Origin of the sequence: Streptomyces sp. NPDC048352 (assembly GCF_040651895.1) — a bacterium.
In the GTDB taxonomy this organism is placed as follows: domain Bacteria; phylum Actinomycetota; class Actinomycetes; order Streptomycetales; family Streptomycetaceae; genus Streptomyces.
On sequence record NZ_JBEZKZ010000051.1, the window covers coordinates 1 to 52,352 of the forward strand.

At 74.0% G+C, this 52,352-nt stretch carries 43 protein-coding genes, 1 rRNA gene and 2 pseudogenes; 34 read left to right on the forward strand and 12 right to left on the reverse strand.

The genetic code is table 11. From position 1 onward, the window contains the following. The 3 genes and pseudogenes from rrf to AB0D45_RS23790 all read left to right on the forward strand — a co-directional run. A 5S ribosomal RNA gene (gene rrf / locus AB0D45_RS23780) occupies nucleotides 1-91 on the forward strand; the annotation flags it as partial. A gap of 184 nt (nucleotides 92-275) precedes the next feature. Then, nucleotides 276-1,058: pseudogene (locus tag AB0D45_RS23785) on the forward strand (tetratricopeptide repeat protein); the annotation flags it as partial. A gap of 666 nt (nucleotides 1,059-1,724) precedes the next feature. Continuing rightward, complete coding sequence (locus AB0D45_RS23790) at nucleotides 1,725-2,570, forward strand: hypothetical protein (RefSeq protein WP_362462395.1); 846 nt, start codon at nucleotides 1,725-1,727, stop codon at nucleotides 2,568-2,570. 82 nt (nucleotides 2,571-2,652) lie between these two features. On the opposite strand, the gene AB0D45_RS23795 is transcribed toward AB0D45_RS23790, so the two are convergent. Beyond that, entirely contained in the window at nucleotides 2,653-3,924 is a 1,272-nt protein-coding gene (locus AB0D45_RS23795) for a DUF1015 domain-containing protein (RefSeq protein ID WP_361603755.1), read from the reverse strand. 133 nt (nucleotides 3,925-4,057) lie between these two features. Between AB0D45_RS23795 and AB0D45_RS23800 the strand changes: the two genes are divergently transcribed. From AB0D45_RS23800 to AB0D45_RS23815, 4 genes are read left to right on the forward strand one after another with little or no spacing between them, the layout of a single operon-like run. Then, the gene (locus AB0D45_RS23800; protein ID WP_361603753.1) at nucleotides 4,058-5,107 is read left to right on the forward strand and encodes an HAD hydrolase-like protein; all 1,050 of its coding nucleotides are present in this window, start codon (nucleotides 4,058-4,060) and stop codon (nucleotides 5,105-5,107) included. Between the two features lie 54 nt (nucleotides 5,108-5,161). Beyond that, on the forward strand, nucleotides 5,162-6,211 hold the full coding sequence (locus AB0D45_RS23805) for an iron chelate uptake ABC transporter family permease subunit (protein ID WP_362462318.1): 1,050 nt from the start codon (nucleotides 5,162-5,164) through the stop codon (nucleotides 6,209-6,211). Continuing rightward, complete coding sequence (locus AB0D45_RS23810; protein WP_362462320.1) at nucleotides 6,208-7,269, forward strand: iron chelate uptake ABC transporter family permease subunit; 1,062 nt, start codon at nucleotides 6,208-6,210, stop codon at nucleotides 7,267-7,269. The genes AB0D45_RS23805 and AB0D45_RS23810 overlap by 4 nt, the downstream gene beginning before the upstream one ends. Further along, complete coding sequence (locus AB0D45_RS23815) at nucleotides 7,266-8,102, forward strand: ABC transporter ATP-binding protein (RefSeq protein ID WP_362462323.1); 837 nt, start codon at nucleotides 7,266-7,268, stop codon at nucleotides 8,100-8,102. Before AB0D45_RS23810 ends, AB0D45_RS23815 begins: the two co-directional genes overlap by 4 nt. A 165-nt stretch (nucleotides 8,103-8,267) precedes the next feature. Here the strand turns inward: AB0D45_RS23815 and AB0D45_RS23820 are convergent, their stop codons facing one another. Then, nucleotides 8,268-8,615, reverse strand: a complete 348-nt coding sequence (locus AB0D45_RS23820; protein ID WP_362462325.1) for an SCP2 sterol-binding domain-containing protein — start codon at nucleotides 8,613-8,615, stop codon at nucleotides 8,268-8,270. A gap of 65 nt (nucleotides 8,616-8,680) precedes the next feature. Between AB0D45_RS23820 and AB0D45_RS23825 the strand changes: the two genes are divergently transcribed. From AB0D45_RS23825 to AB0D45_RS23845, 5 genes are all read left to right on the forward strand, one after another. Then, the gene (locus AB0D45_RS23825) at nucleotides 8,681-8,959 is read left to right on the forward strand and encodes a hypothetical protein (RefSeq protein ID WP_362462328.1); all 279 of its coding nucleotides are present in this window, start codon (nucleotides 8,681-8,683) and stop codon (nucleotides 8,957-8,959) included. A 7-nt stretch (nucleotides 8,960-8,966) separates the two neighbouring features. Then, entirely contained in the window at nucleotides 8,967-9,782 is an 816-nt protein-coding gene (locus AB0D45_RS23830; protein WP_362462331.1) for a TlyA family RNA methyltransferase, read from the forward strand. A 38-nt stretch (nucleotides 9,783-9,820) separates the two neighbouring features. After that, nucleotides 9,821-10,753 (forward strand): NAD kinase, encoded by a 933-nt coding sequence (locus AB0D45_RS23835; protein WP_362462334.1) that lies wholly within the window; start codon nucleotides 9,821-9,823, stop codon nucleotides 10,751-10,753. A 93-nt stretch (nucleotides 10,754-10,846) separates the two neighbouring features. Then, on the forward strand, nucleotides 10,847-12,565 hold the full coding sequence (gene recN / locus AB0D45_RS23840; RefSeq protein ID WP_362462398.1) for a DNA repair protein RecN: 1,719 nt from the start codon (nucleotides 10,847-10,849) through the stop codon (nucleotides 12,563-12,565). A 161-nt stretch (nucleotides 12,566-12,726) separates the two neighbouring features. Continuing rightward, nucleotides 12,727-13,836, forward strand: a complete 1,110-nt coding sequence (locus AB0D45_RS23845) for a glycosyltransferase family 4 protein (protein WP_362462337.1) — start codon at nucleotides 12,727-12,729, stop codon at nucleotides 13,834-13,836. Between the two features lie 517 nt (nucleotides 13,837-14,353). On the opposite strand, the gene AB0D45_RS23850 is transcribed toward AB0D45_RS23845, so the two are convergent. After that, the gene (locus AB0D45_RS23850; RefSeq protein WP_361605856.1) at nucleotides 14,354-15,976 is read right to left on the reverse strand and encodes a PucR family transcriptional regulator; all 1,623 of its coding nucleotides are present in this window, start codon (nucleotides 15,974-15,976) and stop codon (nucleotides 14,354-14,356) included. A gap of 193 nt (nucleotides 15,977-16,169) precedes the next feature. Here AB0D45_RS23850 and AB0D45_RS23855 point away from each other — a divergent pair, with 193 nt between their 5' ends. Continuing rightward, the gene (locus AB0D45_RS23855; protein ID WP_362462340.1) at nucleotides 16,170-17,735 is read left to right on the forward strand and encodes an APC family permease; all 1,566 of its coding nucleotides are present in this window, start codon (nucleotides 16,170-16,172) and stop codon (nucleotides 17,733-17,735) included. A gap of 12 nt (nucleotides 17,736-17,747) precedes the next feature. Next, nucleotides 17,748-19,382, forward strand: coding sequence for an NAD(P)/FAD-dependent oxidoreductase (locus AB0D45_RS23860; protein WP_362462343.1), 1,635 nt, complete (start codon nucleotides 17,748-17,750; stop codon nucleotides 19,380-19,382). Between the two features lie 22 nt (nucleotides 19,383-19,404). Here the strand turns inward: AB0D45_RS23860 and AB0D45_RS23865 are convergent, their stop codons facing one another. Further along, the gene (locus tag AB0D45_RS23865) at nucleotides 19,405-20,787 is read right to left on the reverse strand and encodes an FAD-binding oxidoreductase (RefSeq protein ID WP_362462346.1); all 1,383 of its coding nucleotides are present in this window, start codon (nucleotides 20,785-20,787) and stop codon (nucleotides 19,405-19,407) included. Nucleotides 20,788-20,856: 69 nt separating this feature from the next. Further along, a complete protein-coding gene (locus tag AB0D45_RS23870) occupies nucleotides 20,857-22,686 on the reverse strand; it encodes a glycoside hydrolase family 15 protein (protein ID WP_361605868.1) in 1,830 nt (609 codons plus the stop codon). A gap of 424 nt (nucleotides 22,687-23,110) precedes the next feature. Between AB0D45_RS23870 and AB0D45_RS23875 the strand changes: the two genes are divergently transcribed. From AB0D45_RS23875 to AB0D45_RS23935, 13 genes are all read left to right on the forward strand, one after another. Then, the gene (locus AB0D45_RS23875) at nucleotides 23,111-24,757 is read left to right on the forward strand and encodes a CTP synthase (RefSeq protein ID WP_362462349.1); all 1,647 of its coding nucleotides are present in this window, start codon (nucleotides 23,111-23,113) and stop codon (nucleotides 24,755-24,757) included. Between the two features lie 72 nt (nucleotides 24,758-24,829). Continuing rightward, nucleotides 24,830-25,468, forward strand: coding sequence for an NUDIX hydrolase (locus AB0D45_RS23880; protein WP_361605874.1), 639 nt, complete (start codon nucleotides 24,830-24,832; stop codon nucleotides 25,466-25,468). 199 nt (nucleotides 25,469-25,667) lie between these two features. After that, nucleotides 25,668-27,638 (forward strand): tetratricopeptide repeat protein, encoded by a 1,971-nt coding sequence (locus AB0D45_RS23885; protein WP_362462352.1) that lies wholly within the window; start codon nucleotides 25,668-25,670, stop codon nucleotides 27,636-27,638. A gap of 152 nt (nucleotides 27,639-27,790) precedes the next feature. Continuing rightward, entirely contained in the window at nucleotides 27,791-28,906 is a 1,116-nt protein-coding gene (gene ald / locus AB0D45_RS23890; RefSeq protein WP_361611136.1) for an alanine dehydrogenase, read from the forward strand. Between the two features lie 326 nt (nucleotides 28,907-29,232). After that, a complete protein-coding gene (locus AB0D45_RS23895) occupies nucleotides 29,233-30,393 on the forward strand; it encodes a ParA family protein (RefSeq protein WP_125604141.1) in 1,161 nt (386 codons plus the stop codon). Then, the gene (locus AB0D45_RS23900; RefSeq protein WP_361611134.1) at nucleotides 30,378-30,881 is read left to right on the forward strand and encodes a hypothetical protein; all 504 of its coding nucleotides are present in this window, start codon (nucleotides 30,378-30,380) and stop codon (nucleotides 30,879-30,881) included. The genes AB0D45_RS23895 and AB0D45_RS23900 overlap by 16 nt, the downstream gene beginning before the upstream one ends. 580 nt (nucleotides 30,882-31,461) lie before the next feature. Beyond that, entirely contained in the window at nucleotides 31,462-32,679 is a 1,218-nt protein-coding gene (locus tag AB0D45_RS23905) for a segregation/condensation protein A (protein ID WP_362462357.1), read from the forward strand. Further along, a complete protein-coding gene (gene scpB, locus AB0D45_RS23910; protein ID WP_362462360.1) occupies nucleotides 32,676-33,296 on the forward strand; it encodes an SMC-Scp complex subunit ScpB in 621 nt (206 codons plus the stop codon). Before AB0D45_RS23905 ends, scpB begins: the two co-directional genes overlap by 4 nt. Continuing rightward, a complete protein-coding gene (locus tag AB0D45_RS23915; protein ID WP_362462363.1) occupies nucleotides 33,296-34,555 on the forward strand; it encodes a pseudouridine synthase in 1,260 nt (419 codons plus the stop codon). The genes scpB and AB0D45_RS23915 overlap by 1 nt, the downstream gene beginning before the upstream one ends. 141 nt (nucleotides 34,556-34,696) lie before the next feature. Further along, a complete protein-coding gene (gene pnuC, locus AB0D45_RS23920; protein WP_362462366.1) occupies nucleotides 34,697-35,305 on the forward strand; it encodes a nicotinamide riboside transporter PnuC in 609 nt (202 codons plus the stop codon). Further along, nucleotides 35,302-36,390, forward strand: coding sequence for an AAA family ATPase (locus AB0D45_RS23925; protein WP_362462369.1), 1,089 nt, complete (start codon nucleotides 35,302-35,304; stop codon nucleotides 36,388-36,390). The genes pnuC and AB0D45_RS23925 overlap by 4 nt, the downstream gene beginning before the upstream one ends. Further along, a complete protein-coding gene (locus AB0D45_RS23930; RefSeq protein ID WP_362462372.1) occupies nucleotides 36,387-37,154 on the forward strand; it encodes an NUDIX domain-containing protein in 768 nt (255 codons plus the stop codon). Before AB0D45_RS23925 ends, AB0D45_RS23930 begins: the two co-directional genes overlap by 4 nt. After that, a complete protein-coding gene (locus tag AB0D45_RS23935) occupies nucleotides 37,151-38,167 on the forward strand; it encodes an ADP-ribosylglycohydrolase family protein (RefSeq protein WP_362462375.1) in 1,017 nt (338 codons plus the stop codon). The genes AB0D45_RS23930 and AB0D45_RS23935 overlap by 4 nt, the downstream gene beginning before the upstream one ends. Nucleotide 38,168: 1 nt before the next feature. Here AB0D45_RS23935 and AB0D45_RS23940 read toward each other — a convergent pair whose 3' ends face one another. The 3 genes from AB0D45_RS23940 to AB0D45_RS23950 form a co-directional block, all read right to left on the reverse strand. Further along, on the reverse strand, nucleotides 38,169-38,849 hold the full coding sequence (locus tag AB0D45_RS23940) for a nucleotidyltransferase domain-containing protein (protein WP_362462377.1): 681 nt from the start codon (nucleotides 38,847-38,849) through the stop codon (nucleotides 38,169-38,171). A 28-nt stretch (nucleotides 38,850-38,877) separates the two neighbouring features. Continuing rightward, entirely contained in the window at nucleotides 38,878-39,336 is a 459-nt protein-coding gene (locus tag AB0D45_RS23945) for a Rieske (2Fe-2S) protein (RefSeq protein ID WP_361608033.1), read from the reverse strand. Nucleotides 39,337-39,422: 86 nt separating this feature from the next. After that, nucleotides 39,423-39,758 (reverse strand): DUF952 domain-containing protein, encoded by a 336-nt coding sequence (locus tag AB0D45_RS23950; RefSeq protein ID WP_361608030.1) that lies wholly within the window; start codon nucleotides 39,756-39,758, stop codon nucleotides 39,423-39,425. Between the two features lie 221 nt (nucleotides 39,759-39,979). Here AB0D45_RS23950 and AB0D45_RS23955 point away from each other — a divergent pair, with 221 nt between their 5' ends. From AB0D45_RS23955 to der, 4 genes are all read left to right on the forward strand, one after another. Then, complete coding sequence (locus tag AB0D45_RS23955) at nucleotides 39,980-41,068, forward strand: prephenate dehydrogenase (RefSeq protein ID WP_361608027.1); 1,089 nt, start codon at nucleotides 39,980-39,982, stop codon at nucleotides 41,066-41,068. 153 nt (nucleotides 41,069-41,221) lie between these two features. Next, nucleotides 41,222-41,923, forward strand: a complete 702-nt coding sequence (gene cmk, locus AB0D45_RS23960) for a (d)CMP kinase (protein WP_361608024.1) — start codon at nucleotides 41,222-41,224, stop codon at nucleotides 41,921-41,923. 56 nt (nucleotides 41,924-41,979) lie between these two features. Next, on the forward strand, nucleotides 41,980-42,567 hold the full coding sequence (locus tag AB0D45_RS23965) for a lysophospholipid acyltransferase family protein (RefSeq protein ID WP_361608057.1): 588 nt from the start codon (nucleotides 41,980-41,982) through the stop codon (nucleotides 42,565-42,567). Between the two features lie 75 nt (nucleotides 42,568-42,642). Next, complete coding sequence (gene der / locus AB0D45_RS23970; RefSeq protein WP_362462380.1) at nucleotides 42,643-44,106, forward strand: ribosome biogenesis GTPase Der; 1,464 nt, start codon at nucleotides 42,643-42,645, stop codon at nucleotides 44,104-44,106. A gap of 15 nt (nucleotides 44,107-44,121) precedes the next feature. On the opposite strand, the gene AB0D45_RS23975 is transcribed toward der, so the two are convergent. Together AB0D45_RS23975 and AB0D45_RS23980 are read right to left on the reverse strand one after the other, a co-directional pair. Continuing rightward, the gene (locus tag AB0D45_RS23975) at nucleotides 44,122-44,553 is read right to left on the reverse strand and encodes a hypothetical protein (RefSeq protein WP_362462383.1); all 432 of its coding nucleotides are present in this window, start codon (nucleotides 44,551-44,553) and stop codon (nucleotides 44,122-44,124) included. 158 nt (nucleotides 44,554-44,711) lie between these two features. Beyond that, a complete protein-coding gene (locus tag AB0D45_RS23980; RefSeq protein WP_362462386.1) occupies nucleotides 44,712-45,533 on the reverse strand; it encodes a hypothetical protein in 822 nt (273 codons plus the stop codon). A gap of 302 nt (nucleotides 45,534-45,835) precedes the next feature. On the opposite strand from AB0D45_RS23980, the pseudogene AB0D45_RS23985 reads away from it, so the two are divergent. Both AB0D45_RS23985 and AB0D45_RS23990 read left to right on the forward strand, forming a co-directional pair. Then, a pseudogene (locus tag AB0D45_RS23985) lies at nucleotides 45,836-46,426 on the forward strand (transglycosylase family protein); the annotation flags it as partial. A gap of 374 nt (nucleotides 46,427-46,800) precedes the next feature. After that, nucleotides 46,801-47,772: a YafY family protein gene (locus AB0D45_RS23990; RefSeq protein WP_362462389.1), complete on the forward strand. Its 972-nt coding sequence runs from the start codon at nucleotides 46,801-46,803 to the stop codon at nucleotides 47,770-47,772. A 249-nt stretch (nucleotides 47,773-48,021) separates the two neighbouring features. On the opposite strand, the gene AB0D45_RS23995 is transcribed toward AB0D45_RS23990, so the two are convergent. Together AB0D45_RS23995 and AB0D45_RS24000 are read right to left on the reverse strand one after the other, a co-directional pair. After that, on the reverse strand, nucleotides 48,022-49,071 hold the full coding sequence (locus AB0D45_RS23995; RefSeq protein WP_361611260.1) for a phosphatase PAP2 family protein: 1,050 nt from the start codon (nucleotides 49,069-49,071) through the stop codon (nucleotides 48,022-48,024). A 257-nt stretch (nucleotides 49,072-49,328) separates the two neighbouring features. Then, a complete protein-coding gene (locus tag AB0D45_RS24000; protein WP_362462401.1) occupies nucleotides 49,329-50,459 on the reverse strand; it encodes a hypothetical protein in 1,131 nt (376 codons plus the stop codon). Between the two features lie 294 nt (nucleotides 50,460-50,753). Between AB0D45_RS24000 and AB0D45_RS24005 the strand changes: the two genes are divergently transcribed. After that, nucleotides 50,754-52,352: MFS transporter (locus AB0D45_RS24005; protein WP_362462392.1), on the forward strand; the 1,599-nt coding region annotated here is incomplete at its 3' end.

Below are 52,352 nucleotides of genomic sequence, written 5' to 3' on the forward strand. Positions count from 1 at the left end.
GCCCGGTTACATTCCGAACCCGGAAGCTAAGCCTTTCAGCGCCGATGGTACTGCAGGGGGGACCCTGTGGGAGAGTAGGACGCCGCCGAACAATCTTTCAAAGGACCCTTGGTCCAGCGTTCAACGCTGGACCAAGGGTCCTTTTTGTTTTTGTACATCTTTACGCCGAAGCGCGGCCATGGGTTGGTTGCGCGAGAATGACTAGCGGTACCCCGAAGACAGGAGTCACACCCATGTCCAACTCTCCCGACGATCGTCCGGAGCGCGAGCCTCGGCGCAACGACGGCGGTGACAGGGGCGGCTTCCGTCGTGACGACCGTGGTAGCGACCGTGGTGGCGACCGTCCCCCGTTCCGTCGTGACGACCGTGGTGGCCGGCCGGCCGGTGGCGGTTTCCGCCGTGACGACCGTGGCGGACGCCCGGCCGGCGGTGGCTTCCGCGGCCGTGACGACCGCGGTGGCGACCGTCCCTCCTCCCCGCGTCGTGATGACGACCGTGGTGGTTTCCGTGGCGGTCGTGATGACCGTGGCGGCGACCGCCCGTCCTTCCCGCGCCGTGATGACCGCGGTGGGGACCGCCCGTCGTTCCCGCGCCGTGATGACCGTGGCGGTGACCGTCCGTCGTTCCCGCGCCGTGACGACCGTGGTGGCGACCGTCCGTCGTTCCGTCGTGATGACGAGCGTGGTGGCCGTCCCAGCTACCCGCGCCGTGATGACGACCGTGGTGGGCGTCCGTCCTACCCGCGTCGTGATGACGACCGTGGTGGTTTCCGCGGCGGTCGTGACGACCGTGGCGGCGACCGTCCGTCCTTCCCGCGTCGCGATGACCGTGGTGGCGACCGTCCGTCCTTCCGTCGTGACGATGACCGTGGTGGGCGTCCGTCCTACCCGCGTCGTGATGACGACCGTGGTGGTTTCCGTGGCGGTCGTGACGACCGTGGCGGTGACCGTCCGTCCTTCCCGCGCCGTGACGACCGCGGTGGGGACCGTCCGTCCTTCCCGCGTCGCGATGACCGTGGTGGCGACCGTCCGTCGTTCCGTCGTGACGACGACCGTGGTGGCCGTCCCAGCTACCCCCGTCGCGACGACGAGCGCGGTGGACGTCCGTCCTACCCCCGCCGTGACGACGACCGTGGTGGTTTCCGTGGCGGTCGTGACGACCGCGGCGGCGACCGTCCCTCGTTCCCCCGTCGCGATGACCGCGGTGGCGACCGTCCGTCGTTCCGTCGTGACGACGACCGTGGTGGCCGTCCCAGCTACCCGCGTCGCGACGACGAGCGCGGTGGTTTCCGCGGCGGCGACCGTCCCTCGTACCCGCGTCGTGACGACCGTGGCGGCGACCGCCCGTCGTACCCCCGCCGTGACGACCGGGGTGAGCGTCCCAGCTACCCGCGCCGTGACGACGACCGTGGTGGACGTCCGTCCTACCCCCGTCGTGACGACGAGCGCGGTGGTTTCCGCGGCGGTCGTGACGACCGCGGCGGCGACCGTCCCTCGTTCCCGCGTCGCGACGACCGCGGCGGCGACCGTCCGTCCTTCCCGCGCCGCGACGACCGCGGTGACCGTGGTGGGTACCGTGGTGGCCGCGATGACCGTGGTGGCGACCGCGGCGGCTTCCGCCGTGACGACCGCGGTGAGCGGGACTACCGCGCGGACCGCGACCGGGACCCGGTCAAGCGGCTTCCGATCGACGACGACGTCACCGGCCACGAGATCGACGCCGATGTGCGCCAGGAGCTCCTGAGCCTGCCCAAGGGCCTGGCCGAGGAGGTCTCGCGCAACCTGGTCATGGTCGCCCGGCTGATCGACGAGGACCCCGAGCAGGCGTACGCGTACTCCCGCATCGCCCTGCGTCTGGCCTCCCGCGTCGCCGCCGTGCGCGAGGCCGCCGGCTTCGCCGCGTACGCGACGCAGAAGTACAGCGAGGCGCTCGCGGAGTTCCGCGCCGCCAAGCGGATGACCGGTTCCGTCGAGCTGTGGCCCGTCATGGCCGACTGCGAGCGCGGCCTGGGCCGTCCGGAGCGGGCGCTGGCCATGGCCGGCGAGCCCGAGGTGCAGAAGCTGGACAAGGCCGGCCAGGTCGAGATGCGCCTCGTCGCGGCCGGTGCCCGGCGGGACATGGGCGAGCTCGACGCCGCCATCGTGACCCTGCAGAGCCCCGAGCTGGCCTCCAGCTCCGTGCAGCCGTGGACCGCGCGTCTGCGGTACGCCTACGCCGACGCCCTGCTGGCGGCCGGTCGTGAGGACGAGGCCCGCGAGTGGTTCGCCAAGACCCTCGAGGCCGACAAGGACGGGGCCACCGACGCCTCCGACCGCCTCGCCGAGATCGACGGCGTCGAGTTCGTGGACGCCGCCGCGGCCGCCGCGGACCTCGAGGACGCCGAGTTCGAGGACGTCGAGGACGAGGACGCCGAGGACGAGGACGAGGGTCAGGACCCGGCCGAGGTGGCCGCCGCCGAGCGCGCCGCCGACCAGGCCGAGTACTACGACGAGGACGACGAGGAGTACGAGCCCGTCGATGCCGACGACGCGGCCGACGCCGACGTGACCGACGGGCGCGACAAGGCGTAACCGCGACGCTCGCAGTACGGCGGAAGGGCGGCACCCCCTCGGGGGTGCCGCCCTTCCGCACGTCCGGGGCGGTGGGGGGGGCTCAGTCCAGGCTGCGCAGCACCAGGCCGGTGGCCGGCTTCGGGCCGAAGGAGGTGGACTTGCGGGGCATGGTGACGCCCTGCCGGGCCAGGTTCCGTACGACCTCCTCCCGTACGGGGTGCAGCAGGACCGCGGTACCGCCGTGCCGTTCGGCCATGGCGACCGTGGCGGCGGCGTCGTGGATGTAGGAGATGTGGTCAGGGGCGTCCGGGATCTGCCACAGGGCGTCCAGCAGGGAGGCGTGCAGCACGGTCGCGTCCAGCCGGCGCCAGGCCTCGGGGCGGTCGCGCCGGACGGTGCGCTCGATGAGGGCCGGTTCCGGGTCGGTGACCAGGTGGAAGGTGCCGTCGCCGGTGAGGAGGAAGGCGTTGCCGCGCTCCGAGGCGTCCGCGAGGACCTCCAGGGCCAGGGGCAGCGGGCCCTCGACGGGGCGGACGCGGAAGGAGCCCTCGACCTTGGCCAGTGCCTCGGCGAGGGGCAGCCGGCGCAGCATCCGGTGGATGGCCCGGACTTGGAGCGGGTACCGGACGGTGTCCACGAGGAGGACCAGGCCGAAGTCCCAGGGGGTGGCCGAGCCGTGCTCCTCCTGGAGGCGCAGGTACGTCGCCCAGCGGTGGTGGCCGTCGGCGATGAGGGCCTGGCGGTGTGCCAGGTCGGCGGTGACGGCCGCCAGTTCGGCCGGGTCCGTGATGGCCCAGAGGCTGTGGCGGAAGCCGTCCTCGGTGACGGTGGACAGCAGCGGCTCGCGGGCGGCGGTGTCCTCGACGATCCCGGCCGCTCCGGTGCCGGGGCCGTCGCCGCGGTAGGTGAGGAGGAGGGGCTCCAGGTTGGCGGAGGTGGCGCGCATCAAGCCCGCCCGGTCGGTGACCACATCCGGCATGACGTCCTCGTGGGGGAGCACCACGCCCGCCTCGGCGGGGGAGAGGGCGAGGGCGCCGATGATGCCGCGCTGCAGGAGACCCGCCCTGCGCTGCTCGTAGACGTACAGGGCGGGCTGCGGGTCGACGCCCAGGACGCCCTGCGCGAGCCAGTCGCGCAGGGTGCGGGCGGCCTGCTCGTTGCGGGCCGCCGGGGTCTCGGCCTGCGGCAGGATCAGCCGGACGATGTTGTGGGGGTCGGCGGATTCGAGGTAGTCGACTCCGTCGGGGCGTACGACCACGTCGTACGGCGGCGAGGTCACTGCCGCCAGGCTGCCGACGCGCTCCGGGACGTAGCGCAGTCCGTGGAAGGGGATCAGGCGCAGCCCGTGCTCCGCGTTGCCAGGTGTGGTCATTGGTGCATGGTAAGACCCGTCTCGGGATGCGGGATGATCGGGGGAGAGACGGGGTAGCGCAAACTCGGACAAGATCGATCGTAGGAATTGCGAGCCTCGAGCGTTGTTGCAACGGTTCAGAAGGAGCGGCCAGATGACCCGGCAGAGCAGGACCAGTCCCGCGGGCAGTGAGCGGAGTCTGCACCAGGCGTACGACACGGCCCTGCTGGACCTGGACGGGGTGGTGTACGCGGGCGGGCACGCCATCGCGCACGCGGTGGAGTCCCTGGCGGTGGCCCGGGAGGACGGCATGCACCTGGCCTACGTCACCAACAACGCGCTGCGCACCCCGGACGCCGTCGCGGCGCACCTGAGCGAGCTGGGGATCCCCACCGAGGCCGGTGAGGTGATCACGTCCGCGCAGGCGGTGGCCCGCCTGATCGCGGAGCAGGTGGAGCCGGGGTCGAAGGTGCTGGTGATCGGCGGTGACGGGCTGCGGGTCGCGCTGCGCGAACGCGGGCTGGTGCCGGTGGAGTCCGCGGAGGAGGAGGGGCTCGCGGCCGTCGTCCAGGGGTACGGCGGGCCCGATCTGGCGTGGGGGCGGTTCGCGGAGGCCTCGTACGCGATCAACCGGGGGGTGCCGTGGTTCGCTTCGAACACCGACCTGACGATTCCGGGGGCGCGCGGGATCGCGCCGGGCAACGGGGCGGCCGTGGAGGTCGTACGGATCGCCACGGGCGCGGAGCCGCAGGTGGCGGGGAAGCCGCTGCCCCCGATGCACCGCGAGACGGTGCTGCGGACGGGGGCGAAGCGGCCGCTGGTGGTGGGGGACCGGCTGGACACCGACATCGAGGGGGCGTTCAACGGGGACGTGGACTCGCTGCTGGTGCTGACCGGGGTGACGGACGCGGCGCAGTTGCTGCGTGCCGAGCCGCGCCACCGGCCCACCTATGTGGACCGGGACCTGCGGGGGCTGCTGAGCGGGCAGCCCGAGGTGGTGGAGGACGGGGACGGCTGGCGGTGCGGCGGCTGGAACGCGGTGCACACGGACGGTTCCCTGGACGTGGTCCCGGCCGCGGAGCCGGAGCGGGCGGGTGATCCGGTCGACGGGCTGCGGGCGCTGTGCGCGGCGGCCTGGTCGCGGGCCGGGGACGGGGTGTACGGGGACGGCGTGGAGAAGGCGCTGGCGAAGCTGGGGTTCTGAGCGCGGCCGCCGTCCGGTGATCGGTGGGGCGCAGGGTAGGCTAACCTAACTTGGGTGTTGGCTGAGAGTCCCCCCGAAACCGAGCAGAACGCGCCGCCGCCCGTGGCCCGTCCACGGCACGCCGTGCGCGCCGCCGGCCTGCTGATCGCCCTCGCCGTGCTGGCCCTGGTCGTGGTGGCGAGCATCGCCGTGGGCGCCAAGCCCATGCCGCTCGACCAGGTCTGGCACGGCCTGTTCCACTACGCGGGCACCACGAACGACGTGGTCGTACGGGACCTGCGGGTCCCGCGCACCGTCCTCGGCGTGCTGGTCGGGCTCGGACTCGGCCTGTCCGGCGCGGTGATGCAGGCGCTGACCCGCAACCCGCTGGCCGAGCCCGGCATCCTCGGCGTCAACGCGGGCGCGGCGGCGGCCGTCGTCTCGGCGATCAGCTTCTTCGGGGCGAGCACGCTGACCGAGTTCGTGTGGTGGGCCTTCCTCGGCGCCGCCGTCGTCTCGGTCGCCGTGTACGTCCTCGGCGGCAGCCGCAGCGCGACGCCGGTGCGCCTCGCGCTCGCCGGGACGGCGGCCAGCGCGGCGCTCGTCGGGTACATCAACGCCGTGCAGCTGATGGACACCAAGGCGCTGGACAAGCTGCGCTTCTGGACGGTGGGCTCGCTGGCCTCGGCCACCATGGACACCGTCCGCCAGGTCGCCCCGTTCCTGCTGGCCGGTGCGGTCCTCGCCCTGGTGCTGGGCCGCCCGCTCAACGCGATGGCGATGGGCGACGACACGGCGCGGGCGCTCGGCGCGCACCTGACGCGGACGCGGATCCTGGCGATGGCCGCCATCACCCTGCTGTGCGGGGCCGCGACCGCCGCGTGCGGGCCGATCGTCTTCATCGGGCTGATGATCCCGCACCTGGCCCGTCTCGTCACCGGGCCCGACATGCGCTGGGTGCTCGTGTACTCGGCCGTCCTGTCGCCCGTGCTGCTGCTCGGCGCCGACGTGATCGGACGGGTCGTCACCCGTCCCTCCGAACTCCAGGTGGGCATCATCACGGCGTTGATCGGCGGCCCCGTCTTCATCCACCTGGTCCGGCGCAAGAGGATGGCCCAGCTGTGACCGCTCACCCCGCCGCCACGGAAACCCGGCTGCGCGCCCTGCGCGGACCCGGCCGCACCTCGCTGCGCGTCGAGCCGCGCGCGCTGGCCACCGGGCTGGTGCTGGCCGCGGTCGCCGTGGTGCTGGCCGTCGTGCTCATCGGCACCGGCGACTTCGAGATCGCGCCCTGGGACGTCGTGCGGACCCTGCTGGGCAACGGCACCCCCGCCGACGACTTCATCGTCAACGACCTGCGGCTGCCGCGGGTCCTGGTCGCGGTGCTGGTCGGCGCGGCCCTCGGGATGGCCGGGGCGGTCTTCCAGTCCGTCTCGCGCAACCCGCTCGGCTCGCCGGACCTGCTCGGCTTCGGGTACGGGTCGGCCGTCGGCGCGCTCGTCGTCATCGTCGTCTTCAAGGGCGGGGCGGGCGAGGTGGCGCTGGGGGCGGTGGCCGGCGGCCTGCTGGCAGGCGCCGCCGTCTACCTCCTCGCGTACAAGCAGGGGATCCAGGGGTACCGGCTGGTGCTCGTGGGCATCGGCGCTTCCGCCGTCCTCGTCGCGCTCATCCAGTACCTGATCGCCAAGGCGCAGATCGTCGAGGCCACCCGGGCGATGGTGTGGCTGACCGGCTCGCTGGCCGGGCGGGACTGGGCGCAGGTGTGGCCGCTGCTGGCGGCCTGCGCGGTGCTGTTCCCGCTCGTGCTGGGGCAGAGCCGGGCCCTGCGGATGATCGAGATGGGCGACGACGCCGCGTACGCCCTGGGCGTCCCGGTGGAGCGGACCCGGATGCTGCTGATGCTGGCGGCGGTCCTGCTGACCACCGCGGCCGCGGCGGCGGCGGGACCGATCAGCTTCGTGGCGCTGGCCGCGCCGCAGCTGGCCCGGCGGCTGGCGCGCTCGCCCGGATCGAGCCTGCTGACCGGCGCGCTGATGGGCGCCGTCCTGCTGCTGGCCTCGGACCTGGCCTCGCAGCGGGCCTTCGGCGCGGACCAGCTCCCGGTGGGCGTGGTCACCGGGCTGACCGGCGGTGTCTACCTGCTCTGGCTGCTCGTCACCGAGCGCAGGGCGGGACGTATATGAACGAGCGGACCGGAACGAGGAGCGGGCACGTGCAGAGGCTGATCGCGGAGGACCTCACCCTCGGCTACGACCAGCGGGTCATCGCGGAGAACCTGTCGGTGGAGATCCCCGACCACTCCTTCACGGTGATCGTGGGACCCAACGCCTGCGGCAAGTCGACCCTGCTGCGGGCGCTGTCGCGGATGCTCAAGCCGGCCGCCGGACGGGTGCTGCTCGACGGCCGGGCCATCTCCTCGCTGCCCGCGAAGAAGGTGGCGAAGACGCTGGGGCTGCTCCCGCAGTCCTCGGTCGCGCCGGACGGCATCACCGTCGCCGACCTGGTCGCGCGGGGCCGCTACCCGCACCAGGGGCTGCTGCGCCAGTGGTCGGCGCAGGACGAGCGGATCGTCCTGGAGTCGATGGCCGCGACCGGCGTCGCCGAGCTCGCCGGCCGGGCCGTGGACGAGCTGTCGGGGGGCCAGCGCCAGCGGGTGTGGATCGCGATGGCGCTGGCCCAGCAGACCCCGCTGCTGTTGCTGGACGAACCGACCACCTACCTCGACATCCAGCACCAGCTCGACGTGCTCGACCTGTGCGCGGAACTCCACGAGAACCAGGGCCGCACGCTCGTGGCGGTGCTGCACGACCTCAACCACGCGGCCCGTTACGCCACGCACCTGGTCGCGCTGTGCGCGGGCAGGGTCGTCGCCGAGGGGCCGCCGGCCGAGGTGGTCACCGCCGAGCTGGTGGAGGAGGTCTTCGGGGTGCGCTGCCGGATCATCGACGACCCGGAGACCGGCACGCCGCTGGTGGTCCCGGCCGCCCGGCGGGCGCGCGCGAAGGCCACCGTCTGAGGCTCGCGCCGGAACGGGCCCGCAGCCGGGCCCCGCACCCGCCGGACGGAGTCCGGCGCAGCGGTGCGAAGCCGGGGAGGCCGCTCGCGGCTGAGTCGTGCGAGCGGCGCGTCGAGAGGGCGGGGCCGCTCGCGGCCGAGGCGTGCGAGCGGCGCGTGAAGAAGGCTAAAGCAGGCTCTTGAGGCGCAGCAGGTCGCGGAAGCCGGCCTCCAGTCGGACCCGGCCGGAGGCCCAGGCCTTGGCGAACTTCAGCTCGCCGGCGACCAGCGCGACGAGGTCGTCGCCGGTCATCGCCAGCCGGATGTCGGCCTTGGCGCGGGGCGGCCCCGGCGTGAGGGCGTCCACCCGGATCCGGCCGCCCTCCAGGCGCCCGGAGAAGGTCTGGTCGAGGTCGGTGATGTGGCAGCTCAGGGAGCGGTCGAGGGCGGCCGCGCCGCGCACGTCGCCGTCGGCCGCCGCCAGGTTGCCGGAGAGTCGGTCGAGTGCGGCGCGGCACTCCTGGATCGTAGCCATGGTGATCACGACCGTACCGCAGAGCCGCCGGTGGTGGCGCCCGCGCTTCGGGGTAGCGTCGTGGCATGACCGACGAAGTGTCCGAGTGCGTTGCGGAAGACGACCACCGGGAGCCCGCGGCGGAGCCGGACGCCGAGCCCGCCGCGGCCGCGCCGCTGGGCCTCGTACGGACGCCCACCGGCCACGCCGGGGTGGACGCGCGGCTGGAGCGGCTGGCGGACGCGGACCACCTGGCGGCGGACGGGCACGCCGAGGTGTACGAGGATGTGCACAGGGGGCTGCGCGAGGCGCTGGACGCGCTGGACGCACCGCCCGTCCCCGGACCTTACGAAAACAGGAGCTGAACCGAACGTGGCAGGAGTGGCACGCCGCCGCCTGGACGCCGAACTGGTACGCCGCAGCATGGCCCGCTCGCGCGAGCACGCGGCCCAGCTGATCGCCGCGGGCCGGGTGACCGTGGGCGGTACCACCGCCACCAAGGCGGCCACCCAGGTCGAGACCAGCGCGGCCCTCGTCGTCCTCAAGGACGACAGCGACCCCGACTACGTCTCCCGGGGCGGCCACAAGCTGGCCGGCGCGCTCGCCGCCTTCCGGCCCCTGGGGCTGGCCGTCGAGGGGCGGCGGGCACTGGACGCGGGTGCCTCGACGGGCGGGTTCACCGATGTGCTGCTGCGCGCGGGCGTGGCCCACGTGGTCGCCGTCGACGTCGGCTACGGGCAGCTCGCCTGGTCGCTGCAGAGCGACGAGCGGGTCACCGTCAAGGACCGTACGAACGTACGGGAGCTGACGCTCGACCTGATCGACGGCGTCCCGGCGGACCTGGTGGTGGGCGACCTGTCCTTCATCTCCATCGGGCTGGTGCTGCCCGCGCTGGTGCGGTGCACGGCGCCGGACGCCGACCTGGTGCTGATGGTGAAGCCGCAGTTCGAGGTGGGCAAGGAGCGCCTGGGCAGCGGCGGTGTGGTGCGCAGCGCCGAGCTGCGGGCCGAGGCCGTGCGGGACGTCGCGGCGCAGGCCTGGAAGCTGGGGCTGGGGGTGCTGGGGGTGACGGCGAGCCCGCTGCCGGGCCCGTCGGGCAACGTCGAGTACTTTCTGTGGCTGCGGGCGGGGGCACCGGCACTCGACCCGGGGGATGTCGACCGTGCAGTGGCGGAGGGGCCGCAGTGACAGAGGTGTCAGCAGGTTCAGCGGGTTCAGCACGTCGGGTGGAAACGGAGGGGGCCGCGGAGGCGCCGGAGCCGGCGGGCCCGAGGACGGTCTTCCTGGTCGCGCACACCGGACGGCCCGCCGCCATCCGCAGCGCCGAGCTGGTGGTGCAGGGGCTGTTGCGGTCGGGGATCGGGGTGCGCGTCCTGGAGGACGAGGCCCGGGACCTGCCGCTGCCGCCCGAGGTGGAGCTGGTCGCCGAGTGCACGCCCAAGGTGCTCGGCGGGTGCGAGCTGCTGATCGTGCTGGGCGGGGACGGGACCCTGCTGCGCGGTGCGGAGTTCGCCCGCGGCTCGGGCGTGCCGATGCTGGGCGTCAACCTGGGCCGGGTCGGGTTCCTCGCGGAGGCCGAGCGCGACGACCTCGACAAGGTCGTGGACCGGGTGGTCAGCCGGGACTACGAGGTCGAGGAGCGGATGACCCTCGACGTCCTCGTACGGACCAACGGGGACGTGGTGCACCGGGACTGGGCGCTGAACGAGGCCGCCGTCCAGAAGGTGTCCGCGGAGCGGATGCTGGAGGTGGTCCTGGAGATCGACGGGCGCCCGGTGACCGGCTTCGGCTGCGACGGCATCGTCTGCGCGACGCCGACGGGCTCCACCGCGTACGCCTTCTCCGCGGGCGGGCCGGTGGTCTGGCCGGAGGTGGAGGCGCTGCTGATGGTGCCGATCAGCGCGCACGCGCTGTTCGCGAAGCCGCTGGTGACCTCGCCCACCTCGGTGCTGGCCGTGGAGGTGCAGAACGGGACCCCGCACGGGGCCCTGTGGTGCGACGGGCGCAGGACGCTGGAGCTGCCCGCCGGGGCCCGGGTGGAGGTCCGCCGCGGGACGGTGCCGGTGCGGCTCGCCCGGCTGCACCACGCGTCCTTCACGGACCGGCTGGTGGCGAAGTTCGCGCTGCCGGTCCAGGGGTGGCGCGGAGCACCGCACTGACGCTCCAATAGCACACTCGTTCGAGAAACTTCGGGCGGGTGAGGTCACATGGCACCGGTGAAACCTCGGTATCGTCGTCCCGTGCTTGAGGAGATGCGGATACGGTCGCTCGGGGTCATCGACGACGCGGTGGTCGAGCTGTCGCCCGGTTTCACCGCGGTGACCGGCGAGACCGGCGCGGGCAAGACGATGGTCGTCACCAGCCTCGGGCTGCTGCTCGGCGGCCGCGCCGACCCGGCCCTGGTACGGATCGGCGCCAAGGCGGCCGTGGTCGAGGGGCGCCTCGTCATGCGCCCCGACGCGCCCGCCGCCGTACGCGCCGGGGAGGCCGGGGCGGAACTCGACGAGGGCGCCCTGCTGATCAGCCGGACCGTGTCGGCCGAGGGGCGCTCGCGCGCCCACGTCGGAGGCCGCTCCGTGCCCGTCGGCCTGCTCGCAGAACTCGCCGACGACCTCGTCGCCGTCCACGGGCAGACCGACCAGCAGGGCCTGCTGCGGCCCGCCCGCCAGCGTCAGGCCCTCGACCGGTACGCCGGGGACTCCGTCTCCGTCCCCCTGGAGAAGTACGCCGGTGCCTACCGGCGGCTGCGGGCCGTCACCTCCGAGCTGGACACCCTGACCACCCGCGCCCGGGAGCGGGCGCAGGAGGCGGACCTGCTGCGCTTCGGGCTGGACGAGGTCGCCGCCGTCGAACCGCTGCCCGGCGAGGACGCCGAGCTCGCGGCCGAGGCCGAACGGCTCCGGCACGCCGAGTCCCTGGCCTCCGCGGCGCAGGCCGCGCACGCGGCACTGGCCGGTGACGTCGAGGACCCCGAGGGCGTCGACGCCAACACGCTCGTCGCGGGCGCGCACCGCGCCCTGGAATCCGTACGCTCCCACGACCCGGCGCTCGGCGCCCTCGCCGACCGGATCGGGGAGCTCGGCATCCTGCTGGCCGACGTGGCCGGGGAACTGGCCGGGTACGCCGACGACCTGGACGCCGACCCGCTGCGGCTGGCCGCGGTGGAGGAGCGGCGGGCCGCGCTGACCCAGCTGACCCGCAAGTACGGCGACTCGATCGACTCCGTACTGGACTGGGCCCAGAAGGGCTCGGCGCGGCTGCTCGAGCTCGACGGCGACGACGAGCGGATCGCCGGGCTGACCGCCGAACGGGACGCGCTGCGCGACGAACTGTCGGTCCTGGCCCAGGCGCTGACGGACGCGCGGACCGAGGCGGCCGAGCGGTTCGCCTCCGCGGTCACCGCCGAACTGGCCTCCCTCGCCATGCCGCACGCCCGCGTCACGATCGACATCCGGCAGACCGAGGACCCCGAGGGCGTCGAGGTCGGCGGGCGCGCGGTCGCGTACGGGCCCACGGGCACGGACGAGGTCGAGCTGCTGCTGGCCCCGCACCCCGGCGCCCAGCCGCGGCCGATCGCCAAGGGCGCCTCGGGCGGTGAGCTGTCGCGCGTCATGCTGGCCGTGGAGGTCGTCTTCGCCGGGTCCGACCCGGTGCCGACGTACCTCTTCGACGAGGTCGACGCGGGCGTCGGCGGCAAGGCGGCCGTCGAGGTCGGGCGGCGGCTCGCGAAGCTCGCCAAGTCCGCGCAGGTCGTCGTCGTCACGCACCTGCCGCAGGTGGCCGCCTTCGCGGACCGCCAGCTGCTGGTGGAGAAGACCGTCGACGGCTCGGTGACCCGCTCCGGGGTGACCGTCCTCGAAGGCGAGGACCGCATCCGCGAGCTGTCGCGGATGCTGGCCGGCCAGGAGGACTCCCAGACGGCACGGGCCCACGCCGAGGAACTGCTGGAGGCGGCGCGCGCGGACGCCTGAGCGCGGGCGGCCCGCCCGCTGTTAGCCCGTGTGGGTGAGGCTGGGGGGCGTACTGCGGTATCTCGTCCCGGATCCGCACCCGTATGGTCCCGGAACGCGCGTACGGACTGGCATCCTGGGCGACGTCTCTGACCCCCCTCCTCACCCTGGAGCTACGGCCCGTGAGCAGCTCCCCGGCCTCCTTCCCGGCCCCCGCACAGCCGTACGGGCGGCCTGCGCTGCGCACCCTCCAGGTCCTCGGCGGTACGGGAGCGGGCAGCAGCGCGCACGTGCGGTCCCTGGCGACGGGGCTGGCGGCGCGCGGCGTACGGGTGACCGTGTGCGCCCCCGCGGCGGCCGAGGGGGAGTACGACTTCACCGGCGCCGGGGCGGAGTTCACTCCCGACGCGGCGGGCGCCCTGCGGGCCGCCTGCGGCCGGGCCGACGTGGTGCACGCCCACGGGGTCCGGGCCGGGATGCGCGCCGCGCTGGCGCTGCGCGGCGGCGGGCGGCGGCCGCCGCTGGTGGTGACGTGGCACGGCAGCGGGCCCGAGCCGGCGGGGCCGCTCGGACGGCTGAGCCGGCTCCTGGAGCGGCACGTGGCCCGGGCCGCGGCGGTGGTGCTGGGCTCCTCCTCCGACCAGGTGGACCTCGCGCGGCGGCGCGGGGCGCGGGACGCGCGGCTGGCGGCGGTGGCCGTGCCGGCGGCGCCGCCGCTCCCCGACGCCGGCAAGACGCGGGCGGAGCTGGGCGTGGTGGAACGGCCGCTGGTCGTCGCGGTCGGCAGCCTGGTGGCGCGGCGCGGGTACTCCGTCCTGCTGGACGCGGCGCGGGCGTGGCGGGTGCTGGAGCCGCCGCCGCTGCTCGTGATCGCGGGGGAGGGACCGCTGCGGCCCGAACTGGCGCGGCGCATCCGGGAGGAGGGGCTCCCGGTGCGGCTGCTGGGCCGGCGCGGGGACGCCGACCGGCTGCTGGCGGCGGCGGACGTGGCGGTGCTGCCGAGCCGCTGGGAGGGCCGGTCCCTGCTGGCGCAGGAGGCCCTGCGGGCCGGGGTGGCCCTGGTGGCGACCGAGGTCGGGGGCGTACCGGAGCTGGTCGGCGACGCGGCGGTGCTGGTCCCGTACGGGGACTCCGGCGCGCTGGCGGGCGCGGTGGCCGCGCTCCTGGACGACCCCGACCGGCGGGCGGCCCTCGCGGTGGCGGGCCGGGCGCAGGCGGCGACGTGGCCGACGGAGGACGACACGGTGGCGCAGGTCCTGGCGGTGTACGACGAACTGATGGACCGCCGGTAGCCCCCGGCGGTTCCGGGGCGGTGCGCGGCTGCGCCCGTTCCGCGGCGCGAGGCCGAGCCCCCTCCCCACCCTTCACCCGTTCCCCGGGGTTGTGCCCCGGCCCCCCCCCGGGGCTGTGCCCCGGCCCCCCCGGGGCTGTGCCCCGGATCCCGCGGGGCTGTGCCCCGGCCCCCCCCGGGCTGCGCCCGGGACACCCGGGGCTGTGCCCCGGGCCCCGCGCGGGGCATGGGGTTGTCCCGGGCGGGGCTGCGCACGCTTCGGCGGGGCGCGAGACGGCGCTCCGCGCCCGCGGCCCCGAGTGCCGGCGCGGCTACCGGGGACTTCAGCCCGCAACGCCGCACGGTCCAGCCCCCCCCGGCGTTCGAGGCGCGGATCCGGGCGGAGCCCGGGGAGGGGGTCATGCTCCGCGCAGCGGCCACCACCCGCAGGCGGCCGACGGCACCGGCCCGTGCCCATGGCCCCGCCCCCGGGCCGAAGCCCGGGAAGCGCCCCGGCGCTGAGCGGTGCGAGGACCGCGTCAGGAAGAGGTGTGGCGGCGGGCGCGGAGGGCCAGGCTCAGGGAGAGGACCGTTTCGGGGTCGTCCAGGTCCGTGCCCAGGAGCTCCGCGATGCGGGCCAGCCGGTTGTACAGGGTCTGGCGGTTCAGGTGCAGCTCGCGCGCGGTCTCCGCCTTGCGGCCCGCGTGGGCCAGGTACGTCTCCAGGGTGGGCAGGAGCGGCGGGCGCGACGTCGTGTCGTGGGTGCGGAGCGGGCCGATCGCCCGGTCCACGAAGGCCGCCAGGTCGGGGTGTTCGCGCAGCCGCCACAGCAGCAGGTCGATGTCCAGGCGGCGGGCGTCGTACCAGGGCCGGGCCGGCAGGCCGTGCGCCGCCGTGGCCGTCTCGGCGGCGTGCCGCAGGCCGGAGGAGGCGGCCGCCCAGCCGCCGGCGACGCCCACGACCACGGCCGGCGGGGCGACGGCCCGGTCCAGGCCGGCCCGTTCGACGCCCGCCCGCAGCGCGGCGGCGACCCGGTCGGCGACGGCCGTGCGCTCCGACTCGGCGCGCAGGGACACCAGCAGCGGCACCCGTCCCTCCACCGGTCGTACGCCGAGCAGCACCGGCACCCCGACCGACGACAGCTCCTCCAGCACCGCCCGGGCCAGCACGGCCCAGTTCCCCGAAGCCCCCAGGTCCGTGGACAGCCGCATCACGATCGGCAGCAGCGGCCCCGCCCCCGGCCGGAAGCCGAGGACGCGCGCCTGCGCCGGGGCGTCCTCCGCCGAGATCCGGCCCTCCGCCAGGTCCGTCAGGAAGTCGCCCCGGCCGCGCGCGGCCAGCTCCTCCTCCTGCCGCGCCTGCATCAGGACGACCGCCAGGACCCCCGCCGTGCGCTCCGCCGCCATCCGGTGGACCGGCAGCAGCGGGCCCGCGACGCCCACCAGGACGACCCGCGCCCGGACCGACCCCGTGCCGTGGCCGCCGCCCGGTACGTCGACCACCACCGCGTTCGCCGGGGGCTCGGCCGCGCGCTGGCCGCCGCGCAGGCCCTCCCACACCTGGAGCGGGTCCGCCGCCGCCTCGCCGGCCACCGGCCCGGCGGCGTACAGCAGTTGGCCGTCCGGGGTCTCCAGGAAGACGGGGTTGCCCGTGAAGTCGGCCAGGATGCGCAGCACCTGCGGGATCCCGCCGCCGCCCAGCAGGGCCTCGGTACATCGGCGGTGGACCTCCTCGGCCCGCTGGAGCAGGGCGTAGTGGCCGTTGACGATCTCGGTGTGGACCTCCTCCGTCACCGTCACGAAGGGGACCTCGCGGTGGAGCTGGACCAGCGGCAGCCCGGCGGCCCTGGCCGTCTCGACGATCGTGGCGGGGAGCCGGGTGAAGCGCGGGCCGAGTTCCACGACCAGCGCGGCGATGCCCCGGTCCGCGAGGCGGCGTACGAAGGCGCGCTGCTCGGCGGGCCGGGTGCCCAGCCCGAGACCGGTGGTCAGCAGCAGTTCGCCGCCCTTGAGCAGCGAGGCGATGTTCGGGACCTCGCCCGCGTGCACCCAGCGCACGGTCCGTCCCAGGCGGTCGGCGCAGGCGACCACCTCCGGGAGCCCGCTGCGCAGTCCCGGCAGCTCCAGTGCCCGCTGAACCGTGATTCCGCCCTGGTCGTCCATGTCGCGGACGCTACCGGCCGGCCCGTACCGCGCGTATCACCGGGCGGTTACGGAGTCCGATATGCCCCCGTCCGGACCGACAACTCGTCGCCCCGGCACGGAGATTATCGGACCGCGTGCCGATTGTGGCGTGCGTCACGCGGGTGGAGAGTGACGGCCTTCGGCAAGACCACGAAGCAGGAACGAGGACTCCATGAGCAGAGCCAGCGCCACGCCGCCACCCGCCGCCGGGGCCGCGCCCCCGGTCCAGCGCCTCAAGGCCAACTCCGTCGGCCTGGTCGGCGTCGTCTTCATGGCGGTCGCCACCGCCGCGCCGATCACCGCGATGACCGGCAACCTGCCCATCGCGGTCGGCTTCGGCAACGGCACCGGCGCGCCCGCCGGGTACCTCTTCGCGACCCTCGTCCTCACCGTCTTCGCGGTCGGCTACGTGGCCATGGCCAAGCGGATCACCGCCGCCGGCGCCTTCTACGGGTTCATCTCGCACGGCCTCGGCCGGATCGCCGGCATGGCCTCGGGGATGCTCGCCGTCCTCGCCTACATCGTCTTCGAGGCCTCGATCGTCGGCGTGTTCTCCTACTTCGCGAAGACGACCGTCCACGACCAGCTCGGCGTCGACCTGCCCTGGGTCCTCTACGCGGCCGCCATGCTCGCCGTCACCGCCGTCCTCGCGCACTTCGACATCAACCTCACCGCCAAGGCCCTCGGCGTGATGCTCGTCGCGGAGATCGCCGTCCTCTTCGCCGTCGCCACCGCCGTGCTCGTCGCGGGCGGCGGACCTGACGGCATCCCGGTGGAGCCCGTTAACCCGAAGAACGCCTTCACCGGCACCTCCGCCGGGCTCGGCCTCTTCTTCGCCTTCTGGTCCTGGGTCGGCTTCGAGTCCACCGCGATGTACGGCGAGGAGTCCCGCGACCCCAAGCGGGTCATCCCCAAGGCCACCCTCATCTCCGTCGTCGGAGTGGGCCTCTTCTACATCTACGTCTCCTGGATGACCATCGCCGGCAACGGCCTGGCCGACTCCGTCACCCTGTCCGCCTCCGCCAGCCCCCTGGACCTGTTCTTCGCCCCCACCCGGACGTTCATCGGGGGCTGGGCCGTCGACGCCTTCCAGTGGCTGTTGCTCACCGGCTCCTTCGCCTGCGGGATGGCCTTCCACCAGTGCGCCGCCCGCTACCTGTACGCCATCGGCCGCGAGGGCTTCCTGCACGCCGGACTCGGGCGCACCCACCCCCGGCACGGCTCCCCGTACGTCGCCTCCGTGGCGCAGACCGCCATCGCCACCGCCCTCGTCGCCGGCTTCTGGCTCACCGGCCAGGACCCGTACCTGCACCTGTACACGCTCCTGGCGATCCTCGGCACGATGGCGATCCTGATCGTGCAGACCCTGTGCTCCTTCGCGGTCATCGGCTACTTCCGCGCCAACCACCCAGAGGACCGGCACTGGTTCAGGACCTTCACGGCGCCGCTGCTCGGCGGGATCGGGATGACCGCCGTCGTGGTCCTGCTGGTGCTCAACATGGAGACCGCCGCGGGGGCCGCCGCCGGCTCGCTGTTCTTCAAGCTCATCCCGTGGATCGTCGGCGCGGTCTTCCTCGGCGGCCTGGCCCTCGGGTTCTGGCTGAAGGCGAAGGCCCCCGCACGCTACGAGGTCATCGGCCGGATCGTCCTGGAGGACGCCGCCGAACGCACCGACGACGCCGACGACACCGACGACCCCGCCGCCACCCCCTCCGGCCCCGCCGCCGCCACCGTCTGAGGAGCCCCTCCCATGGCCCGTACGCCCCTGATGCACTCCCTGCGACAGCTCGCCGCCGAACACGCGGCCGCCCGGCGGCTGCGGATGCCCGCCGCCGAGGTACGCGGCTCCACCCGCCGCGAACTCCTCGGCCGCGCCGCCGCGCTCGGCCTCGGCACCGCGCTCGCCTCCTCCGCGACGGCCGCCACCGCGTACGCCGCGCAGAGCGCCCCGGCCCCCAAGCGCGCCACCCCCGCCCGCGTCGCCGTCGTCGGCGCCGGCATATCCGGCCTCACCGCCGCCCTCACCCTCCAGGACGCCGGCATCCCCTGCACCCTCTACGAGGCCAACCCGGCCCGCGTCGGCGGCCGCATGTGGACCCAGCGCGCCCACTGGGCGTACGGCCAGACCTCCGAGATCGGCGGCGAGCTGATCGACACCAGCCACAAGAAGATCCTGGAGCTGTGCCGCCGCTTCAACCTGCCCACCGAGGACTTCCTCGGCGGCGGCCCCAACGGCGCGGAGGAGGTGCTCCGGTTCAACGGCGAGTACTACTCCCGCACCCAGGCCGACGAGGACTTCAAGGCCGTCTACCAGGCGCTGCACCGCGACCTCCAGGAAGCCGGGGAGGTCACCTGGAACAGCTCCACCCCCGCCGGCACCGCCCTCGACAACATGACCCTGTACGAGTGGATCGAGACCCGGATCCCCGGCGGCCACGGCTCCCAGCTCGGCCGGTTCATCGACGTCGCCTACAACGTCGAGTACGGCGCCGACACCACCGCCCAGTCCGCCCTCGCACTGGTCCTGCTGATGGGCTACCAGCCCAACCCCGGCAACTTCAACGTCTGGGGCCTGTCCAACGAGCGCTACCACATCACCGGCGGCAACGACCGGCTCCCGAACGCCATCGCCGCCGCCCTGTCCGCCGGCACGATCGTGATGGGCCGCGAGCTGCTCGCCGTACGGGCCAACGCCGACGGCACCCAGACCCTCACGTTCGACGACTCCGGCGCCACCCGCACCACCGTCGCCGACCACACCGTCCTGTGCCTGCCGCTGCCCGTCCTCCAGCGCCTCGACACCTCGCAGGCCGGCTTCGACCCGCTGATGCGCAACCTGCTGCGCGACGCCCGCATGGGCTACTGCACCAAGCTCAACATGCAGTTCACCGCCCGGCCCTGGCGCGGCACCGGCCCGTGGCCCGGCGTCTCGGCCGGAGACTGCTTCACCGACTCCGACGTCCAGCAGACCTGGGACACCACCAAGGTCCAGCCCGGCAACGGCGGCATCCTCCTCCAGTACGGCGGCGGCAGCCTCGCCGGCTCGCTCACCCCCGCGACCCCCTTCGCCACCGAGGCCGACCCCTACGTACGGGCCCTCGCCCAGCGGATGCTGACCGGCATCGACGTCTTCTTCCCGGGCACCAAGGCCGTCTGGACCGGCCGCGCCCAGCTCTCCGCCTGGCACCGCAACCCCTACTCGCTGGGCGCGTACTCGTACTGGCCCACCGGCTACCTGCACCGCTACGCCCAGTACGAGGGCACCGCCCAGGGCAACGTCCACATCGGCGGCGAGCACTGCAGCTACGACTTCCAGGGCTTCATGGAGGGCGGCGCCACCGAGGGCGAACGGGCCGCCCGGGAGGTGATCGCCGCCCTCACCTGAGACCGGCACCGGGCCCGCGCCCCTACAGCGGCTTGATGTTGTGGTTGTAGCGGAAGACGTTGTCCGGGTCGTAGCGCCGCTTCAGCTCGCCCAGGCGCCGCATGTTGTCGGCGCCCAGGCCGGCCACGACCCGGTCCGCGCCCTCGTCCCCGGTGAAGTTGAGGTACACCGCGCCGGTGCGCCACGGCCGGACGTCGGCGCGGACGTCCCCGACCCACTGGCGGACCCGGTCGTCGTCGGCCGGGTCCTCCCACATCCCGAACGGGTGCACCGCCCAGGGGGCGTCGCGGTAGGGGACCGGGTAGTCGCCCGGGGCGGAGGCGATCGCCCCGCCCTGCGGCCACACCAGGTGCTGGGTGGCCGTCGGCACCGGCATCGAGTCGGCGCGGGCGCAGAACACGTCCACGCACGCGTCGGGCAACCCCGTGAGGTACTCGGCCGACCAATAGTTCCGCAGCCCCGGCGGGTCGTCGATCATGCACTGGAGGTCGGCGTACGGGATGGCCGTGACGATCTCCACCTCGTGCGGGACCGCCAGCAGCGGCTCCGCGAGCCTGCGCATCTCCTCCTCGGGGCCCGCGTACGTCAGCAGCACGCCCGCCAGCAGCAGGCCCACCAGGTGCGGCGGTACGAACTCCTCGGGCGGCGCCGTCAGGTAGAGGGCGGCGCCGCTCGCCTCCGGCGGCCCGGACTCGATGACGTCCCGGTAGGCGCGCACCGCCTCGGGCCCGCGCTCGGGCAGGTACAGCAGGAACGCGATCGACATGTGGGGCAGGTCGTGCAGCCGCAGGGTCAGCGAGGTGGCGATGCCGAAGTTCCCGCCGCCGCCGTGCAGCCCCCAGAACAGGTCCGGGTGGTCCTCCGCCGTGGCGTGCACCAGCTCGCCGTCGGCGGTGACCAGGTCCACGCCCAGCAGGTTGTCCACGGCCAGCCCGAACTTCCGGTCCAGCCAGCCCGTCCCCCCGCCCAGGACGAAGCCGCCGACGCCGGTGGTGGAGGCCCGGCCCCCGGTGGTCGCCAGCGCGTGCGGCTGGCAGGCCCGGTCCAGGTGGCTCATCGTGGCGCCGCCGCCGATGTGCGCGGCCCGCGCCGCCGGATGGACGGTCACCCCGTGCATCCGGCGCAGGTCGACGACCAGGCCCCCGTCGTTCAGGGACATCCCCGCGACGCTGTGCCCGCCCCCGCGCACCGCGACCGGCAGGTCGAGCTCCCGGGCGAAGCGCACCGCCGTGACCACGTCCGACGCGCCCGCGCACTGGGCGATCACCGCCGGCCTGCGGTCGACCATGGCGTTGAACACGGTCCTGGCCTCGTCGTACCCCGGGTCGTCCGGGGCGAAGACGTCGCCGGCCAGGTCCTCGCGGAGCGCGGCAAGGGCCGTGCCCGCCTTCGAGAGGGGCGCCATGGCGACCCCCCCTTCCCGAGAGGGGCAGGGGACCCCTACAGCGTAGGCGGGCGGCCCGGGGCCCGCGCGTCAGCCGCCGTAGGCCCCGCTCGCGGTCAGCCGCAGCGCCGTGTCGATCAGCGGGACGTGGCTGAAGGCCTGCGGGAAGTTGCCGACCTGGCGCTGGAGCTTGGGGTCCCACTCCTCCGCCAGGAGCCCCAGGTCGTTGCGCAGGGCCAGCAGCTTCTCGAACAGCCGGCGCGCCTCGTCGACCCGGCCGATCATCGCGAGGTCGTCGGCCATCCAGAACGAGCACGCGAGGAAGGCCCCCTCGTCCCCCTCCAGCCCGTCCACACCGGCCTCCTCGCCGGCCGTCGGGTAGCGCAGGATGAACCCGTCCGGGGTCGACAGCTCGCGCTGGATCGCCTCGATGGTGCCGATGACCCGCTTGTCGTCCGGCGGCAGGAAGCCCATCTGCGGGATGAGCAGCAGGGAGGCGTCCAGCTCCTTCGACCCGTAGGACTGGGTGAAGGTGTTGCGCTCCGGGTCGTAGCCCTTCTCGCAGACGTCCGCGTGGATCCGGTCGCGCATCTCGCGCCAGCGGTCCAGTGGGCCGTCCGCGTCGCCGCTCTCGATCAGCTTGATCGTGCGGTCGACGGCCACCCAGGCCATCACCTTGGAGTGCACGAAGTGGCGGCGGGGGCCGCGCACCTCCCAGATGCCCTCGTCCGGCTCGTTCCAGTGGGTCTCCAGGTAGCGGATCAGCTTCAGCTGGAGCACCGAGGCGTAGTCGTTGCGGGCCAGGCCCGTCATGTGCCCGAGGTGCAGGGCCTCGGTGACCTCGCCGTACACGTCGAGCTGGAGCTGGTGCGCGGCGCCGTTGCCGACGCGCACCGGGCTGGAGTTCTCGTACCCGGGCAGCCAGTCCAGCTCGGTCTCGCCCAGCTCGCGCTCGCCGGCGATGCCGTACATGATCTGCAGGTTCTCCGGGTCGCCGGCCACCGCGCGCAGCAGCCAGTCCCGCCAGGCCGCGGCCTCGCCCCGGTAGCCGGTGCGCAGCAGCGAGGACAGGGTGATGGCGGCGTCACGCAGCCAGGTGTAGCGGTAGTCCCAGTTGCGGACCCCGCCGATCTCCTCCGGCAGGGAGGTCGTCGGCGCGGCGACGATCCCGCCCGTGGGGGCGTACGTGAGCGCCTTGAGGGTGATCAGCGAGCGGATCACCGCCTCCCGGTAGGGCCCGTGGTACGTACACAGGTCCACCCACTCGCGCCAGAACTCGCTGGTCGCCTCCAGCGCCGCCTCGGCGTCCGGGGTCTCCGGGGCGCCCTTGTGGGACGGCTGCCAGCTGATGGCGAAGGCCACCCGGTCGCCCGGCCCGACGGTGAAGTCGGAGTAGGTCGTCAGGTCCTTGCCGTACGTCTGCACCTCGGTGTCCAGCCAGACCGAGTCCGGGCCGGCGACGGCCACGGTGCGCCCGTCCACCTTGTGCACCCAGGGCACGACCCGGCCGTAGCTGAAGCGCATCCGCAGCGCCGAGCGCATCGGGACGCGCCCGCTGACGCCCTCCACGATGCGGATCAGCTGCGGCGCGTGGTCCTCGCGGGGCGGCATGAAGTCGATGACGCGGACGGTCCCGCGCGGGGTGTCCCACTCCGACTCCAGCACCAGGGAGTCCCCCCGGTAGCGCCGGCGGGCGGCCCGCGGCGGCTCCGTACCCGGCGCGAACGCCGGGCCGACGCGCCAGAACCCGTGTTCATCGGTGCCCAGAAGGCTCGCGAAGACGGCATGGGAGTCGAAACGTGGCAGGCACAGCCAGTCCACCGCCCCGTCCCGGCAGACCAGCGCCGCGGTCTGCATGTCCCCGATCAGTGCGTAATCCTCGATGCGCCCGGACACGTTGCTCTCCAGTCGAACGGCCACGTCCGCCCCGTAGGGCGCTTGCAATGCGCTGTCGCGCGGTCTCCTGTGCGCAGGGATCCCCGCGTCGAGTCCTAGATTGCCGGAACTGGCGTTGTTACGCCGTCTGCCGGACTGCTCGGCGGTGATGTGCAGCGGTATCCGAGCACGCTATGAGCGCACCCTAGTGATCTCCTTAAGTATCGGGACAATGTCACTCGGCCGAATGGGTGACCTGCCGGAACCGCCTGGCAGGACGGTACCGGGCCGTCGGCGCGCAGCGCGCCCGGAGGCGGACCCTCCCGGGCGCTGATAGGCTGGTACCCCGTGGACCGGTGGTCTGCCTGTGCGAATCAGGGGCCCCGAAACCGCAGCTTCGGCACCCCCGGAAACGGGAGAAGTCGCCGGACGCACCTCACCTCGCGACCACGGGAGCCCCCTCTTGGCGATGCCGCCCAAATCCATGACGACCAAGCACATCTTCGTCACCGGAGGTGTCGCTTCGTCCCTCGGCAAGGGCCTGACGGCCTCCAGCCTGGGTGCGCTGCTGAAGGCGCGCGGCCTGCGGGTCACGATGCAGAAGCTCGACCCCTACCTGAACGTCGACCCCGGCACGATGAACCCCTTCCAGCACGGTGAGGTGTTCGTCACCAACGACGGCGCCGAGACCGACCTGGACATCGGCCACTACGAGCGCTTCCTCGACGTCGACCTCGACGGCTCGGCCAACGTCACCACCGGCCAGGTCTACAACACGGTCATCGCCAAGGAGCGCCGGGGCGAGTACCTCGGTGACACCGTGCAGGTCATCCCGCACATCACCAACGAGATCAAGCACCGCATCCGCCGCATGGCGACCGAGGACGTCGACGTCGTCATCACCGAGGTCGGCGGCACGGTCGGCGACATCGAGTCGCTGCCGTTCCTGGAGACCGTCCGCCAGGTCCGCCACGAGGTCGGCCGCGACAACGTCTTCGTCGTGCACATCTCGCTGCTGCCCTACATCGGCCCCTCCGGCGAGCTGAAGACCAAGCCCACCCAGCACTCCGTCGCCGCGCTGCGCAACATCGGCATCCAGCCCGACGCCATCGTGCTGCGCGCCGACCGCGACGTCCCCATCTCCATCAAGCGCAAGATCTCGCTGATGTGCGACGTGGACGAGGCGGCCGTGGTCGCGGCGATCGACGCCAAGTCGATCTACGACATCCCGAAGGTGCTGCACACCGAGGGCCTGGACGCGTACGTCGTCCGCAAGCTCGACCTGCCCTTCCGCGACGTCGACTGGACGGTGTGGGAGGACCTGCTGGACCGCGTCCACAACCCCGACCACGAGGTCAAGGTCGCGCTCGTCGGCAAGTACATCGACCTGCCGGACGCCTACCTGTCGGTGACCGAGGCGCTGCGCGCCGGCGGCTTCGCCAACAAGGCCCGCGTCCAGATCAAGTGGGTCACGTCCGACGACTGCAAGACCCCGGCGGGCGCCGCCGCGGTGCTCGGCGACGTGGACGCGATCTGCGTGCCCGGCGGCTTCGGCGACCGCGGTGTCAACGGCAAGGTCGGCGCGATCACCTACGCCCGCGAGAAGAAGATCCCGCTGCTCGGCCTGTGCCTGGGCCTGCAGTGCGTGGTCATCGAGGCCGCGCGCAACCTCGCGGGCATCGAGGACGCGAACTCCACCGAGTTCGACGCCTCCACCCCGCACCCGGTCATCTCGACCATGGAGGAGCAGCTGGCCTTCGTCGAGGGCGCCGGTGACCTGGGCGGCACCATGCGCCTGGGCATGTACACGGCCAAGCTGGCCGAGGGGTCCATCGTGCGCGAGGTCTACGGCGACGCGTACGTCGACGAGCGCCACCGCCACCGCTACGAGGTCAACAACGCCTACCGCGGCGAGCTGGAGAAGAAGGCCGGCCTGGTCTTCTCCGGTACCTCCCCGGACAACAAGCTCGTCGAGTACGTCGAGTACCCGCGCGAGGTGCACCCCTACCTGGTGGCCACCCAGGCCCACCCGGAGCTCCGCTCCCGCCCGACCCGGCCGCACCCGCTCTTCGCGGGCCTGGTCAAGGCCGCGGTGGAGCGCCAGCAGCAGGGCTGACGCTCGGTAACGTAGGCAGCCGGGTACGGATCATCCGTACCCGGCTGTCGCACGTTGTGGAGGGCATTGGGCATGGGCAACGTCATCAAGGACACGGCCGAGACCTGGGAGACGCTGGCGCGGCGGCGGCCGTTCGAGGGGGCGAAGACGGCCGTGGCCTCCGACCAGGTGCGGATGCCGGACGGGTCGGTCGTCCGGCGCGACTACCAGGTGCACCCCGGGTCGGTGTGCGTGGTGGCCCTGGACGAGCAGGAGCGCGTGCTGGTGATCCGCCAGTACCGCCACCCGGTGCGGCACCGGCTGTGGGAGCTGCCGGCCGGGCTGCTGGACGTCCCCGGCGAGAACCCGCTGGGCGCGGCGCAGCGGGAGCTGTACGAGGAGGCGTACGTCAAGGCCGACGACTGGCGGGTGCTGACCGACTTCTACTCCTCGCCCGGCGGCTCCGACGAGGCGGTACGGGTGTTCCTGGCGCGGGGCATCTCGGAGGCCGAGGGGGAGCGGTACACGGAGACCTCCTCCGAGGAGGCCGACATGGAAGTGGAGTGGGTGCCGGTCCCCGACCTGGTACGGGGCATCCTGGCGGGCGACCTCTCGAACGCGGCGCTGGTGGCGGGCGTCCTGGCCGTGGCGACGGTCCTCGCCTCGGACCCGGACTTCGCCTCCCTGCGCCCGGCCCTGGCCCCCTGGCCGGCCCGCCCGTACGAGGCCTGACCGCCCTGGGCGCGCGAGGGGGCGCGGAGCGAGCGGCGCGCTGAGGAAGCCGCGGTGAGGAAGCCGCGGTGAGGAAGCCGCGGTGATAAATAGGCCCATCCGCTGATCCGATTGGGGGATCTGTAGGCCGCGCTCCACACGGGTCGTCGCTCTGCGTGAACTACGCTCAGCACCCCGGAGGCAGGGAGAGGAGCGGATCGTGGCGGATTTCGTCGGGCGGCGGCGTGAGCTCAAGGAGCTGCGCGAGGACATCGCCCGGACCGGGCTCGACACCCTCTCGGGCCGCAAGGCGAAGGCGCCCCGCGCGCGGGTGCTGCTCGTCGCCGGGCGGCCCGGCTCCGGGCGGACCGCGCTCGCGGAGGCGTTCGTGCGCGAGGTCGCCGACCAGTATCCCGACGGCCTGCTCCGGGTGCGGCTGACCCAGCCCGGCGGGGAGCCGGTCGCCACCGAGCGCGCCGTGCGGACCCTGCTCGAAGGGCTCGGGGAACCCACCCCGCCCGGGGCCGGCGAGGACGACCTGAGCGCGGCCCTGCGGGAGGCGCTGTCCGGTCGGCGCGCGATCCTGCTCGTCGACGACGCCGCCGACCCGCACCAGGTCGACGCCCTGCTCCCCGACACCCCCGAATGCCTGGTCGTGGTCACCGCCGAAGGCCCGCTCACCGGGATCCCGGACGTCCGCCCCTGCACCCTCGGCGGCCTGGAGCCCCCCTCCGCCGTCGGCCTGCTCTCCCGGCTCATCGGCGACACCCGCGTCACCGTCGACCCCCGGGCCGCCGAGTCCCTCGCCGAGGAGTGCGGCGGGCTTCCCGCCGCCCTCGCCCTGGCCGGCGGCTGGCTCGCCGCCCACCCCAAGGCCGCCGTCGCCGACCTGGCCAAGCAGCTCCACGAGATGCCCCCCACCACCACCGGCCCGCTGGGCCGCGCCTTCCGGCTCGTCTACGAGTCCCTGCCCCAGCCGGCCCGCCGCACCCTGCACCTGCTGCCGCTCGCCCCGGCCGGGATCCTCGACTCGCACACCGTCTCCGCCCTCGCCGGCTGCTCGGTGGCCGCGGCGCAGTCCACGCTGGAGGACTTCGGCGCGCTGGGCCTCGTACGGCACGCCCCGGACGGGATGTTCCTGCTCCCCGGCTGCCTCGCGCCCTTCCTCCAGGCCCTGCTCGAAACCAAGGAGCGGGCCCCGGAGGTGCAGCTGGCGCGCGCCCGGACGCTGGAGCGGACCGTCCGGCTGCTGACCTCCTGCCGGGCCGCGGCCGACCCCGGCGAGGACGACGACGAGCTGCGCGAGCACCTGGACGCGATGCCCCGCGCCCTGCGCTTCCCCGACCGGCGCGCCGCCGCCACCTGGCTGGACACCCGGCTGCCCGCGCTGACCGCCGCCGCGCAGCTGGCCGTGGCCGACGGCGGGCTGGACACCCTGGCCCGCCGCCTGGTGTCCGCCCTGGTCCGGGCGCTGGCCGCGCACCGCGGCACCGAGGCCGCCGCGCCCGAGCTGTACGGGCTGCACCGCCTCGTCCTGGACGTCGCCGAGCGCCGCGGCCTGCACCGGGAGCGGGCCGCGGCCCTGCTGAACCTGGCCGATCTGGACGCCGCGACCGGCCGGACCCGGGAGGCGCTGGGCCGCTACCGGGCCGCGCTGGTCGCGGGAAAGGCCGCGAACGACCCCTACGCGACGGGCCGCGCGATGGAATCCGTAGGGGGTGCGTACCAGGAGCTGGCGGACTGGCCGCGGGCCTCCGACTGGTTCGGCCGCGCCCTGGCCCACGCACTGGCCCGGGGGGAGCGGGAGGACGAGGCCAGGCTCTACGGCCGGCTCGGCAACGTGCACACCTACGCGGGCCGGTACGGGGAGGCCCTGCGCAGCTGGCGCGCGGCCGCCGCCGGCTACCGCCGGCTCGCCGATGTCCCGGGGCAGGCAAAGGCGTTGAGCGAGATGGCACGGGTGCAGGAGTACGCCGGCCGGCCCGAGGAATCCCTGCACACCTGCCGCGAGGCCATCGAGCTGGCGCGGCGGGCCGGGGACCAGCGACTTCAGGCCGCGCTGCAGGTGCGGTTGGCCGACACGCTGGACCGTCTCGGCGACCCGGCGGCGGCCAGGCTGCACCGGTCGGCGGCCGACAGATTGCTGGGAGACGACCCCGCAGCCTGCGAAATCCGTAGTGTGTCCGACTGAAATTATTGGTTTGCAAGGCTAGACAGAGCTTCATCCTTCATTAGACTGGCTTCACCACGTCATTCCGTGGTGCATCCCGTTGCGCGTTCTTGTGGGCGGGTATGTATGGAAGTGCCCCGTAATATCCCCTGAGCCAAGGACCGTGATCGACGATGAAGGTCGGCATCCCCCGCGAGGTCAAGAACAACGAGTTCCGGGTCGCCATCACGCCCGCCGGCGTGCATGAGCTGGTCCGCAACGGCCACCAGGTCTTCGTCGAGCAGAACGCCGGTGTCGGCTCCTCGATCACGGACGCCGAGTACGTCGCCGCCGGCGCCGAGATCCTCGGTACCGCCGACGAGGTCTGGGCGACCGCGGACCTGCTGCTGAAGGTCAAGGAGCCCATCGCGGAGGAGTACCACCGCCTCCGCAAGGACCAGACCCTCTTCACCTACCTGCACCTCGCGGCCTCCCGCGAGTGCACGGACGCGCTCCTCGCCTCCGGCACCACCGCCATCGCGTACGAGACGGTCGAGCTCGCCAACCGCGCGCTGCCGCTGCTCGCCCCGATGTCCGAGGTCGCGGGCCGCCTGGCCCCGCAGGTCGGCGCCTACCACCTGATGCGCTCGGCCGGCGGCCGCGGCGTCCTGCCCGGCGGCGTCCCCGGCACCCACGCCGGCGAGTGCGTGGTCATCGGCGGCGGCGTCTCCGGCTGGAACGCCGCGCAGATCGCCATCGGCATGGGCTTCCATGTGACCCTGCTCGACCGCGACATCAACAAGCTCCGCGAGGCCGACAAGATCTTCGGCACGAAGATCAAGACGATCGTCTCCAACGCCTACGAGCTGGAGAAGGCCGTCGTCGAGGCCGACCTCGTCATCGGTGCGGTGCTGATCCCGGGTGCGAAGGCCCCGAAGCTGGTCACCAACGAGCTCGTCGCCAAGATGAAGCCCGGAAGTGTCCTTGTCGACATTGCGATCGACCAGGGCGGCTGCTTCGAGGACTCCCGTCCGACCACCCACGCCGAGCCGACCTTCCAGGTCCACAACTCGGTCTTCTACTGCGTCGCCAACATGCCGGGTGCGGTGCCGAACACCTCCACCTACGCCCTGACGAACGCGACCCTGCCCTACATCGTGCAGCTCGCGAACCTCGGCTGGGCCGAGGCGCTGCGTCGCGACGCCGCCCTCGCCCTGGGCCTCAACACCCATGACGGCAAGGTCGTTTACGGCCCCGTCGCCGAGGCCCACGGCCTCGAGTCCGTCGAGATCAGCACGCTCATCGGCTGAACCGTCAACGACTGACGTCAATCTCACGTATCCGGCCGGACCTTGCCCGCAAGGTCCGGCCGGACGCGTTCGCGGGCCGCCCGCGGAGCCCCCTCAACTCGCCTCGAACGTAACCCTTTAACCCTTTCGCACACCTGCGAAACTTCGCAGTGACAGCGCGCACGCCCTTGACAGAGTGGTGTTCGGTTGCCGACACATCGTGCCGGGTCCGGTGGATTGTGTTGCCGCTGGGCGGTGACACGCCATAGAGTCGCCAACCGTCGGCATGGTGCAACGCTGACCTATCGATAAGTGTCCTGGTCACGTCCGAGGAGGTAAGACGACTTGTGAATGAGTCGACATTTGCTCCTGGAGGTGGTCGAGCAGGGACGCCTGAGCGGGGACAGGGTCCTGCCGGGCTCGAAGCTGTCGGCTCCGTCGCGGTCCGCACCTTCGCAAACCACCAGCACATGACGACGCCTCAAAAGAGCATGGACGGCCTAGACGTGAACTCCACGGCCGGCGACCACGGTGGCGATACGCCCATTGGTTTCGCCGACTACGACCAGGTGCCCGAGGGGCACTTCTACGACCCCGACGCGGAGTACGAGCCCGACCCCGAGTACGCGGCCACCCTCGCCCCCGACGCTGCCCGCCAGCGCCGCGAGCGGATCGGCCCGACCGGACGTCCGCTGCCGTACTTCCCGATCCCGGGTCCGCTGACCGACCACGGTCCGGCGAAGATCATCGCGATGTGCAACCAGAAGGGCGGCGTCGGCAAGACCACGTCGACCATCAACCTGGGTGCCGCGCTCGCCGAGTACGGGCGCCGCGTGCTGCTCGTCGACTTCGACCCGCAGGGCGCGCTGTCCGTGGGCCTCGGCGTGAACCCGATGGAACTCGACCTGACGGTCTACAACCTGCTCATGGAGCGGGGCATGTCGGCCGACGAGGTGCTGCTCAAGACCGCGGTCCCCAACATGGACCTGCTGCCGAGCAACATCGACCTGTCCGCCGCCGAGGTGCAGCTGGTCAGCGAGGTCGCGCGCGAGTCGACGCTCCAGCGGGCGCTGAAGCCCCTGATGGCCGACTACGACTACATCGTGATCGACTGTCAGCCCTCGCTCGGCCTGCTGACCGTGAACGCCCTGACGGCGGCTCACAAGGTCATCGTCCCGCTGGAGTGCGAGTTCTTCGCGCTGCGCGGTGTGGCGCTGCTGACCGAGACCATCGAGAAGGTGCAGGAGCGGCTCAACCCGGAGCTGGAGCTCGACGGCATCCTGGCCACCATGTACGACTCCCGTACGGTGCACAGCCGCGAGGTGCTGGCGCGGGTGGTCGAGGCCTTCGACGACCACGTCTACCACACGGTCATCGGCCGGACGGTGCGCTTCCCGGAGACCACGGTCGCCGGCGAGCCGATCACCACGTACGCGTCCAACTCCGTCGGCGCCGCCGCCTACCGCCAGCTGGCCAGGGAGGTGCTCGCCCGGTGTCCCGCCGAGTGAGTCTGCCCGGAGCCGACGAACTGTTCCGTACGACCGGGGGGACGGCCCTCCAGTCGTCCTCGCCGCGGCGGGGCGCCGAGGAGGCGCCGGCGGCCGGGGGCACGGAGCACGCGGCCGCACCGGCGGACGGCACGACGCGGACCACGGGGGACGCCCGCGGCCGGGCGGCCGCCGAGCCGGCGGTGGGCACGCAGCGCAGGCCGCAGGAAGGTTCTGCCGGCGCGGCGCCCCGGGCGGGCGGCAAGGCCCAGGGCCGGGGTGCGAACCGGCGGCCGAGCGGGCGGGAGCGGCACGACGAGAAGATCACGGTCTACGTCTCCGCGGAGGAGCTCATGGACCTGGAGCACGCCCGGCTGGTGCTCCGCGGTGAGCACGGCCTCGCGGTGGACCGCGGCCGCATCGTGCGCGAGGCGGTGGCGGTGGTCCTCGCGGACCTGGAGTCCCGCGGCGACGCCAGCATCCTGGTCCGCCGTCTCCGCGGCCGCTGAGCCCCCCTTTTTTGACGCGCCGCTCGCGCGACTCGGCCGCGGGCGGCCTCCCCGGCTTCGCGCCGCTGCTCCGGCGGTCGGACGCGGGGCAGGGCCGGTTCGGGTGGCCGGGCCGGCAGTCCGGGTGCGGGTGGTTCTCCGCTGCGCGGGCCTGGCCCCTCCCCGCCCTTCACCCGTTCTCGCCTCAAGCGCCGGCGGGGCTTGGGGGACGGCGCGGGTCACTGCACGGCGCTACCGCGCCCGCGCCTCAAGCGCCGGCGGGGCTGGAAGTGCGCTGCGCGCACTCCAGGCGCCGCCGGCAGGTCCGGGCCGGGCTCGGCGCATCCAGCCCCGTCGGCGTTTGAGGCGCGGGGGCGGGGCGGAGCCGAATCCAGCCCCGCCGGCGTTTGAGGCGCGGGGGCGGCGGAGCCGAATCCAGCCCCGCCGGCGTTTGAGGCGCGGGGTCTGGGGCGGAGCCCCAGGGAACGGGGGAAGGGCGGGTAGGGGACCGGCACCGCGCAGCGGCGTCCCGGCGGCCGGCCGGGCAGGCCCTAGGCTGCTGGTGGCCGCCCGGCCGACTCCCGTACCACCCTGGACCGCGATGCCCCCGTACGAAGACACCGCCCGCCCCGCCCGGCGGAGCCTCGGCCGGGGCCCAGGGGCGGCCCAGGAGCCCGCTGGAGCCCCTCCTGCGGGCCGCACGCCGCCGACGGGCGGGCCGGAGCCCCGCACCCCTTCCACGGACCCTGAAACCGACCCTGCGCCCGCACCGGCCCCCACGGCCGCCGGGCCCGCAGCACCCGCACCGGCCCCGGCAGCCGGTGGGGCAGGCCCCGTACTGGCCCTCACGGCCGACGGGCCCGCGGAACCCGCGCCGGCCCCCGCAGTCGGGCCCGCAGGCCCCGCACCGGCCCCGGCAGCCGGTGGGGCAGGCCCCGTACCGGCCCCCGTGGCCGACCACGGGCCGGCAGGCCTCCCGCCGGCTTCGGCGGAGGTCGGTGCGGCGGCGGGTCCCGGTGCGGGTGACGGGCGGTTTACGCTGCGGCTCGACAACTTCGAGGGCCCCTTCGACCTGCTGCTCCAGCTGATCTCCCGGCACAAGCTCGACGTCACCGAGGTCGCCCTGTCCAAGGTCACCGACGAGTTCATGGCGCACATCCGCGCCATGGGCCCCGACTGGGACCTCGACCAGACCACCGAGTTCCTCGTCGTCGCCGCGACCCTGCTCGACCTGAAGACCGCCCGGCTGCTGCCCGCCGCCGAGGTCGAGGACGAGGCCGACCTGGCCCTGCTGGAGGCCCGCGACCTGCTCTTCGCCCGGCTGCTCCAGTACAAGGCGTACAAGCAGATCGCCGCGATCTTCCAGGACCGCGCCGAAGCCGAGGGGCGGCGCTTCCCGCGCACCGTCGGGCTGGAGCCGCACCACGCCGACCTGCTGCCCGACGTCGTCATCAGCATCGGCGCCGACGGCTTCGCCCGCCGCGCCGTGCGCGCCATGCAGCCCAAGGCCGCGCCGCAGGTGTACGTCGACCACATCCACGCCCCCCTCGTCAGCGTGCGGGAGCAGGCCGGGCACGTCGTACGGCTGCTGAAGACGCGCGGTGAGGCGACGTTCCAGGAGCTGACCGAGGACGCCGCGGACACCCTCACCGTCGTCGCCCGCTTCCTGGCGCTGCTGGAGCTGTACCGGGAGAAGGCCGTCACCCTCGACCAGGAGGGCGCCCTGCTCACCCTCACCGTGCGCTGGTGCGGCGGGGACGGCGACGGGATGCCGAGGGTGACCGATGAGTTCGACCACGTCGTGGAGGTGGCGGGATGAGTCCGGCGGAGCTGGAGCTGAAGGGGGCGCTGGAAGCCGTCCTGATGGTGGTGGACGAGCCCGCGACCGTCGAGCACCTCGCCAAGGTGCTCGCGCGCACCCCGCGCGAGGTCGCCGGCGCCCTCGCCGCCCTCGCCGACGAGTACACCGCGCAGCGCCGCGGCTTCGAGCTGCGGCTGGTCGCCGGGGGCTGGCGGTTCTACACCCGGCCCGAGTACGCGGCCGCCGTGGAGGCCTTCGTCCTGGACGGGCAGCAGGCCCGGCTCACCCAGGCGGCCCTGGAGACGCTGGCGGTGGTCGCGTACCGCCAGCCGGTGAGCCGTTCGCGGGTCTCGGCGGTCCGCGGAGTCAACTGTGACGGGGTCATGCGGACCCTGCTCCAGCGGGGTCTGGTGGCCGAGGCGGGGACGGAACCCGAAACAGGTGCGATCCTGTACAGGACGACGAACTACTTTCTGGAGCGGATGGGCCTGCGCGGCCTGGACGAGCTCCCGGAGCTCGCGCCCTTCCTCCCCGAGGCGGACGCGATCGAAGCCGAGACGCAAGAAGGTGTGCCGTCGTTCGATCCGGACGCACCGGACACTGACGTAGACGACGACAAGACGACGGAACTTTGATGCGAAGCAGCGGCAACGGCAACGGTGGCGGCAACAGGAACAGCGGCGGCGGTGGCGGCGGACGCGGTGGCTCCCGCGGCGGCAGCTCCGGCGGCGGTGGCTACCGCGGCGGCAGCTCCTCCGGCGGAGGCGGTGGCCACCGCGGTGGCGGCTCCTCCGGCGGCGGCTCCCGCGGCGGCAGCTCCTCCGGCGGGTACCAGGGCGGCGGCTCCGACGCGCGCGGCCGCGACCGGGACCGCGACCAGGCGCCCCAGCGGCCCCGCAACCCCCGCCCCGAGGAGCGCCGCTACGACGTGGGCCCCGAGGGCGAGCGCACCCGCGGCGCCCGCGGCGCGGCGGCCCGCGGCGGGGCCAAGGGCGGCCCCAAGACCTCCCGCACCCCCGGTATCGGCGGGGCCGGCGGCCCGCGCCGCGGCCCGGGCAGCCGCAGCGGCCAGTCGCGCCCCCGCGAGCTGGACGCGCGGATCGAGGAGCGCGTGCGCGACCGGTACGCCGACAAGCCCGTGATCAAGACCCCGAAGACCTTCCCGGGCGCCGAGGAGGAGGGGGAGCGCCTGCAGAAGGTGCTGGCCCGGGCGGGCATGGGTTCGCGCCGCGCCTGCGAGGAGCTCATCGAGCAGGCCCGCGTCGAGGTCAACGGCGAGATCGTGCTGGAGCAGGGCAAGCGCGTCCAGCCGAAGGACGAGATCAAGGTGGACGGCCTGACGGTCGCCACCCAGTCGTTCCTGTTCTTCGCCCTGAACAAGCCCGCCGGCGTCGTCTCCACCATGGAGGACCCGGACGGCCGCCAGTGCCTCGGCGACTACGTCACCAACCGGGAGACCCGCCTCTTCCACGTCGGCCGGCTCGACACCGAGACCGAGGGCATCATCCTCCTCACCAACCACGGTGAGCTGGCCCACCGCCTCACGCACCCCAAGTACGGCGTGAAGAAGACCTACGTCGCCGCGATCACCGGCTCGCTGCCGCGTGACATCGGCAAGCGGCTCAAGGAGGGCATCGAGCTGGAGGACGGCTGGGCCCGCGCCGACAACTTCCGCGTCCTCGACCAGGTCGGCAAGAACTACATGGTCGAGGTGACCCTGCACGAGGGCCGCAAGCACATCGTCCGCCGCATGCTGGCCGAGGCCGGTTTCCCGGTCGAGAAGCTCGTACGGACCTCCTTCGGCCCGATCGAGCTGGGCGACCAGAAGTCCGGCTGGCTGCGCCGCCTGACCAACACCGAGGTCGGCATGCTCATGCGCGAGGTCGGCCTCTAGCCGCTCCCGTCCCTCACCCGGAAGCCCGCAGTGCCCCCGGCACTGCGGGCTTCCGCGTTCCCGGCCGCTCCCACTCCCTTGCCCGACGCCGTCATCCCTGTTTATAGTCAGGATGACTATTAAAGGGAGCGGGGGGCCTTCATGGGCTGGAACACGAGCTGGACCGAGATCCTCGGCTTCGCCACGGGCGCCGTCTGCGTCTGGCTGGTGGCGCGGCAGCACATCGCCAACTGGCCGGTGGGGATCGCCAACAACCTCTTCTTCATCGTGCTGTTCGCCCAGGCGGGCCTCTACGCCGACGCCGGGCTCCAGATCGTCTTCATCGCCCTCGCCGCCTATGGCTGGTGGTCCTGGACCCACGGGGGTGGACCAGGAACCTCCGAAGCCCTGCCGGTGCGCCGCACCACCCGCGCCGAATGGGCCTGGCTGCTGGTGGCGGGGGCGGTGGGGACCGCCGCCCTCCCCCTGCTGCTCGGCCGGGTCAGCGATTCCACCGTCCCGTTCTGGGACGCGCTCACCACCGGGCTCTCCCTGATGGCCACCTACGGGCAGTGCCGCAAGCTCCTGGAGTCCTGGTGGCTGTGGATCGCCGCCGACCTCGTCTACATCCCGCTCTACGCCTACAAGGGGCTCTACCTGACCTCGGTGCTCTACGCGGGCTTCCTCGCCCTGTGCGTGGCCGGGCTCGCCGGCTGGCACCGTACGCTCCCGGCACGCGGCGCCCGTACGGCCCTGGAGGCGACGGCGTGAGCGGCGGCAAGCGCTACGGCCACGGGCTGGTGCTGGGCAAGTTCTACCCGCCGCACGCCGGCCACCACCACCTGGTGCGCACCGCCCAGGACCAGTGCGAGCGGCTGACCGTGCTGGTCTGCGCCGCCTCCGTCGAGTCGGTGCCGCTCGCCGACCGGGTCGCCTGGATGCGCGAGGAGCACCCCGGCGCTCAGGTGGTCGGCGCGGTCGACGACGTCCCCGTCGACCTGCACGACCCGGGCATCTGGGAGGCACACATGACGATCTTCCGCAGCGCGGTGGGCCGGCGCGTGGACGCCGTCTTCACCTCGGAGGAGTACGGGAGCGAACTCGCCCGCCGGTTCGGCGCCGAGGAGGTGTGCGTCGACCCGGCGCGCACCCTCTTCCCGGTGTCGGGGACCGCCGTGCGCGAAGACCCCGCCGCCCACTGGGAGTTCCTCGGGCCCGGCGTACGGGCCGCCCTGACCCGGCGGATCGTCGTCCTGGGCGCCGAGTCCACCGGCACCACCACCCTGTCGCGGGAGCTGGCCGCGCACTACCGGCGGCGCGGCGGCGTATGGGCCAAGACGGGCTGGGTCGCCGAGTACGGGCGCCGGTACAGCGAGGAGAAGCTCGCGGCGGCCCGCGCGGCCGACCCGGCGGCCTCGTGGGAGGACGTGTCCTTCACCTCGCCGGAGTTCCCCGTGATCGCCCGCCGCCAGGACGAGGCGGAGGAACGGGCCGCCCGGCTCGGCTCGCCGGTGCTCTTCTGCGACACCGACTCCTTCGCCACCGGCATCTGGCACGAGCGCTACCTGGGCGGCCGCAACCCGCAGGTCGAACGGATCGCCGCCCGCCGCCCCCGGGACCTGTACCTGCTGACGGACCACGAGGGGGTGCCCTTCGAGGACGACGGGCTGCGCGACGGGCCGGAGCTCCGACCGTGGATGACCGCCCGCTTCCACCGGGAGCTCGCCCGCACCGGCAGGCGCTTCCTGCTCGTGAGCGGGGACCGGCGGGCCCGGCTGGAGACGGCCGTCGCGGCCGTCGACGGCCTGCTGGCCGAGGGCTGGCACTTCGCCGCGCCCCTCCCGGAGCGGCGGTGAGGGCGCGGCCGGGCGGCCCGGACGCCGGTGGCGGAGCCGCGCCCTACGACCCGTACGCCTTCGCCCCCTTCGCGGTGACCGTCGACCTCGCCGTCCTCACCGTGCGCGCAGGCGCCCTGCACGTCCTGCTGATCCGGCGCGGCCAGGAACCGTACGCCGGCGCGTGGGCGCTCCCCGGCGGCTTCGTCCTGCCCCGGGAGTCCGCCGAGACGGCCGCCCGCCGCGAGCTGGCCGAGGAGACCGGCCTGCCGCCCGAACTGGTCGCCGCCCTGCACCTGGAGCAGCTGCGCACCTACAGCGAACCGGACCGGGACCCCCGGATGCGGGTGGTGTCGGTGGCCTTCACCGCCCTGGTCCCCGACATGCCGGATCCGGCCGAGGCGGGCGGCGGGGACGCCGACGGGGCCCGGTGGGTGCCGGTCGGGGAGGCCGCGGAGCTCGCCTTCGACCACGGGCTGATCCTGGCGGACGCCCGGCAGCGGGTGGGCTCGAAGCTGGAGTACACCTGCCTGGCCACCGCCTTCTGCCCGCCCGAGTTCACCCTCGGCGAGCTCCAGACCGTCTACGAGACGGTCTGGGGCACCACCCTGGACCGCCCCAACTTCCGCCGCAAGGTGCTCGCCACGCCCGGCTTCGTCCAAGCCGTGCCCGGAGCCGCACGGCTGACCGGCGGCCGCGGCAAACCCGCCGCGCTCTACCGGGCCGGCCCGGCGACCACCCTCCACCCGCCCCTGCTCCGCCCCTCGGAAGGACCCCTCCTGTGACCGCGACCAAGCGCGCCGCGACGGGCGCCCTCATCGGCCTGGCCCTCGGCGACGCCCTCGGCTTCCCGACGGAGTTCAACGACGTCCCGTCGATCCTCGCCAAGACGGGCCCGTGGCGTCAGATGCCGCTGCCCCGCCCCGCGATCGTCACCGACGACACCCAGATGACCCTGGCGCTGGCGCGCGGCATACGGACCGCCGCCGAGCGGGGCCCGGTCGGGCCGCTGCGGCTGACCCGGCCGGTCCGCGAGGAGTTCGTCGACTGGTACCACTCCCCGGAGAACAACCGCGCCCCCGGCCGCACCTGCCTGGTGGCCTGCAACCTGCTCGACGACCCGCGGCGGGACTGGCGGGACGCCAGCCAGACCGGCTCCAAGGGCTGCGGCGCCAACATGCGGGTGGTGCCGGTGGGCCTGGTCCCCGGCTGGAGCGACGAGGAGCGCGCGGGCGCCGCCCAGCTCCAGTCGGCCCTCACCCACGGCCACCCCACCGCCCTGGCCGCCTCCGACCTGACCGCGCGCGCCGTGCACCTCCTCGCGCAGGGCACCGAGGTCACCGGCCTGGTCGGGCGGCTGCGCTCGTACGCCCTGGAGAACCGCACCCGCTACCACGAGCGCTGGCTCGGCGACCTGTGGATGCGCACCGCCTCCGACGCCTCGCCGGAGTCCTTCATCGCCCGGGGCTGGGACGAGTGCCTGGCCGTCCTGGACCGCCTCGCGGCCGCCCTGCGCGACCCCTCGCCGGAGACCGACCCCTGCCTGACCACCGGCGAGGGCTGGATCGCGGAGGAGGCCCTGGCCACGGCCCTCCAGTGCTTCCTGCTCTTCCCGGACGAACCCCTCCTGGCCCTGCGCCGCGCGGCCTGCACGGCCGGCGACTCCGACTCCCTCGCCTGCCTGGCCGGGGCCTTCGCGGGCGCCCACCTCGGGGCGGACGTCTGGCCCGGCGACTGGGAGGGCCGCATCGAGTACCGCGAGGAACTCCTGGCCTTCGGCGCCCTCTGGGACGCGTGACCTAGGTCGCCGAGGCGCGGCGGGTGCGGTGGAGGAAGTCCGTGACGCGGGCGCGGTCCGGTTCGGCGGGCAGGGGGGTGGAGGAGAGGGCAGCGTCGGCCTCCGCCGTGAGGCGGGTCATCCACGCGTCGACCTCCTCCCAGGAGAGCTCGCCGCGCCTGACCGCGAGGAGCCGCTCGCGGTCGGGGCCCGCGTCGATCGTGAGGCGGCCCGTGCGCAGCAGGTCGCGGCAGGAGGCGAGCAGGCGCAGCAGGTGCATGGCGTGCTTCCAGCGCGGGGCGCCGTGCAGGCGGACGTCCGCGACGAGTTTGCGGTGCTGGGAGACCGCGTAGCGGCTGAAGGTGGTGTGGGCGCGGCGGGAGAGGAAGGCCCCGCGCAGCGACAGGAGTTCCTCGCCGACCGGCGTGATCCGCTCCACCAGCGGCGAGTGCAGGCACTCCAGGATGTTCGGGTTGGCCCGCAGGGCCAGCTCGCAGAAGCGCTCCAGCTCCCAGGAGAACTCCTCCTCCCGGGGCCCCTCGACATGGGTCGGCGGCTTCTCGAACCGCCAGAAGAGCGGCGTGGGGGCGAGGAAGACACCGCGCCGGTCGGTGTCGCTCGCCCCCGTGGCCAGCCCGAAGGCGCGGGAGCCCATCACACAGGCGTAGATCGTGTGGTCCCGTACCAGGGTCAGGTCGTCCATCCCGGGAGGGTAGGCGGCGGGGCGCCGGCTAGGCGAGCGAGATTTCCCCCTCCGGCGACACGGTGATCTTCTTCTCCTCGAGCGGCTTGGTCGCCGGCCCGTGGGTCACCGCCCCGTCCGTGGCCTTGAACCTGCTGCCGTGGCAGGGGCAGTCGATGGTGCCGTCCGCGACCTTGTTCACCAGGCAGCCCTGGTGCGTGCACACCGCCGTGAAGCAGCGGAAGGAGCCGGCCGTCGGCTGGGTGACCACCAGCTTCTGGTCCTTGAGGACCGTGCCGCCGCCGACCGGCACCTCCGAGGACTTCAGCAGCGGCTGGGCCGCCGTGCCCGGCGAGGAACCCCCCGTCTGCGGGGACGGGGCGGACGCGTTGCCGGACCCGGTGGAGGGTGCGTCCGTGTCGGACCCGCAGGCGGCGAGGGTGCCGCCCGCCAGGGCCGCGGCTCCGGCGGCGAGTACCGTGCGCCGGGCGGTGTGCGAATCGGTCATGCGGGGCTCCTTGCTGGGTGGCCGGGATGGCGAGGTGCATCCTGGCGTGCGGCGGGCCCCAGGAGAACCCGCCACACCGTCTCGTCTCACACCGGCTGCCAGGGGACCAGGTCCGCCGGGCCGCCGGGGCTGCGTACGACCTCCCACACGCGCACCACGGCGTCCCGGTTCAACGGCCCGTGGACGTGCGGGTACGGGTCGCCGGGACCCGTCCGGCGGACCTCCGCCGCCAGGGCGGACTCGTCGAGCTCCACGGCGAGCAGGGTGCCGGGCGTCTCCCGGTAGCGGGCCTGCGCGATGGCGAGCACGGTGGGCCGGTCCGCCGAGCAGTGCACGAAGCCCTCGGCCGCGAGCGAGCCGGGAGCGTACGGGGATCCGGGAGCGGCACTCCAGTCGGCGAGCGCGACGATGTGGAAGATCATGCCGCCGGTTCTACCGCACCCGCGCCGCACGGCCGCCCGCCGACTGGCGGCACGGGGGCGGTCCGGGCGACATCGTCCTCACCGGCTCCCGGCTCCCGGCCCCGCGGGCCCGCTCCGGGGGACCGGAGCCCGTCCACAGGGCGGACCGCCGGGGCCTCAGGGCGTACGGCTGGCTACCCTGAGTCAGGCCCAGCCGTTACGTGATCCCCTTGGAGCGCCCCGTGAGAACCGCCGTCGTCATCGGAACCGGACTGATCGGCACCTCCGCGGCGCTCGCCCTGACCGCCCGGGGGGTCCACGTGCACCTCGTCGACCACGACCCGGCGCAGGCCCGCACCGCCGCCGCCCTGGGCGCCGGCACCGACGAGGCCCCCGAGGGCCAGGTCGACCTCGCGGTCGTCGCCGTACCCCCCGCCCACGTGGCCGCCGCGCTGGCCGACGCCATCGGACGCGGGCTGGCCCGGGCCTACGTGGACGTGGCCAGCGTCAAGGGCGGCCCGCGGCGGGAGCTGGCCGCGCTGGGCGCCGACACCTCCGCCTACATCGGCACCCACCCCATGGCCGGCAAGGAGCGCTCGGGGCCGCTGGCGGCGACGGCCGACCTGTTCGAGGGCCGGCCCTGGGTGCTGACCCCGACCCGGGAGACCGACCACGAGGTGCTCAACCTCGCCCTCGAGCTCGTCGCCCTGTGCCGGGCCGTCCCGGTGGTGATGGACGCCGACGCGCACGACCGGGCGGTGGCGCTGGTCTCGCACACCCCGCAGCTGGTGTCCAGCATGGTCGCGGCCCGCCTGGAGGACGCGGACGAGACGGCCGTCCGGCTGTGCGGTCAGGGCATCCGGGACGTGACCCGGATCGCGGCCTCCGACCCGCGGATGTGGGTGGAGATCCTGTCGGCCAACCCCGGGCCGGTGGCCGACGTCCTCGCCGGCATCGCAGCCGACCTGGAGGAGACCGTGGAGGCGCTGCGCGGCCTCCAGTCCGCCGACGAGGCCAAGCGCAGGGGCGGTGCGGCGGGCATCGAGGACGTCCTCAAGCGCGGCAACGCGGGCCGGGTCCGCGTCCCCGGCAAGCACGGCGCGGCGCCCATGGCGTACGAGACGGTCGGGGTGTTCATCAGCGACAAGCCGGGCGAGCTGGCGCGGATCTTCGCCGACGCCGGCCGGGCCGGGGTCAACATCGAGGACGTACGGATCGAGCACGCGACGGGCCAGCAGGCGGGCCTGGTGCAGCTCATGGTCGAGCCGAGGGCCGTCCCCGCCCTGACCGCCGAGCTGCGCGAGCGGGGCTGGGCGCTCAGGCAGCAGTGACCGGCGACCGACCGGGGCGGCCCGCCGCCCGCCCGGCCGCCGGGCCCGCCGGGCGACGGCCGGGAACGGCGGGTGCCGGGGGCCGGTAACCTGGTGCGGGGGCGCTTTTGGCGCGCCCGCACACGTACGCGCAACCAGGAAGGTGCCCGCACCGTGGAAACCGCAGCTCCGTCCGCCGTGATCGTCGCCATCGACGGTCCCTCCGGCACGGGCAAGTCCAGCACCTCCAAGGCCGTGGCCGCCAAGCTCGGGCTGCGCTACCTGGACACCGGTGCCCAGTACCGGGCCATCACCTGGTGGATGATCACCAACGGCGTCGACACCGACGACCCGCAGGCGATCGCCCTCGCCGCCGGCAAGCCGGCCATCGTCTCCGGCACGGACCCGGCCGCCCCCACCATCACGGTGGACGGCCTGGACGCCTCCGGCCCGATCCGCACCCAGGAGGTCACCTCCAAGGTCAGCGCCGTCAGCGCCGTCCCCGAGGTGCGCACCCTGATCACCGGCCTCCAGCGCTCCATCGCCGCCGAGGCGGCCGAGGAGGGCGAGGGGATCGTGGTCGAGGGCCGGGACATCGGCACCACCGTCCTGCCCGACGCCGACCTCAAGATCTTCCTGACGGCCTCGCCCGAGGCCCGCGCCGCCCGCCGCAGCGGTGAGCTGCGCGGCAAGGAGGCCCGCGACCTCGCGGCCACCAAGGAGGCGCTGATCAAGCGGGACGCGGCCGACTCGGGCCGCAAGACCTCCCCGCTGGCCAAGGCCGACGACGCCGTCGAGGTCGACACCACCGAACTCACCCTCGACCAGGTGATCGAGTGCGTGGTCACCCTGGTGGAAGAGCGGCGGAGCGCGTGAGCGCCACGCCCTCCCCGAAGGGTGCGGCGGTCGGCAGGCGCATCGGCATAGGCCTCATGTACGGGCTGTGGAAGCCCCGTGTGCTGGGGGCCTGGAAGGTGCCCGCCTCCGGGCCCGTCATCCTGGCGGTGAACCACGCCCACAACATCGACGGCCCCATGGTCATGGGCACCGCGCCGCGGCCGCTGCACTTCCTGATCAAGAAAGAGGCGTACGTCGGCCCGCTCGGCCCCTTCCTGGAAGGGATCGGGCAGGTGAAGGTGGACCGCTCCGGCACCGACCGGACCGCGATCACCCGCGCCCTCGGCGTCCTCGAGAACGGCGGCGCCCTCGGGATATTCCCCGAGGGCACCCGCGGCGAGGGCGACTTCGCGTCCCTGCGCGCCGGGCTCGCCTACTTCGCCGTCCGCAGCGGCGCCCCGGTCGTGCCGGTCGCCGTGCTCGGCAGCACCGAGGCCGAGGGCCGGCTCGTCAAGGGCCTGCCGCCGCTGCGCAGCCGGGTCGACGTCGTCTTCGGCTCCGCCTTCGACGCCGGGGACGGCACGGGCCGTCGTACGCGCACCGCGCTGGACGAGGCCACCACACGCATCCAGGGCCGGCTGACCGCCCACCTGGCCGACGCCAAGCGCCTGACCGGGCGCTGAGCGAGACTTGACCTAGTAGTGGAACCGCGCTGCGCGGGTGCCACCGACCACCACGAACGACGAGGAACGGACTTCATGAACGACCAGCACGACCACGGAGCACTTGGCGACGCCGAGTACGCGGAGTTCATGGAGCTCGCCGCGGAGGAAGGCTTCGACCTCGAAGAGGTCGAGGGCGCGCTCGAGGAGGCCGGCCACGGCCCGCTCCCGGTCCTCGCCGTCGTCGGCCGCCCGAACGTGGGCAAGTCGACCCTGGTGAACCGCATCATCGGCCGCCGCGAGGCCGTCGTCGAGGACAAGCCGGGCGTCACCCGCGACCGCGTCACCTACGAGGCCGAGTGGGCCGGGCGCCGCTTCAAGGTCGTCGACACCGGCGGCTGGGAGCAGGACGTCCTCGGCATCGACGCCTCCGTCGCCGCCCAGGCCGAGTACGCCATCGAGGCCGCCGACGCGGTCGTCTTCGTCGTGGACGCCAAGGTCGGCGCCACCGACACCGACGAGGCCGTCGTCAAGCTGCTGCGCCGGGCCGGCAAGCCCGTCGTCCTGTGCGCCAACAAGGTCGACGGCCAGAGCGGCGAGGCCGACGCGGCCTCCCTGTGGTCCCTGGGCCTCGGCCAGCCGCACCCGGTCTCCTCGCTGCACGGCCGCGGCACGGGCGACATGCTCGACGCCGTCCTGGAGGCCCTGCCGGAAGCCCCGCAGCAGACCTTCGGCGGCGCCGGCGTCGGCGGACCGCGCCGCATCGCCCTCATCGGCCGCCCGAACGTCGGCAAGTCCTCCCTGCTGAACAAGGTCGCGCGCGAGGACCGGGTCGTCGTCAACGAGCTGGCCGGCACCACCCGCGACCCGGTCGACGAGCTGATCGAACTCGGCGGCGTCACCTGGAAGTTCGTCGACACCGCGGGCATCCGCAAGAAGGTGCACCTCCAGCAGGGCGCCGACTACTACGCCTCCCTGCGCACGGCCGCCGCCGTGGAGAAGGCGGAGGTGGCGGTCATCCTGATCGACACCACCGAGAACATCAGCGTCCAGGACCAGCGCATCATCACGATGGCCGTCGAGGCCGGCCGGGCGATCGTCATCGCCTACAACAAGTGGGACGAGCTGGACGAGGAGCGCCGCTACTACCTCGAGCGCGAGATCGAGACCGAGATGCAGCAGGTCTCCTGGGCGCCCCGGGTCAACGTCTCCGCGAAGACCGGCCGCCACATGGAGAAGCTGGTCCCGGCGATCGAGGCCGCGCTCGCGGGCTGGGAGACGCGCGTCCCCACCGGCCGGCTGAACGCCTTCCTCGGCGAGGTCGTCGCGGCCCACCCGCACCCGATCCGCGGCGGCAAGCAGCCCCGCATCCTGTTCGGTACCCAGGCGGGCAGCAAGCCGCCGCGGTTCGTCCTCTTCGCCTCCGGCTTCCTGGAGCACGGCTACCGGCGCTTCATCGAGCGCCGCCTGCGCGAGGAGTTCGGCTTCGAGGGCACCCCGCTCCACATCTCGGTGCGGGTGCGCGAGAAGCGCGGCGCGGCGTACAAGAAGAAGAAGTAGCGGCCGGGTCCGGGGTCAGTAGCCCCGGCGCGGAGCGGGCGGCAGGGCCGCCGGGATGTGCTGCATCCCGGTCTGGTGCTGCCGCCCGCCGCCGTATCCGGAGCCGGTGCCCGCGTACGAGTACGCCGGCTGGCCCTGCGGCGGGACGTACGAGGGCTGCCAGGAGTCGGACTGCTGCTGCCACGCGGCCCCGCTCCAGCCGCTGCCGCTCCCGTACGAGCTGTTTGTGCCGCTCCCGTACGAGCCCGTGGTGCCGCTCCCGTACGAGCCGGCGGTGTACCCGCTGCCGTACGAGAACGCGGTGAAGCCGAGGTCCTCCTCGCCCGTACGGTCGCCCGGCAGCGCCCGGAAGGCGCGCAGGTACTCCGAGTACAGGCTGTCGTAGATCGGGGTGGGCGAGGCGTTGCTCGCACGGAACGGGGCGCGGGAGGGGTCGTATGAATGCACGTATCAGCCAACGAAACCGGCGCCCTGCGGATGCGGGGTGACGGGGCGGAAAACGCAGATCGCCGGGGGTGCGCGGGACGGACCGCGCACCCCCGGCGCACACCGCCGGCCCCCTGGTCGGGGGCGGACGGCCGTCTCGGGTGGAGGAGGGATAAGGCTCAGGCGGCCTGAGTGCCGGCCAGGGGCATCGAGGCGGCGACCAGCTTGCCGTTGCTCGCGGCCTTGTCGAGGGCGTCGCGCAGCAGGTCCTCGCGGGGCTGCTGGCCGATGGAGCCGACCGGGGCGGCGTAGACGAGCACGCGCTGGGTCTTGTTGACGGCGGCCCGCCAGCCGTCGGTGACGCTCAGCGCCTGGTGGGCCTGCCACCAGGCCACCTGGGGCCCGCCCTCGGTGCCGGGCTGGAGCACGGCGTGCAGCTGGCCGCCCGCCAGCAGCACGGACCATCCGGTGAGGGGGGAGGGGACCTCGTCGGTGTCGGTGACCGGGATGAAGCCCTGCTCGATGAGGAGGGGGAGGAAGTCGTCGCCGGGGCCGGTGGTGCCGGGGCGGGCGATCGGCGCGGTCGGCTCGACGACCAGCGCGGGGTGCAGCTCCCCGGCGATCAGGACCAGGCCGCTGGTGATGCCGAGGACGGCCTGGCCGCCGGGGACCGCCTGCGGAACCTCGCCCGGGGCCTGCTCGGGGGCGGGGGCGGGGGTCGGGCTGTCGCCGGTGATGCTGCGGACCGCGCCCTGGAGCTGCTCCTCGGAGACCGTCACGACCTGGGAGGGGATGCAGGCGGCGTGGGCGAAGGCGAGGACGGCGGTCTCCTCGCCCACGAACAGCACGGTGCTCGTGGGGTCGGTCTCGGGGTCGCCGGGGGTGCGGCAGGAGGTGCAGTCGTAACTGCCCGGGGCGTCGTCGCCGGTGAGCAGCCTGTCGGCTTCTTCGTCACCGATCTCGGCACGTACCTCAAGACTGACGTCGAGCATGCGCGGCACGGGGTGGCTCCTCATTGGTGCGGAGGCCGGGGGGTTCCCGGCTCGCCGGGATCAACGGCGCAGTGGCGGCCGGGGTCACGCCGTTTGAGGGAACGGAATCGAACCGGCCACCCGAACGAGTGAACCGTCGGGCCGCGGCTTCGCTTTCCCGGCAACTGTTGCCTCTTTGTGCGCAGTTGGTGGCCGTTCCTGTCGCCACCTGTCGTCGTGGCGGCCGGGGCCGTGTCGGCCGTCCGGGTGGGCCGCGGCGGGGCACCGCGTGGCGGGGCGGGTGGCGGGCCGCGGCTCCGTAGCGTGAGCCGATGCCCGATCTGTGTATGCGGCGGGCGGCGGCCACCGCCGTGGCCGCGGCGGCCGCCGCGCTGGTACTCGCCCTCCCGTCGGGTGTCGGCGCGGCCGCCGCGCCGCCCCCGCCGGCTCCCGGCCCGGCGGGGGCCGCGCAGCCGGGCTCGCCGGGCGTGATCGGGAGCGGGGCGGGGGACTGCGGGCCGGGCGGACAGTGGCCGTGGGACTGCGTCGCGGACTGCGAGAGCAGCGGGCGGTGGACGGTGAACACGGGCAACGGCTTCTACGGGGGGCTGCAGTTCGGGCAGCCGACCTGGGAGGAGTACGGGGGGCTGGCGTACGCGGCGCGGGCGGACCTGGCGAGCCGGGAGCAGCAGATCCGCGTCGCGGAGGAACTGGTGGCCGTGCGGGGGTGGGAGTCCTGGCCCGAGTGCGCGAAGCGGTACGGGCTGACGGGGCGGATGCACGTGGTGCGGGCGGGGGACACGCTGGAGGGGATCGCGCGCAGGCGCCGGGTGGAGGGCGGCTGGCGTTCCCTGTACGCGGCGAACCGCCGGGCGGTCGGGCCCCGCCCGTCCGCCCTGAAACCGGGCCTCCTCCTCACCCTCCCTACGCCCCCGACGCCTTCACCGACGCCGACCCCGTCGCCGACCCCGACGCCGCCGAGCCCCTCCGCGTCGCCGTCGGCCCCGTCCCCGTCGAGTCCGACGCCGTCGCCCCAGGCCCCGTCGGCCCCGCCTGCCTCCCCGGCAGCCCCGTCGACGCCGGCCCCGCCGACGCCGACCCCGGCAGTTCCGCCCCCATCGACGCCGGCCCCGCCGACTCCGTCCCCGGCCGTCCCGTCGCCGACGCCTGCGGGGTCGGGCCCCGTCCCGGTGCGTTGAAGCCTCACCCGCCTCGGCCCCGCTGACGGAGCCCGGCGCGACGGCGGGGCGGGGAGGGGCCGGGGCGGCGGCGTGTGCCTGAGGGCACACTGGGCGGCATGCTCGAGACCTCCGCGCGACTGCTGCGCCTGCTCTCCCTGTTGCAGGCTCACCGGGAATGGAGCGGCGCCGACCTCGCCGCACGGCTCGGGGTCACCCCGCGCACCGTGCGGCGGGACGTCGACCGGCTGCGCGGGCTCGGGTACCCCGTGAACGCCAGCCCCGGCACCGGCGGCGGCTACCAGCTCGGGGCCGGGGCCGAGCTGCCGCCGCTGCTGCTGGACGACGACGAGGCCGTCGCGGTCGCCGTCGGGCTGCGCACGGCCGCCGGCCACGGCGTCGAGGGCATCGGGGAGGCCTCCGTACGGGCCCTCGCCAAGCTGGAGCAGGTGCTGCCGGCACGGCTGCGCAGACGGGTCTCGGCGCTCAACGAGTTCACCGTGCCCATGCTGCGCGGCCCGGGCCCGGCCACCGTCGACGCCTCGGTGCTCACCGAGCTCGCCGCGGCCTGCCGCGACAGCGAGCGGCTCCGCTTCGGCTACCGCGACCACGGCGGCAGCGTCAGCCGGCGCGTGGTCGAGCCGCACCGGCTCGTCTGCTCCGAGCGGCGCTGGTACCTCGTCGCCTGGGACGTCGAGCGGGAGGACTGGCGGACCTTCCGCGCGGACCGGATCGAGCCCCGGCCGCCGCACGGCCCGCGTTTCGTCCCGCGCCCGCCCCCCGCCGAGGACCTCGCCGCGTACGTCTCCCAGGGCGTGGCGCACCGCGCGTACGCGGCCCGGGCGCTGGTGCGGCTGCGCGTCCCGGCCGAGGAGGCGGCGCGGATCATCGGGCCCTCCGACGGGGCGCTGGAGGCGGTCGACGAGCGGAGCTGCCTGCTGCGCACCGGGGCGGTCAACCTGGACGTCCTGCTGATTCACATCCTGCTGCTCGGCTGTGAGTTCGAGGTGGTGGAGCCGCCGGGGCTGACCGAGCGGATCCGGGGTCTGCGGGACCTTCTGGGCCGGGCGGTGGAAGCCGCTCCGGAGTAATCCCGGGCCGTGTCCGGTGCCCCGAATTCGGCTTCTCCGGCGGAATTCGAAAGGGCCGGCTAAAGGCGGGATTCGGGCCGGGTACCGTCGACGACCCGTGACACAAGCGTGACCCGGAGCGGAGGAACATCCGCTCACCGGGGTGACGCGTCCGGCCATATGAACGCCGACGGCGGGCCGGTCAGGTGAACCGGCCCGCCGTTTTCGCGGTGTGGGGCGGGGCTGTGCGTACCGTGCCCCCGCGGCGGGTCAGCCGCCGGTGGCGGGGCGGGCCGAGGCCCCCCGCGCGGCGGCCCGCTCGGTGTGCGCCGGGCGGCGGCTGCCGGCCGGGGTGAGCGGGGTGCGCTCGGAGCGGATGACGTGCTGCCGGGAGACCTGGTGCGCGGCGGGGCGCAGCGCGGGGGAGTGCCCGGCGGGGGCCTGGGCGGGGGCGGGGGTCCCGTCCTCGCCGGCGGGGGTGCGTCCGGGCTGCCACTTCCCGCCCGCGGAGAGCAGCGGGGTGAGCGCGGCGGCGACCGGTTCGGAGACCCGGCCGTCCTCCAGCCGGCGGCGCCACAGCTCGCGCAGTTCGAAGACGTAGGCCTCGGCGCGGCCGATGAGCGGCTCGAACCAGGGCAGCGCCAGCATGATGAGCAGTCCGGCGGTCCAGCCGAGGAGCACGTCGCTCACCCAGTGGGTGCCGAGGTACACGGTGGTGGCGCCGACGCTCAGCGAGACGACCGCGGAGAGCACGGACAGCACCCGGCGGGTGACGGTGGTGGAGGCCAGGTAGGCCAGGATTCCCCAGGTCACGACGGCGTTGGCGGTGTGGCCCGAAGGGAATATATCGCCGCCGGCGAAGAGCTCGGCGGAGCCGATCTGGGTGGCGTAGTGCGGGCCGAGCCGGCCGAGGCCGAGCTTGACGGAGCCCACGGTGATGTTGAGCAGCAGCAGGGCCACGCCGAGGGCGATCAGCGGGCGGAGGGTGTGCTGGCGCCAGGAGCGCCAGCCGAGCCAGGCCGCGACCATCACCGCGGTGGGTCCGCGCTGCCCGAGTACGACGAGGTAGTCGAGGAACGCGTGCACCTGCGGCCACTGTTCGTAGGGCCGGAAGAACATGATCTGCCAGTCCAGGCGGACGAGCCAGGAGGTCGTCAGCACGGCCACGACGATCGCGAGGTAGAACGCGAGGGTCGCGGAGAGGAGCACGACGCGGTGCCGGCTCATCTGCGGAGTTTGCAGATGAGCCGGTCGCTCGGGTTCCCGGTCGAGCCGGGCGAACACCGGCTCCAGACGGGCAAGCATTTGGTCAGTACGCACTCAATCGACGTTACCGCGCGCCGCAGCGCAGCCCGGGCGAATCGCGCGCTTTGTGATGACCATGTGATGTGGAGTGCGTCTCACGGGGGACTTAATTCCCCTTGTTCCGCCACTTGTTGGAACTTTCCGGATTGAACTCCGGGAGTGCTGCCCCCGCAATTATCGGCATACTTACGCGCGGCTTATCGAGGCAGGTCAATTCCTTTGCGCAATCATGGATTGGAATGATCCATTCCGTGATCACCGGGGCGGGGCGCCTAGGGCGGTCCCGAGCCGTTGAGCCAGAAGGCCCCGTACGCCGCCGAGGCCAGCGCCACCGCCGCCAGCACGCCCGCCGCCCGCCCCGTCCGCCACCGCGCCAGGGCCGCCGCCACCGGCAGCATCAGCGGGAAGGCCGGCAGCAGCAGCCGCGGCTTGGAGCCGAAGTAGCCGGAGGCGCACAGCGCCAGCGCCACCACCACCCCGCAGTACACGAGGAGCGCGGCGGGCTGCCGGTCCCGTACGCACAGCCGGTACAGCCACAGCACCAGCAGCACCCCGGCGATCAGCCCGGCCCCCGCTGCGAAGGCGGGGGAGGCGAGCCGGTCCCCGATGAAGCGGGCGAACGCCCACCCGCCGTCGAAGCCGTTGCCCCAGCCCGCCTGGACGTCCAGGTACCCCAGCAGCCCGCCACCGGTCCGCCGGCCCACCCACAGCACGTACGCCACCGCCCCCAGCGGAGCCAGCAGCACCCCGAGCACCATCCGCCACGAGCGCTCCCCGCGCCGCAGGGCCAGGGCCGCCGCCACCCACACCGCCGCGACCACCGCCGCCCCGACCGGCCGGGTCAGCCCCGCCCCCGCGGCGAGCAGGCCGGCCGTGATCCACCGCCCGCGCAGCACCGCGTACAGGGCCCAGGCGGCCAGGGCGGTGAACAGCGACTCGCTGTACGCCATGGACTGCACGATCCCCACCGGCAGCGCCGCCCACAGCGCCACCGCCAGGACCCCGGCGCGCCGCCCGTGGAGCAGGTCGGCGACCGCGAAGATCCCCCAGGCCGCGGCGAGCCCCGCCGCCGCCGAGACGACCAGGCCCGCCGAGCCGTACGAGAGTCCCGTGGGCGCCGCCACCAGCCGCTCCAGCCAGGGAAGCAGCGGGAAGAACGCCAGGCTGGAATGGACGGCCCCGCCCGGCAGGACCACCTCGTACGCGTACCCGCCGGCGGCGACCCGCGCGTACCAGAGGGAGTCCCAGCGCGCCGACAGCAGGGTGGGCGGGCTGCTGCCGGCCGCGGCGCCCCACAGCGCGAGCGCCGCCAGCCCCAGCAGCCGGACGGCGGCGAAGGCGGCGACGGCCGGCGCGGCACGGCGCGCGCCGGGGTCCTTCGCAGGGGCGGGGTCACGGGGCACAGTGGTCACGGGGACGAGTATCGACGGCGCGACCGGCGGAAACGGCACGCGGCCACGGAGCGTGAGCGGGCGTGCGCGCGGGGGGAGGACGGAACGGGGCGAGTGGCGCACACCACAGCGGGGCCGCCGCCGGGATGAGAGCTTGACCACGTGGGGGACGCACGAACTCGCGTACGCTGACGCTTCACTCGCGTGTCGATGCCGGACCCCGTAGGACGCCGCACAGCGCACCACACCCGCGGCGCCCCACGACGCTGTCCGCCGAGTGCGAGGGACCACCTGGGAGGTACATGCATGTCGGGGACGAACACGGCCGACGACAGGAAGCCCTCCCTCCGGCACCGGCTCGGCCCGGTATCCGGCGGGGCCAACCGCTGGTTCGTCCTCGCCGTCCTGTGCGTCAGCCTCGTGCTCGTCGCGCTCGACGCGACGATCCTGCACGTGGCCGTCCCCTCCGTCACCGAGGACCTGCGCCCCGGCCCGATGGAACTCCTGTGGATCGTCGACGCCTACCCGCTGGTCTGCGCCGCGCTCCTGATCCTCTTCGGCACCCTCGGCGACCGGGTCGGGCGCCGCCGGATCCTGCTCCTCGGCTACACCCTCTTCGGCGTCGCCTCCGCGATCGCCGCCCTCGCCGACAACGCCCAGGTCCTGATCGCCGCGCGCGCCCTGCTCGGCGTCGGCGGGGCGATGATCATGCCGGCCACCCTGTCGATCCTGCGCCAGGTCTTCCCCGACCGGCGGGAGCGGGCCCTGGCCATCGGCATCTGGACCGCCGTCGCCGCGATCGGCGCGGCCGGCGGCCCCGTACTCGGCGGCTTCCTCGTCCAGCACTTCTGGTGGGGTTCGGTCTTCCTCATCAACATCCCGCTGATGGCGCTGATCCTGCCGGTCGGCCGCTGGCTGCTGCCCGAATCCCGGGGCTCGGCGGACGGGCCCTGGGACGTGCTCGGCGCGCTGATGGCCGCCTGCGGCGTCCTGGGAGCAGTGCTCGGCATCAAGCGGCTCGGCGCGGAACGGCACCTCACCGACCCCGCGGCGCTGATCCCGCTGGTGCTCGGCGTGGCCCTGCTGGTCCTGTTCGTACGCCGCCAGAAGCGGCGCGAGCACCCGCTGATCGACATGCGGATGTTCTCCCGGGCCGCCTTCTCCACCTCCGTCGGCTGCATCGTGCTCGCCATGCTGGCCCTGGTCGGCCTGGAGCTGCTCGCCGTCCAGTACCTCCAGCTGGTGCTGCACCTCGGTCCGCTGGAGACCGGCCTGCGGCTGCTGCCGCTCACCTTCGCCGCCATGGCCGCGGGCGCCACCGGCTCCTACACCCTCCAGCGGGTCGGCCCGCGCACCATGGTCTCGCTGGGCTTCGTGCTCACCGCGGGCGCCGTGCTGCTGCTGACGCTGATGGGCCAGCACGACCGTCCGGTGCTGCTCACGGCCGGCTTCGTCCTGCTCGGCTTCGGGCTCCAGACCACCCTCTTCGCCGCGTACGAGTCCATGCTGAGCGAGGCTCCGGCGGAGACGGCCGGCGGCGCCGCCTCCATAGGCGAGACCTCCTACCAGCTCGGCGCGGGCATGGGCATCGCCCTGCTCGGCAGCGTGATGAACGCCGCCTACCGGCCCGGCCTCCTGAACGTCCCCGGCGTCGCCGTCGAGGACTCGGCGGGGGCCGCGAACTCCCTCGGCGAGGCCTACCAGATCGCCGCGCACCTCGGCGGCCAGGCGGGGGAGTCCCTCTTCGCGGCCGCCCGGAACTCCTTCGTGCACGGCCTGCACGTCAGCCTCGCGGTCAGCGCCTGCCTGCTGCTCGCCGGTGCCGCGATGGCGCTGAAGCTGCCGCGCACCATGGACGGCGCCGAGCCCGCCGGATGCGGCCAGGGGGACGGCGCCGGGGCCGGG

Bases quoted from the DNA above. Each gene is read 5' to 3' on its own strand.
- AB0D45_RS23795 (WP_361603755.1), bottom strand. From the start codon at position 3,924: ATGACCACACCTGGCAACGCGGAGCACGGGCTGCGCCTGATCCCCTTC.
- AB0D45_RS23800 (WP_361603753.1), top strand. From the start codon at position 4,058: ATGACCCGGCAGAGCAGGACCAGTCCCGCGGGCAGTGAGCGGAGTCTG.
- AB0D45_RS23815 (WP_362462323.1), top strand. From the start codon at position 7,266: ATGAACGAGCGGACCGGAACGAGGAGCGGGCACGTGCAGAGGCTGATC.
- AB0D45_RS23820 (WP_362462325.1), bottom strand. From the start codon at position 8,615: ATGGCTACGATCCAGGAGTGCCGCGCCGCACTCGACCGACTCTCCGGC.
- AB0D45_RS23825 (WP_362462328.1), top strand. From the start codon at position 8,681: ATGACCGACGAAGTGTCCGAGTGCGTTGCGGAAGACGACCACCGGGAG.
- recN (WP_362462398.1), top strand. From the start codon at position 10,847: ATGCGGATACGGTCGCTCGGGGTCATCGACGACGCGGTGGTCGAGCTG.
- AB0D45_RS23850 (WP_361605856.1), bottom strand. From the start codon at position 15,976: ATGGACGACCAGGGCGGAATCACGGTTCAGCGGGCACTGGAGCTGCCG.
- AB0D45_RS23855 (WP_362462340.1), top strand. From the start codon at position 16,170: ATGAGCAGAGCCAGCGCCACGCCGCCACCCGCCGCCGGGGCCGCGCCC.
- AB0D45_RS23860 (WP_362462343.1), top strand. From the start codon at position 17,748: ATGGCCCGTACGCCCCTGATGCACTCCCTGCGACAGCTCGCCGCCGAA.
- AB0D45_RS23865 (WP_362462346.1), bottom strand. From the start codon at position 20,787: ATGGCGCCCCTCTCGAAGGCGGGCACGGCCCTTGCCGCGCTCCGCGAG.
- AB0D45_RS23875 (WP_362462349.1), top strand. From the start codon at position 23,111: ATGCCGCCCAAATCCATGACGACCAAGCACATCTTCGTCACCGGAGGT.
- AB0D45_RS23880 (WP_361605874.1), top strand. From the start codon at position 24,830: ATGGGCAACGTCATCAAGGACACGGCCGAGACCTGGGAGACGCTGGCG.
- ald (WP_361611136.1), top strand. From the start codon at position 27,791: ATGAAGGTCGGCATCCCCCGCGAGGTCAAGAACAACGAGTTCCGGGTC.
- AB0D45_RS23905 (WP_362462357.1), top strand. From the start codon at position 31,462: ATGCCCCCGTACGAAGACACCGCCCGCCCCGCCCGGCGGAGCCTCGGC.
- scpB (WP_362462360.1), top strand. From the start codon at position 32,676: ATGAGTCCGGCGGAGCTGGAGCTGAAGGGGGCGCTGGAAGCCGTCCTG.
- AB0D45_RS23915 (WP_362462363.1), top strand. From the start codon at position 33,296: ATGCGAAGCAGCGGCAACGGCAACGGTGGCGGCAACAGGAACAGCGGC.
- pnuC (WP_362462366.1), top strand. From the start codon at position 34,697: ATGGGCTGGAACACGAGCTGGACCGAGATCCTCGGCTTCGCCACGGGC.
- AB0D45_RS23940 (WP_362462377.1), bottom strand. From the start codon at position 38,849: ATGGACGACCTGACCCTGGTACGGGACCACACGATCTACGCCTGTGTG.
- AB0D45_RS23945 (WP_361608033.1), bottom strand. From the start codon at position 39,336: ATGACCGATTCGCACACCGCCCGGCGCACGGTACTCGCCGCCGGAGCC.
- AB0D45_RS23950 (WP_361608030.1), bottom strand. From the start codon at position 39,758: ATGATCTTCCACATCGTCGCGCTCGCCGACTGGAGTGCCGCTCCCGGA.
- AB0D45_RS23965 (WP_361608057.1), top strand. From the start codon at position 41,980: ATGTACGGGCTGTGGAAGCCCCGTGTGCTGGGGGCCTGGAAGGTGCCC.
- der (WP_362462380.1), top strand. From the start codon at position 42,643: ATGAACGACCAGCACGACCACGGAGCACTTGGCGACGCCGAGTACGCG.
- AB0D45_RS23990 (WP_362462389.1), top strand. From the start codon at position 46,801: ATGCTCGAGACCTCCGCGCGACTGCTGCGCCTGCTCTCCCTGTTGCAG.